General features: G+C 61.2%; 50 protein-coding genes (2 of these 50 only partly in view). 23 read left to right on the top strand and 27 right to left on the bottom strand.

Annotated features, from left to right (window positions below):
* The 3 genes in view from BUE92_RS22360 to BUE92_RS22350 are tightly spaced (at most 10 nt apart) and all read right to left on the bottom strand, a layout consistent with a single transcriptional unit that may run on beyond the window.
* Nucleotides 1-1,234, bottom strand: the 5' portion of a protein-coding gene (locus BUE92_RS22360; RefSeq protein WP_073526331.1) for a phosphatase PAP2/dual specificity phosphatase family protein. It extends 65 nt beyond the left edge of the window; 1,234 of the gene's 1,299 nt are visible here — the first part of the coding sequence; the start codon lies at nt 1,232-1,234; its stop codon lies off the left edge, out of view.
* 2 nt (nt 1,235-1,236) lie between these two features.
* On the bottom strand, nt 1,237-2,985 hold the full coding sequence (locus BUE92_RS22355) for a bifunctional alpha/beta hydrolase/class I SAM-dependent methyltransferase (protein ID WP_073526330.1): 1,749 nt from the start codon (nt 2,983-2,985) through the stop codon (nt 1,237-1,239).
* Between the two features lie 10 nt (nt 2,986-2,995).
* Nucleotides 2,996-3,616 (bottom strand): CDP-alcohol phosphatidyltransferase family protein, encoded by a 621-nt coding sequence (locus tag BUE92_RS22350; RefSeq protein WP_073526329.1) that lies wholly within the window; start codon nt 3,614-3,616, stop codon nt 2,996-2,998.
* Nucleotides 3,617-3,940: 324 nt separating this feature from the next.
* Between BUE92_RS22350 and hflK (BUE92_RS22340) the strand changes: the two genes are divergently transcribed.
* The 8 genes from hflK (BUE92_RS22340) to cfaB all read left to right on the top strand — a co-directional run bounded on the left by hflK (BUE92_RS22340) (nt 3,941) and on the right by cfaB (nt 13,114).
* Nucleotides 3,941-5,866 (top strand): protease modulator HflK, encoded by a 1,926-nt coding sequence (gene hflK, locus BUE92_RS22340; protein ID WP_073526478.1) that lies wholly within the window; start codon nt 3,941-3,943, stop codon nt 5,864-5,866.
* Between the two features lie 9 nt (nt 5,867-5,875).
* Nucleotides 5,876-6,865, top strand: coding sequence for a protease modulator HflC (gene hflC, locus BUE92_RS22335; RefSeq protein ID WP_178380743.1), 990 nt, complete (start codon nt 5,876-5,878; stop codon nt 6,863-6,865).
* Nucleotides 6,862-7,896 carry a protease modulator HflK gene (hflK, locus tag BUE92_RS22330; RefSeq protein ID WP_073526324.1) on the top strand — a complete coding sequence of 345 codons (1,035 nt, stop codon included), beginning with the start codon at nt 6,862-6,864 and terminating at the stop codon, nt 7,894-7,896. The genes hflC and hflK (BUE92_RS22330) overlap by 4 nt, the downstream gene beginning before the upstream one ends.
* On the top strand, nt 7,893-9,779 hold the full coding sequence (locus tag BUE92_RS22325) for a cation-translocating P-type ATPase (RefSeq protein WP_054896095.1): 1,887 nt from the start codon (nt 7,893-7,895) through the stop codon (nt 9,777-9,779). The genes hflK (BUE92_RS22330) and BUE92_RS22325 overlap by 4 nt, the downstream gene beginning before the upstream one ends.
* A 116-nt stretch (nt 9,780-9,895) precedes the next feature.
* Nucleotides 9,896-10,147, top strand: a complete 252-nt coding sequence (bufA2, locus tag BUE92_RS22320) for a BufA2 family periplasmic bufferin-type metallophore (protein ID WP_073526322.1) — start codon at nt 9,896-9,898, stop codon at nt 10,145-10,147.
* Between the two features lie 67 nt (nt 10,148-10,214).
* Entirely contained in the window at nt 10,215-11,060 is an 846-nt protein-coding gene (gene bufB, locus BUE92_RS22315) for an MNIO family bufferin maturase (RefSeq protein WP_073526320.1), read from the top strand.
* Entirely contained in the window at nt 11,051-11,839 is a 789-nt protein-coding gene (locus BUE92_RS22310) for an HvfC/BufC N-terminal domain-containing protein (protein WP_073526318.1), read from the top strand. The genes bufB and BUE92_RS22310 overlap by 10 nt, the downstream gene beginning before the upstream one ends.
* Nucleotides 11,840-11,926: 87 nt before the next feature.
* Nucleotides 11,927-13,114, top strand: a complete 1,188-nt coding sequence (cfaB, locus tag BUE92_RS22305; protein ID WP_073526316.1) for a C17 cyclopropane fatty acid synthase CfaB — start codon at nt 11,927-11,929, stop codon at nt 13,112-13,114.
* On the opposite strand, the gene BUE92_RS22300 is transcribed toward cfaB, so the two are convergent.
* On the bottom strand, nt 13,102-13,521 hold the full coding sequence (locus tag BUE92_RS22300) for a hypothetical protein (protein WP_073526314.1): 420 nt from the start codon (nt 13,519-13,521) through the stop codon (nt 13,102-13,104). The genes cfaB and BUE92_RS22300 overlap by 13 nt on opposite strands.
* 89 nt (nt 13,522-13,610) lie before the next feature.
* Nucleotides 13,611-15,050: a cardiolipin synthase gene (gene cls, locus BUE92_RS22295; protein ID WP_073526312.1), complete on the bottom strand. Its 1,440-nt coding sequence runs from the start codon at nt 15,048-15,050 to the stop codon at nt 13,611-13,613.
* Nucleotides 15,051-15,180: 130 nt separating this feature from the next.
* Here cls and BUE92_RS22290 point away from each other — a divergent pair, with 130 nt between their 5' ends.
* Nucleotides 15,181-15,702 carry a DUF3617 domain-containing protein gene (locus BUE92_RS22290; RefSeq protein ID WP_073526310.1) on the top strand — a complete coding sequence of 174 codons (522 nt, stop codon included), beginning with the start codon at nt 15,181-15,183 and terminating at the stop codon, nt 15,700-15,702.
* Here BUE92_RS22290 and BUE92_RS22285 read toward each other — a convergent pair.
* Genes BUE92_RS22285 through folE2 form a run of 6 tightly spaced genes read right to left on the bottom strand, consistent with a single transcriptional unit; the run spans nt 15,699 to nt 20,909 of the window.
* On the bottom strand, nt 15,699-17,036 hold the full coding sequence (locus BUE92_RS22285) for a dihydroorotase (RefSeq protein ID WP_073526308.1): 1,338 nt from the start codon (nt 17,034-17,036) through the stop codon (nt 15,699-15,701). The genes BUE92_RS22290 and BUE92_RS22285 overlap by 4 nt on opposite strands.
* A gap of 3 nt (nt 17,037-17,039) precedes the next feature.
* On the bottom strand, nt 17,040-17,600 hold the full coding sequence (locus BUE92_RS22280) for a gamma carbonic anhydrase family protein (protein ID WP_005792581.1): 561 nt from the start codon (nt 17,598-17,600) through the stop codon (nt 17,040-17,042).
* Nucleotides 17,597-18,475, bottom strand: a complete 879-nt coding sequence (locus tag BUE92_RS22275) for a metal ABC transporter substrate-binding protein (RefSeq protein WP_073526307.1) — start codon at nt 18,473-18,475, stop codon at nt 17,597-17,599. The genes BUE92_RS22280 and BUE92_RS22275 overlap by 4 nt, the downstream gene beginning before the upstream one ends.
* Before the next feature lie 11 nt (nt 18,476-18,486).
* Nucleotides 18,487-19,353 (bottom strand): metal ABC transporter permease, encoded by an 867-nt coding sequence (locus BUE92_RS22270; RefSeq protein WP_073526306.1) that lies wholly within the window; start codon nt 19,351-19,353, stop codon nt 18,487-18,489.
* The gene (locus BUE92_RS22265) at nt 19,354-20,022 is read right to left on the bottom strand and encodes a metal ABC transporter ATP-binding protein (RefSeq protein WP_073526304.1); all 669 of its coding nucleotides are present in this window, start codon (nt 20,020-20,022) and stop codon (nt 19,354-19,356) included.
* Complete coding sequence (gene folE2, locus BUE92_RS22260) at nt 20,019-20,909, bottom strand: GTP cyclohydrolase FolE2 (RefSeq protein WP_073526303.1); 891 nt, start codon at nt 20,907-20,909, stop codon at nt 20,019-20,021. Before folE2 ends, BUE92_RS22265 begins: the two co-directional genes overlap by 4 nt.
* Nucleotides 20,910-21,037: 128 nt before the next feature.
* Here folE2 and BUE92_RS22255 point away from each other — a divergent pair, with 128 nt between their 5' ends.
* Nucleotides 21,038-22,249 (top strand): N-acetylmuramoyl-L-alanine amidase, encoded by a 1,212-nt coding sequence (locus BUE92_RS22255; RefSeq protein ID WP_073526301.1) that lies wholly within the window; start codon nt 21,038-21,040, stop codon nt 22,247-22,249.
* Here the strand turns inward: BUE92_RS22255 and BUE92_RS22250 are convergent.
* On the bottom strand, nt 22,246-22,614 hold the full coding sequence (locus BUE92_RS22250) for a glutamine synthetase (RefSeq protein WP_073526299.1): 369 nt from the start codon (nt 22,612-22,614) through the stop codon (nt 22,246-22,248). The two genes, BUE92_RS22255 and BUE92_RS22250, sit on opposite strands and share 4 nt — an antisense overlap.
* Nucleotides 22,615-22,739: 125 nt before the next feature.
* Between BUE92_RS22250 and dksA the strand changes: the two genes are divergently transcribed.
* The 4 genes from dksA to BUE92_RS22230 are packed head-to-tail and all read left to right on the top strand — an operon-like array spanning nt 22,740 to nt 26,028.
* Nucleotides 22,740-23,144, top strand: a complete 405-nt coding sequence (dksA, locus tag BUE92_RS22245; RefSeq protein ID WP_073526298.1) for an RNA polymerase-binding protein DksA — start codon at nt 22,740-22,742, stop codon at nt 23,142-23,144.
* 27 nt (nt 23,145-23,171) lie between these two features.
* Complete coding sequence (zigA, locus tag BUE92_RS22240; protein WP_073526296.1) at nt 23,172-24,377, top strand: zinc metallochaperone GTPase ZigA; 1,206 nt, start codon at nt 23,172-23,174, stop codon at nt 24,375-24,377.
* Nucleotides 24,377-25,021, top strand: coding sequence for a DUF1826 domain-containing protein (locus BUE92_RS22235; protein WP_073526295.1), 645 nt, complete (start codon nt 24,377-24,379; stop codon nt 25,019-25,021). Before zigA ends, BUE92_RS22235 begins: the two co-directional genes overlap by 1 nt.
* A gap of 44 nt (nt 25,022-25,065) precedes the next feature.
* Nucleotides 25,066-26,028 carry a CobW family GTP-binding protein gene (locus BUE92_RS22230; protein ID WP_073526293.1) on the top strand — a complete coding sequence of 321 codons (963 nt, stop codon included), beginning with the start codon at nt 25,066-25,068 and terminating at the stop codon, nt 26,026-26,028.
* Here BUE92_RS22230 and BUE92_RS22225 read toward each other — a convergent pair.
* Complete coding sequence (locus BUE92_RS22225; RefSeq protein WP_003195752.1) at nt 26,022-26,417, bottom strand: DUF3301 domain-containing protein; 396 nt, start codon at nt 26,415-26,417, stop codon at nt 26,022-26,024. The genes BUE92_RS22230 and BUE92_RS22225 overlap by 7 nt on opposite strands.
* A gap of 117 nt (nt 26,418-26,534) precedes the next feature.
* Here BUE92_RS22225 and pdxY point away from each other — a divergent pair, with 117 nt between their 5' ends.
* Nucleotides 26,535-27,407 (top strand): pyridoxal kinase PdxY, encoded by an 873-nt coding sequence (gene pdxY, locus BUE92_RS22220; protein ID WP_073526291.1) that lies wholly within the window; start codon nt 26,535-26,537, stop codon nt 27,405-27,407.
* Between the two features lie 122 nt (nt 27,408-27,529).
* On the opposite strand, the gene BUE92_RS22215 is transcribed toward pdxY, so the two are convergent.
* Nucleotides 27,530-28,015 (bottom strand): acyl-CoA thioesterase, encoded by a 486-nt coding sequence (locus BUE92_RS22215; RefSeq protein ID WP_003195747.1) that lies wholly within the window; start codon nt 28,013-28,015, stop codon nt 27,530-27,532.
* Nucleotides 28,016-28,298: 283 nt separating this feature from the next.
* Between BUE92_RS22215 and BUE92_RS22210 the strand changes: the two genes are divergently transcribed.
* Nucleotides 28,299-30,059, top strand: coding sequence for a cation:proton antiporter (locus BUE92_RS22210; RefSeq protein ID WP_073526290.1), 1,761 nt, complete (start codon nt 28,299-28,301; stop codon nt 30,057-30,059).
* A 69-nt stretch (nt 30,060-30,128) separates the two neighbouring features.
* Here the strand turns inward: BUE92_RS22210 and BUE92_RS22205 are convergent, their stop codons facing one another.
* The 3 genes from BUE92_RS22205 to uvrD form a co-directional block, all read right to left on the bottom strand.
* Nucleotides 30,129-30,536: an SMI1/KNR4 family protein gene (locus BUE92_RS22205; protein ID WP_034129154.1), complete on the bottom strand. Its 408-nt coding sequence runs from the start codon at nt 30,534-30,536 to the stop codon at nt 30,129-30,131.
* 135 nt (nt 30,537-30,671) lie between these two features.
* On the bottom strand, nt 30,672-31,538 hold the full coding sequence (locus BUE92_RS22200; protein ID WP_073526289.1) for a Tim44 domain-containing protein: 867 nt from the start codon (nt 31,536-31,538) through the stop codon (nt 30,672-30,674).
* A 300-nt stretch (nt 31,539-31,838) separates the two neighbouring features.
* Nucleotides 31,839-34,022, bottom strand: coding sequence for a DNA helicase II (gene uvrD / locus BUE92_RS22195; protein ID WP_014720554.1), 2,184 nt, complete (start codon nt 34,020-34,022; stop codon nt 31,839-31,841).
* A gap of 278 nt (nt 34,023-34,300) precedes the next feature.
* Between uvrD and BUE92_RS22190 the strand changes: the two genes are divergently transcribed.
* From BUE92_RS22190 to BUE92_RS22180, 3 genes are all read left to right on the top strand, one after another.
* A complete protein-coding gene (locus BUE92_RS22190) occupies nt 34,301-37,174 on the top strand; it encodes an EAL domain-containing protein (RefSeq protein WP_073526288.1) in 2,874 nt (957 codons plus the stop codon).
* A 162-nt stretch (nt 37,175-37,336) separates the two neighbouring features.
* Complete coding sequence (hexR, locus tag BUE92_RS22185; protein WP_003177007.1) at nt 37,337-38,203, top strand: transcriptional regulator HexR; 867 nt, start codon at nt 37,337-37,339, stop codon at nt 38,201-38,203.
* Between the two features lie 262 nt (nt 38,204-38,465).
* Nucleotides 38,466-38,663: a PA3496 family putative envelope integrity protein gene (locus BUE92_RS22180; RefSeq protein WP_073526287.1), complete on the top strand. Its 198-nt coding sequence runs from the start codon at nt 38,466-38,468 to the stop codon at nt 38,661-38,663.
* Here BUE92_RS22180 and BUE92_RS22175 read toward each other — a convergent pair.
* Entirely contained in the window at nt 38,593-39,567 is a 975-nt protein-coding gene (locus tag BUE92_RS22175) for a LysR family transcriptional regulator (protein ID WP_073526286.1), read from the bottom strand. The two genes, BUE92_RS22180 and BUE92_RS22175, sit on opposite strands and share 71 nt — an antisense overlap.
* 194 nt (nt 39,568-39,761) lie before the next feature.
* On the opposite strand from BUE92_RS22175, the gene BUE92_RS22170 reads away from it, so the two are divergent.
* Together BUE92_RS22170 and oadA are read left to right on the top strand one after the other, a co-directional pair.
* On the top strand, nt 39,762-41,177 hold the full coding sequence (locus BUE92_RS22170; RefSeq protein WP_003195732.1) for an acetyl-CoA carboxylase biotin carboxylase subunit: 1,416 nt from the start codon (nt 39,762-39,764) through the stop codon (nt 41,175-41,177).
* Between the two features lie 11 nt (nt 41,178-41,188).
* Nucleotides 41,189-42,997: a sodium-extruding oxaloacetate decarboxylase subunit alpha gene (gene oadA, locus BUE92_RS22165; protein ID WP_073526285.1), complete on the top strand. Its 1,809-nt coding sequence runs from the start codon at nt 41,189-41,191 to the stop codon at nt 42,995-42,997.
* Between the two features lie 74 nt (nt 42,998-43,071).
* Here the strand turns inward: oadA and BUE92_RS22160 are convergent, their stop codons facing one another.
* From BUE92_RS22160 to BUE92_RS22140, 5 genes are all read right to left on the bottom strand, one after another.
* Nucleotides 43,072-44,232, bottom strand: a complete 1,161-nt coding sequence (locus BUE92_RS22160) for a hypothetical protein (RefSeq protein WP_143170015.1) — start codon at nt 44,230-44,232, stop codon at nt 43,072-43,074.
* 108 nt (nt 44,233-44,340) lie between these two features.
* A complete protein-coding gene (locus BUE92_RS22155) occupies nt 44,341-45,636 on the bottom strand; it encodes an autotransporter outer membrane beta-barrel domain-containing protein (RefSeq protein WP_305955553.1) in 1,296 nt (431 codons plus the stop codon).
* A gap of 143 nt (nt 45,637-45,779) precedes the next feature.
* Entirely contained in the window at nt 45,780-48,746 is a 2,967-nt protein-coding gene (locus BUE92_RS22150) for an autotransporter outer membrane beta-barrel domain-containing protein (RefSeq protein WP_073526282.1), read from the bottom strand.
* Between the two features lie 155 nt (nt 48,747-48,901).
* Nucleotides 48,902-49,672 (bottom strand): amino acid ABC transporter permease, encoded by a 771-nt coding sequence (locus BUE92_RS22145; RefSeq protein ID WP_014720547.1) that lies wholly within the window; start codon nt 49,670-49,672, stop codon nt 48,902-48,904.
* Nucleotides 49,669-50,490: an ABC transporter substrate-binding protein gene (locus tag BUE92_RS22140; RefSeq protein WP_073526281.1), complete on the bottom strand. Its 822-nt coding sequence runs from the start codon at nt 50,488-50,490 to the stop codon at nt 49,669-49,671. The genes BUE92_RS22145 and BUE92_RS22140 overlap by 4 nt, the downstream gene beginning before the upstream one ends.
* A 114-nt stretch (nt 50,491-50,604) precedes the next feature.
* On the opposite strand from BUE92_RS22140, the gene BUE92_RS22135 reads away from it, so the two are divergent.
* On the top strand, nt 50,605-51,507 hold the full coding sequence (locus BUE92_RS22135) for a homocysteine S-methyltransferase family protein (protein WP_073526280.1): 903 nt from the start codon (nt 50,605-50,607) through the stop codon (nt 51,505-51,507).
* A 126-nt stretch (nt 51,508-51,633) separates the two neighbouring features.
* On the opposite strand, the gene BUE92_RS22130 is transcribed toward BUE92_RS22135, so the two are convergent.
* Genes BUE92_RS22130 through BUE92_RS22120 form a run of 3 tightly spaced genes read right to left on the bottom strand, consistent with a single transcriptional unit; the run spans nt 51,634 to nt 53,397 of the window.
* Nucleotides 51,634-52,305 carry a GNAT family N-acetyltransferase gene (locus BUE92_RS22130; RefSeq protein WP_073526279.1) on the bottom strand — a complete coding sequence of 224 codons (672 nt, stop codon included), beginning with the start codon at nt 52,303-52,305 and terminating at the stop codon, nt 51,634-51,636.
* Between the two features lie 10 nt (nt 52,306-52,315).
* Entirely contained in the window at nt 52,316-52,762 is a 447-nt protein-coding gene (locus BUE92_RS22125; RefSeq protein WP_073526277.1) for a GNAT family N-acetyltransferase, read from the bottom strand.
* The gene (locus BUE92_RS22120; RefSeq protein WP_073526276.1) at nt 52,759-53,397 is read right to left on the bottom strand and encodes an FMN-binding negative transcriptional regulator; all 639 of its coding nucleotides are present in this window, start codon (nt 53,395-53,397) and stop codon (nt 52,759-52,761) included. The genes BUE92_RS22125 and BUE92_RS22120 overlap by 4 nt, the downstream gene beginning before the upstream one ends.
* A gap of 88 nt (nt 53,398-53,485) precedes the next feature.
* Between BUE92_RS22120 and pdxR the strand changes: the two genes are divergently transcribed.
* Nucleotides 53,486-55,024 carry a MocR-like pyridoxine biosynthesis transcription factor PdxR gene (pdxR, locus tag BUE92_RS22115; protein WP_073526274.1) on the top strand — a complete coding sequence of 513 codons (1,539 nt, stop codon included), beginning with the start codon at nt 53,486-53,488 and terminating at the stop codon, nt 55,022-55,024.
* 7 nt (nt 55,025-55,031) lie between these two features.
* Here the strand turns inward: pdxR and BUE92_RS22110 are convergent, their stop codons facing one another.
* Nucleotides 55,032-56,041: the end of a dermonecrotic toxin domain-containing protein gene (locus BUE92_RS22110; RefSeq protein ID WP_073526273.1), read on the bottom strand. It continues 3,604 nt past the right edge of the window; only the last 1,010 of its 4,614 coding nucleotides appear in the window; the start codon falls outside the window, past its right edge — the gene reads right to left on this strand; it ends in the stop codon at nt 55,032-55,034.

Raw genomic sequence — 56,041 nt, 5'->3', positions numbered from 1 at the left:
GCGCTGTACGAATGATAGCCAGCGCTTGCTCGACCGTGGTGGCGCGCCCGGTGTTCAGCAGCCAGGCGGCGACGGCGGTGGCGCTGCGTGAGTAACCGAGGGCGCAACACACCAACAGGGGGCCGCTCGCTCGCAGGCGTTCAATGGCGTGTGCGGCTTTCAGGCAGTCGTCGGGGGTTGGAGCGATCAGGTCCAGCACGGGCACGCAGGTATAAGCACGGCCCTGTGGATTAATCGGCAGTTCGGCGCATAAATCGACGATGGCCTTGAATGAATCCTGCTCGCGGGTGGTGGGAATACGCCCGAGCCAGACGTTATCCACAATCCGATCAGCCTGCGGGTGTTTGCACGTCCACAGCCGCGAATTGATCCAGGCGCCCGCAAGATAAGGCGCATACAACCAGCGCGCGGCAGGCATAAGGCGGCCATCTTCGCGCTTTTGAAAGCCTGACGCACCGAGCACAAGGTAATTTGCCGTGATCAACCCCAGAGAAACCGCCGGCCACAGCAGCCATAGCCAACCCCCTTCGAGTACACAGGCCGGCACCGCCAGAACCAAGGCACCTAACCCATAGCGCATCCCCAGCCGCCAGCGCTGGGGGGCTCGCGTCAACCGTGCGTTCAGTAATGGGCTCGGGTGTTCCACTGGCCATAACCACACGCACAACCACCCTGCGAGGGCGCCTGTGGGTAAGTCGATAAAGTGGTGTTGATAAGTAGTCAGTACCGAAACGCCGATCAGCGCGAACCAGCCGTGCACTACCCAGCGCCAGAATCCTTGAGTGTGCCGCTGGTACATCACCCACAGGATCACCAGCAGCGCGATATGCAGCGAAGGCGCCTGGTTGAAGGGCTTGTCAAAACCGGCCAGCACCGCGAACAGCCAGCCAAACACACCGTCCAGTTCTGGCCGCTCGAAGGTAAAGCGCAGTGGCCAGATCAGGAAGCAACTCACGGCTATCACCTGCGCACTCAGCAGGCGCAGCGCATGCTGTTTGAGCTCATGACGCGTGTTGGGTAGCAGCAGTGAGAATCCGTAAAGCAGGTCGATGGACCAATAGGGCACGATGGTCCAGGCCCAGAACGGCATATGGCTTTCCCAGCCGAACACCAGCGTGCCGACGTCGCTGCGCTGGCTGGTGACCCAGGTGGCGAAGCCGTAGGTGCTGAAAAACAGCGGTGCCAACAGCAGCAGCCAGAGCACCGCAGGTTTCAATAAACCGGGTTCGCGCATGTTCAGATCTTCTGCGCCAGGGACACGGTGAAGATGCCCCACTCATCCACACGCTGGGTGATCTTGCGAAATCCCGCAGCCTCAACCAACTGGTCCATCTCCGCCTGGCTGCGCCGACGCATCACCCAGGCCTGGCCCTGACGGTGGCTGGTGAGCGCGCGGGCAATCAGCTCCAACTGCGGGTGCCACGGTTGGCCGGTGTAGACCAGGTAACCACCTGGCTCCACGGCTTCGGCCAGGCCCGCCAGTGAACCGCCGACCATGGCGTTATCGGCAAACAATTCGTACAGGCCAGACACTACGGCCAGCGTCGGCTTGGGGCCCAGGGCCGCCAGGTCAGCGCGGTCGAACGCATCGCCTTTGACGAACTGTGCGATGTCCCCCAAGCCCTTCTCGCGAATCAGCGCGCCACCGTCGCGCACGTTGATATCGCTGTAGTCGCGCAGCAGGATCGATTCCGGCAACGGCGAGACGCCCTGCAAGGCTTCAAGAATGTAACGGCCGTGGCCGGCGGCGATGTCGACAATGCGCACTTCGCGCTGATCGTCACGCAGCTTGGCCATGGCCAGGCGCAGCAGTTCCTCGACATTAAGCTTGCGCTGGCGAATACCGCGCCAGCCAATGGAATTGAGGTAGTTGGTATCAATCATGCGCCCCAGCGCCCCTTTGCCGGTGGGCGTGTTGCGATACACGTAGTCCAGGGTACTGCCAGAGTCGAAGCCGGTGTCGAAGCCCAGCTTCACCCCGTCTGACAGGTTTTTGCCCAGGCCCATGCTGGCGCGGGTCATGCGCCAGTACAGATCGCGCAGGGAATTGTGCGGCAGCGGCGCGGCGAGGGATTCGGATTCGGCGCAGGTGGCACCCAGTTTGTCGGCGTCCAGCAGGCAGGCGCGGTCCAGCGGGTAGGTAAAGTTCTGCAGGATAAAGCGCTTGGCGCTGGTCACGGCCACGGCGCGATCACGTTCGCCGAGTGTGTCGTGGAAAAAGCCGGGGAGGATATGCAGCTCTTTTTTAAGGCTGCCGAGGCGATCGAAAAACTGCTGCTGGGGTTTACGGTGCACCACAAAATCGGAGCCGGAGATAAGCAGTTGGGTCGGCACCTGGATCGCCTGGGCGTCGGCGACAACCCGGTCGGCCGCTTCGTACAGGCCCAGCAACACGTTCACCGAAATGGCCTTGGTGATCAGCGGATCGTTGTCGTAGGACGCTACGCGTTCCGGATCATGGCTGAGGAATTTGGCCTTGACGTAGCTGTTGACGAAAAAGTTGCCGCGAAACTTGCGCATCAGTGCCAGGCCGGGGCGGGCGAAGGGCACATACAGCTTGACCTTGAAGGCTGGCGAGGCGAGCACCAGGGCGCGGATTTTCGGCGCGTAGTCATGAACCCAGGTGGCCGCGATCACCGCGCCGACGCTTTGGGCGATGACGGCGAGGTTTTCCTCTTCGATGCCGTCAGTGGCATTGATGTGGTCACAGAACGTCTGCACGTCGCGGGCGCTGGTGGCAAAGCTGGGGCTGTCGCCGCGTTCGCCGGGGGACTGGCCGTGGCCACGGGCGTCCCAGGCGAAGAAGTCGAATTCAGGCAGGCCCAGTTCATCCACCAGATGGGCAATACGCCCCGAGTGCTCATGGCCGCGATGGAACAACAGGATCGCCTTGCGCGGCCCGGCACCTGCCGTGGCCGGCCAGTGCCGGTAGAAAAGCTCGACGCCATCATGGGTACTGAAGGTGTGCTGTTGCTGTTCGCGCATCGCAAAATCCTTATGCAGAAGGGAGAGATTGTTGTTCTTTGAGGCCCTGACGCACCCGGTTGACCAAGGTATAGGCGAGCAGGGCGGCGACCAGCCACATCACCGCCTCAACCCAACCGGCGCCGAGCCAGCCCAGCGCCACGCCGGTGGCCAGCACACCCAGTACAAAAGCCCGATCACTCTTGCCCATCGGCCCGTCATAACGACGTGACGCGCCCACCATCGGCCCCAGCACCCCGGCGTACTCGCTGAAGACCGCGAGCAGTGTCACCAGCACCACCGGCACCGGGCCCACGCCGGGGATCAGGGCAAAGGGCAAGATCAGCGCGCTGTCGGCGATCACATCGCACAGTTCATTGAGGTAAGCGCCGAGGCGTGACTGCTGGCCGAATTCCCGGGCCAGCATGCCGTCGATGGCATTGAGGGCCATGCGCACAATCATCCACAGCGGGATCAGCGCAAACAGCCAGAGGTGTTGGGCAAAGCCCGCGATCAACAGCCCCACCAGCAGGGAAACAACCCCGGCCAGCACGGTGATCTGGTTGGCGGTGGTGCCGTTGTCATAGAGGCGCTGCACGAGAGGGCGCAGCAGGTTTTGAAAACGCGGTTTGAGTTGGTAGATGGAAATCATGGGGGGTGGCGCTTCCTTGTCCGTGAACCCGCGAAAAACTGTTTTGAAGTGTGCCGACTAATCGCAGCCGACACCAGTGATGGCTCGTGTTTATAGGGGGTTAGTCACAATCTCAGCACGACTACGGGTCAATGTAGGAGCGAGCTTGCTCGCGAAAAACTCACAGGCGCCGCATATATTCAGGATGCCCGCGTTATCGTTGACGTTTTTCGCGAGCAAGCTCGCTCCTACAGAAGGCAAGGCCGCTTCCACCGGGGTTTCGAACAAAAATTTCACGCTTCGTGTTATATCGTAACGAATTGTGTACAAGTGGGCGTTGAGCAGATGCAAGTGGATCTAGAGGCTGACGGGGCTTCGGTTGAAGGCCTCGCGCGTTTTCAGCAGGGGCTGTTCCACGCCCGTCGATTGCGCCAGGCCGGTATCGGCCTGACAACCCTGGCCCTCAGCGGTTGGATATTGGCGCTATTTGTAGCGTTGTTTGCACCCCTGTCGATCTGGCCGGTGGTATTGATCAACTGCGCGTCGGCCTTGCTGCTGCTGGTGGCCGGGTTGCAGTCGGCCTGGTGGGTGGCCGATTGGCGTGCCCAGGCGCTGGAAGCGCCGAGCGGCGAGTTGATCGAACCTCCCAGCGAGGCCGTCTCTTGGCACAAGGGCCTGATCAACCGGTTCGGCAACGGCCTGTTGGCGCAGATTGGCGTGCCGGTGCTGTGGTTGGGCGGCTGGTCGCTGTTGGCGCTGGTCAGCATCCTGCAGTTCTGGAACCTGGGCTTGCCCGCTGCTGCCATCGGGCAATCGGCAAGTGTTGGCGCAGCGCTGGCGTTGGCCCTGGCGTTTGGCCTGCTGGTATTCGAACGCCGCCTGGCCCAGGAAACCGCTGCCCAATGGCCGGAAGCCTCACAGTTGGCGCAGTTGAGCCGGGTAGCGATTATCTGCCTGGTGCTCAGCGCGATCTGCCTGCTGTTTGCCAATGCAGCGTCGGTCTGGCCGCTGCGCCTGGCCACCCTCATCGGGCTGCTGCCGGCGCTGGTAGCGCTGGAATTCCTGCTCAGGGGCGTGCTCTCGCTGTTCAGCCCGCGCCAGCCGCGCCTCGAACCGCGCCTGATGGCGCAGAGTTTTATCGCCGGCCTGCTGCGTTGGCCACCGCAACCCTTGCTGGCGTTACAGCATGAATTGCACAACCGTTTTGGCATCGACCTGCGCCAGATCTGGGCCTTTACCTACATGCGCCGGGCGTTTTTCCCGGTGTTGCTGGTGGTGCTGGCGGTAGGTTGGGCGTTGACCGGTGTGCATGAAGTGCCCCTGCAAGGCCGTGGGATTTATGAGCGCTTTGGTAAACCAGTCGAGGTGTTCGGCCCTGGCCTGCATGCGGGTTTGCCGTGGCCATTGGGTCGCGTACTGAGCGTGGAAAACGGCGTGGTGCATGAGTTGGCGACGAGCGTCAGTGAGGCCGCCACACCGGAGCTGGCTGATGCCGAAGGCCCGGCGCCGTTGATCGCCAACCGCCTGTGGGACGCCAGCCATGTGAATGACAAATCCCAGGTCATTGCCAGCAGCAGCGGCGACAAGCAGGGCTTCCAGATCGTCAATATGGACGTGCGCTTTGTCTACCGCATCGGCCTCACCGACCAGGCTGCGCTTGCCGCCACCTACAACAGCGCGGATATCCCGACCCTGATCCGCAGCACCGCCAGCCGCATCCTGGTGCACGATTTTGCGTCGCGCACCCTGGATGAATTACTCGGTGAGCAGCGCACCAGCCTCGCCGACGAGATTGGCCGCAGCGTGCAAGCCGACCTGCAAACACTCGACAGCGGCGTGGAAATCCTCGCCACGGTGGTCGAGGCGATCCATCCGCCGGCCGGTGCCGCCAATGCTTATCACGGTGTACAGGCCGCGCAGATCGGCGCCCAGGCGCTGATCGCCCGTGAACGCGGCGCGGCCAGCGAGCAGACCAACCAAGCGCTGTTGCAAGCCAGCACCGCTCGCGATCAGGCCCAGGCCAGCGCGCGCGAAGTAAACGCCGGCGCCCAAGCGGCGAGCCTGCGCTTTGCCGCCGAACAAAAAGCCTATGCCGCTGCAGGCCAAGCCTTCGTGCTGGAGCAGTACCTGGGCCAACTGAGCCAGGGCCTGGCCCAGGCCAAGCTGCTTATTCTGGATCATCGTTTGGGCGGCGACAGTGCGCCGACGATCGATCTGCGTTCTTTTACCTTGCCTGCCGACCCGTCGGCGCCGCGCAAAGCCGTTCAATAAGGAGTCTGTCTGTTGAGCGCTCATTCTCACGATCACGGTCATCACCATCATCACGGCCACCACCATCATGGTGATGAACAAGCGGCCGGGCCTTTTCCCTGGCGTCGGATGGCATGGGCGGTGTTGCTGGTGCTGTTTGCCGTGGCGGCGGCGAGCCTGGTGCAGGTGCGTTCCGGCGAGGCCACGGTGATTACCCGCTTCGGCAACCCCGCGCGCGTGCTGCTGGAGCCCGGCCTGGGCTGGCGCTGGCCGGCACCGTTCGAAGCGGCGATCCCGGTGGACCTGCGCCTGCGCACCACGTCCAGCGGCTTGCAGGATGTGGGCACCCGCGATGGCCTGCGGATTATCGTGCAGGCCTATGTGGCGTGGCAGGTGCAGGGCGATGCCGACAACGTGCAGCGCTTTATGCGTGCGGTGCAGAACCAGCCGGATGAGGCGGCGCGGCAGATTCGTACCTTCGTCGGCTCGGCGTTGGAAACCACGGCGGCCAGCTTTGACCTGTCCAGCTTGATCAATACCGACGCCAGCCAAGTGCGCATCGCCGATTTTGAAGCGCAGTTGCGCGAGCAGATTGATCAACAATTGCTCACCACCTATGGCGTGCGCGTGGCGCAGGTCGGCATCGAGCGCCTGACGTTGCCATCGGTGACTCTCACCGCCACGGTTGACCGCATGCGCGCCGAGCGTGAAACCATCGCCACCGAACGCACCGCCGTGGGCAAGCGCGAAGCGGCGCAGATCCGCTCCGCTGCCGAGCGTGATGCGCGCATTATGCAGGCCGATGCCACCGTGAAAGCCGCCGACATCGAAGCGCAGTCGCGGGTTGAAGCCGCGCAGATTTATGGCCGCGCCTACGCTGGCAATCCGCAGCTGTACAACCTGCTGCGTTCGCTGGATACCTTGGGCACGGTGGTCACGCCGGGGACCAAGATCATCCTGCGCACCGACGCCGCGCCTTTTCGCGCCCTGGTGGACGGGCCCAAGGACCTGCAGCCATGAGCGAGCCTGACAGCCCGGACAGCCCGTGGATCCAGGCCGGGCGCCTGACGTTCCTGGCACTGTACGCGGTCACCGTATTGGCGGCTTTGGCCTGGGCCTTTTCCAATGTGCGCCAGATCGACCCGCAGAATCGCGCCGTGGTCCTGCATTTTGGCGCCCTCGATCGCATTCAGAACGCCGGATTGTTGCTGGCTTGGCCGCAGCCTTTCGAACAAGTCGTCCTGCTGCCAGCGGCCGACCGGGTGATCGAACGGCGGGTGGAAAACCTGCTGCGTTCCGATGCGGCGCTGCAGGCCGATCGCGTGGCCAGTTTCGCCACGCCCTTGAGCGATGCCCTGGCCGGTTCCGGCTACCTGCTGACCGGCGATGCCGGGGTGGTGCAGTTGGACGTGCGGGTGTTCTACAAGGTGACCGAACCCTACGCCTTTGTGTTGCAGGGCGACCACGTGCTGCCGGCCCTGGATCGGCTGGTAACGCGCAGCGCCGTGGCCCTCACCGCTGCGCGGGATCTGGACACCATCCTGGTAGCCCGCCCGGAACTGATCGGCAGCGACAATGGCGCCGCCGAACGCCGTGAGCGGCTGCGCGGCGACCTGGTGCAAGGCATTAATAAACGCCTGGCGGAGTTGGCGGCCAGCGGCTTGGGGCTGGGTATCGAAGCCACCCGCGTCGATGTGCAGTCGAGCCTGCCAGGGCCTGCGGTGAATGCGTTCAACGCGGTACTGACCGCCAGCCAGCAGGCTGATAAAGCCGTGGCCAACGCCCGCACCGAAGCGGAAAAACTCACCCAGACCGCCAACCAGGAGGCTGACCGCCAGGTACAAGTCGCCCATGCCCAGGCCAGCGAGCGCTTGGCTAATGCCCAGGCGCAGACCGCTACCGTTGCCAGCCTGGCCCAGGTCAAAGATCCCGGTTTGCTGTTGCGCCTGTACCGTGAACGCATGCCGAAGATTCTCGGCCAGGCCGGTTCGGTGACCACTGTCGATCCCAAAGACGACTCCCGCTTGATCATCCAGGGAGCCGAACAATGAGCGCACCCATGCTGACCTCTGCCGAACAGCGCAGCGCTGCCCGGCAATTGACCTTGGCCATGCTCGCCCTGGGCTTGCTCGTGCTGGGCCTGGTGTGGCGCTGGCTCGCGCCCGACCAGAGCGGCGTCAGCCAGCTGCTGCTGGGCGTGGCTTCGCTGTTGGTGGCGGTGCCGGTGATGCGTTCAGCCTGGTACAGCCTGCGCTTTCCGAGCCTGCACGGCATCACCGACCAATTGATCGCCCTGGCCATGCTCGGCGCCTGGGCCACGGGCGATCTGCTCACCGCCGCGTTGTTGCCGATCATCATGATCTTTGGCCATGTGCTGGAAGAGCGCAGCGTGATTGGCTCCCAGGAAGCGATCCATGCCCTGGGCAAACTCACCCGCAGCCACGCCCGCCTGGTGCAGGCGGACGGCAGCATCACCGAAGTGGATAACGGCACCTTGAACACCGGCGATATCGTCGAAGTGCGTGCCGGTGACCGCGTGCCGGCCGATGGCGTGGTGTTGTCCGGCCAGGCGAGCCTGGACACGGCGCCGATCACCGGCGAGTCGGTGCCGTTGGAAGCCAGCGTGGGTGTGCAGGTGTTTGGTGGGGCGATCAACCTCGATGGCTTGCTGCGCCTTGAGGTCACGCGTACCGGTAACGAATCGACGTTGGGCAAAGTCATTGCGCTGATGCAGAACGCCGAGCGTTCCAAGCCGCCGATCACCCGGCTGCTGGAGCGCTACGCCGGCAGCTATATGGTGTTGGTGCTGTTGCTGGCGGCGGTCACCTGGTTTGTCACCAACGATGCGCAGGCGATGCTGGCGGTGTTGGTGGCGGCGTGTCCGTGCGCTTTGGTGCTGTCGGCGCCGGCCACCGCGATTGCGGGGATCGCCGTGGCGGCGCGCCATGGCATTCTGATTCGCAGCTCGGCGTTCCTGGAAGAACTGGCCGACCTGACATCGCTGGTGGTCGACAAGACCGGCACCCTGACCTTTGGCACCCTGCGTTTGCAGTCCATCGAGACCGCCGCGCCGGATCGCCAAGCGCTGCTGAACCTGGCGGCCAGCCTCGGTTCGGCAAGCAGTCACCCGGTCAGCCGAGCGTTGGCGGGGTTGGCGACCCAGGAGCAGATGCTGGTGCTTAGCGACATCCGCGAGCGTCAGGGCCTGGGCGTGGTCGCCCAGACCGAGCAGGGCGAAGCGGCGCTGGGACGGCCGGAGTTGTTTGAACAGTTGGGCATCGTCACCACCGCCGTGCCCACCCATGATGGCCCGATTGCCGGGCTGGCGTTGAACGGCGAGTTCCTCGCCTGGCTGCTGTTGGCCGACAGCGTCAAACCCGAAGCGCGCCAGGCCCTGCAAGAGCTGCGTGACTTGGGCCTGGGCCGCCAACTGCTGCTGACCGGCGACCGCCAAAGCGTGGCCGACAGCCTGGCGCTGGACGTGGGCATCAGTGATGTCGAAGCCCAAGCGCTGCCGGAAGACAAGCTCAACCGCGTGCTGGGCGAAATCAGCAGTGGCTTCAGGCCAATGGTGGTGGGCGATGGCATCAACGACTCCCTGGCGCTCAAGGCCGGCGTGGTCGGCGTGGCCATGGGCGCGGGCGGTGCGGACATCGCCCTGGCCTCGGCGGACGTGGTGTTGATCGGCAGCGACTTGCGCCGCCTGGGCACCTGTGTGCGCTTGAGTCGCCAGTGTCGGCAGACGTTGCAGGTCAATGTGATCATTGGTTTGGGCTGGACACTGGCCATTGTGGTGTTCGCCGCATTTGGCTGGCTGGGGGCGGCGGGCGCGATGATCGCGGCGGTGCTGCATAACCTCAGCACCTTGCTGGTATTGGGGAACGCCGGGCGTTTACTGCGCTTCCAGGAGCCGCTGTTGAAGCTCGACGAATAATTTCAGAAATATTTGCTCACGGCTGTAACGCCGATAGGGGGCCTCACTCTAGTGCTGTGTCGAGACTGAACAATCCGTTCAGATCGGCTCCACTACTGATCATGAGGAATACAACAATGAGCATTAAATCCGCTGCTGCTGGTGCCGCCCTCGCAATGGCCGCTGCTTCTCTGTTCGCGGGTGTGGCCACCCAGGTACAAGCGGCAGACGCCACCGTTCACTGCTACGGTGTGACCTCCTGCAAAGGTATGAACGACTGCAAAACCAAGGACCACGCGTGCAAGGGCCAGGGCGAGTGCAAAGGGATGGGCTTCAAGGCCATGACCAAATCTGCCTGCGACGCCGCTGGCGGTAACGTCGGCGAGTAACCGGCAAACGAGTGCAACCGCGGCGGCTGCCTGCCACCGCTGCGGACACTTTGCCCAGGAGTGAGTCATGTCCGCGTCCCTTCCAAGTCTGGGCTACGGCCTGGGTTTGCGCAGTGAGTACTACCACCAGATCCTTGAACAGTCGCCGCCCGTGGATTGGTTCGAAGTGATCTCCGAGAATTACTTGGTGCAGGGCGGCAAGGCCTTGTACTACCTGGATGCGATAGCCGAGCGTTACCCCTTGGTGATGCACGGTGTGTCGTTGTCCATCGGCGGGCCACATGTCCTCGATATGGATTATCTGAACCACATCAAACAGCTCGCGGAACGCATTGCGCCGGCGTGGATTTCCGATCACCTGTGCTGGAGCCGCGGTAGCGCACATCAGCTACATGATTTGCTGCCCCTGCCTTACACCGAAGAAAGCCTCTACCACGTGGCCGGCCGCGTGCGTCAGGTGCAGGACGTGTTGCAACGGCCGCTGGTGCTGGAAAACGTCTCCAGCTATGTGCGTTCCAAGGCGGATGAATTCACCGAATGGGAGTTCCTCAACGCCTTGGCCCACCTGAGCGGCTGCCAGTTGTTGCTGGACGTCAACAATGTCTACGTCAGCGCACGCAACCATGGCTTTGATGCCTGGACCTTCATTCGCAACCTGCCACCCGAAAGCATTCGCCAGCTGCATTTGGCGGGGCATATGGACTATGGCGACTACGTGGTCGATACCCATGACCATCCAGTGTGCGACCCGGTGTGGGCGCTGTATCAGCAAACTTTGGAGCATTTGGGCCCGGTGTCGACCTTGCTGGAACGCGATGACCATTTTCCGCCCTTCGAAGAGTTGCTCACCGAGTTGAACAAAGCCCGTGAGTTGGGTGCCAGCGCCTTGGCCCGGAGAGCGTTATGCGCCTGATCGACTGGCAGTTGGCGTTTGAACAGCATCTATTATCCGAAGCGCCCGCGGCCAACAGCGGCTTTGCCGCCACCTTGCTGGGAGGGCCGACGTTGGATGTGGACACCGGCCTGGCGATTTACCACAACGCCTACCTGTCGCGACTGCAAGAGGTGCTGCGCCATGACTTCGGTGCCATCTGGTATTGGCTGGGAGATGAGGAGTTTTGCTCACTGACCGAGGCCTATATCCGCCGTTATCCGTCGGCTCATTACAGTGTGCGCTGGTTGGGCGAGCGCTTTGCGATGTTTATCGTCGAGCATCTGATGGCTGCGCAAAGTGCGCCTTTGGCTGAGTTGGCACGCCTGGAGTGGGCGTTCACCTTGGCATTTGACGCCGCCGAAGGGGAGCCGCTGACCTTGAATGACATGGCGCACCTGGCGCCTGAAGACTGGCCCGCTTTGCAGGTTGCGCTGGCGCCTTCGGTGCAGCAGCTGCTTTGCCGTTTCAACACAGTGGCGATCTGGCGAGCCAGTAAGGATGAGTCGGATTTCCCCGGCAGCCAGGCGCTGGAACCGGCGCAAATATGCCTGGTGTGGCGCAACCAGAACCGCTGCCACTACCGCAGCCTGGAAGCCGCTGAAGCCTGTGCACTGTCGGGCATGGTAACCATGGGTTGGAATTTTTCAGAACTGTGTACTGAGCTCGCGGTCACTTATGCAGAGGGGGCGTCGCTGCAAGCGGCCACTTGGCTGAAACAGTGGGTCCAGGAAGGTTTGCTCGAGCGCCGAGCACCATAGAAGGGGGGCTATTCATTCGATAGCTTCCTACTTTGTTTGGCATGGTCTACCCTCACAGCAGACGTCTGAAACAAGGGGGGACTACTCATGCTCGCGCAACTTCCACCGGCCTTACAGAATCTTCAGCTACCGCTGCGTCTTCGACTCTGGGACGGCCATGAATTCAACTTGGGCCCTGAGCCCAGCGTCACCATCGTGGTCAAGGACCCCACGGTTGTATCCAGGCTGACCCATCCAACGCTCGACTCACTGGGCGAAGCCTTCGTCGAGGGCAAGCTGGAGCTGGAAGGCTCCATCACCGAAGTGATCAGGGTATGTGACGAGTTGAGTCACGCCTTGGTCGATGACGATGAGGAGAGTCGTCCGGTGCGCTCGATTCACGATAAGGCCACCGACGCGGCGGCCATTTCCTACCATTACGACCTGTCCAACGAGTTCTACCAGCTATGGCTGGACCAGGACATGGCCTACTCCTGCGGTTATTTCGAAACCGGCAGCGAGTCGATCGACCAGGCCCAACAAGACAAATTCCGCCACCTGTGCCGCAAGTTGCGGCTGCAGCCGGGTGAGTATCTGCTGGATGTGGGCTGCGGTTGGGGCGGACTGGCGCGCTATGCCGCACGTGAGTTCGGGGTCAAGGTGTTTGGTATCACCTTGAGCAAGGAACAACTGGCGCTGGCCAAGGAGCGGGTGAAAGCCGAAGGCCTGGAAGACCAGGTCGACCTGCAATTACTCGACTACCGCGACCTGCCTCAGGACGGCCGTTTCGACAAAGTGGTAAGCGTGGGCATGTTCGAACACGTCGGCCACGCCAACCTGGCGCAGTACTGCCGGACCCTGTTCGGCGCAGTGCGTGAAGGTGGCCTGGTGATGAACCATGGCATTACCGCCAAGCACACCGATGGCCGCCCCGTAGGCCGTGGCGCCGGTGAGTTTATCGAGCGCTACGTGTTCCCTAATGGTGAACTGCCGCACCTGGCGATGATGACCGCCGAGGTCAGTGAAGCAGGGCTGGAAGTGGTCGATGTCGAAAGTCTGCGTATGCATTACGCCCGCACATTGGACCATTGGAGCGAGCGCCTGGAGGACAACCTTGAAGCGGCGGCCAGGATGGTGCCGGAGCAGGCCTTGCGTATCTGGCGGTTGTACTTGGCGGGTTGCGCCTATGCGTTTGCCCGGGGCTGGATAAATCTGCATCAAATTCTTGCAATCAAGCCCCATGCAGATGGCAGCCATGAACTGCCGTGGACGCGTAGCGATATCTACTTCGGTTGAGGGATGTTTTCCCAATTCAACGTGGTCGGATCGGCCACGTTGTTGGGGAAGCGCTCGAACGTGCCATGTTGCTTAGCGGCGCTCTGATCGTCTTGTATGTAGAGCTGTTGGGTAAATACATTGCTGACTCTATTGAACGTCAGATCGTGTCGAGCCAGGTTTTTACCCCAATCATCGGAAGGCAGTGAAATAAAGCTCATCGCCCAGGTCGGTTCGTTCGAGTCGCCAACGGTGACATACACGCCCCAATGATGTTCACCGGGCGAGAGGATCAGATAAATACCGTTGCTATAAAGATAAACCGCCGCCGTTTCGAAAGGTTTGTCTGGATAAAGCACTTTGTAGTGAAGGTGGAGGATATCGGTGGGTTGGCCGATTTCCACTTTTAGAGTGGGGACTTTGCTCATGATTGGGCCTCTTGAATCGAAGGTGAGCTAAAAAGCTTAGTCCAATCACCTCTTTAATGAATGCGCCGGTTCTTGACTGATGACTCAGGTTACAAAATCGGTGAAATAAGACGTGCCACCCGCATCCCCAGTTGTTGCAGCCGGCGAGTCTCGCGGCTTTCTTCCTGGCTGACTTCATGGGCCAGGGCAAAGTCGTCCAGCAGCATCTGTTCAACCTGGCTGGCGAAGGCTTCATCCACCGTCAGCAGCATCACTTCAAAATTCAGCCGGAACGAACGGTTGTCCATGTTGGCGCTGCCAATGGCGCTGATTTCGCTGTCCACCAACACCACCTTCTGATGCAGAAAGCCCGGCGTGTAGCGAAACACGCGCACACCCGCTCGCACCGCTTCGTTGGCGTACAGGCTGGATGCGGCATACACGATGCGGTGGTCGGGCCGTGATGGCAGCAGCAGGCGCACATCGACTCCGCGCAATACCGCCAGGCGCAGGGCAGCAAACACCGCCTCGTCGGGGATGAAGTACGGGCTGGTGATCCACACCCGCTCGGTCGCGGCATGGATGGCCTCGACGAAAAACAGTGAGCAGGTTTCATAAGGGTCTGCCGGGCCGCTGGCGAGCAACTGGCAGAGCACACCGTCTTCCGGGTAGGCGTCCGGCAGGATCAGCGGCGGCAGTTCCCGTGCGGCCCAGAACCAGTCCTCGGCAAACGACTCTTGCAAGCACGCCACCACCGGGCCGGTGACCTGCACATGGGTATCGCGCCATGGCGCCAGCGGCGGTTTTTTACCCAGGTATTCATCGCCTACGTTGTGCCCGCCGACAAACCCGGTAATGCCGTCCACCACTACGATCTTGCGATGGTTACGGAAGTTGACCTGGAACCGATTGAGCCAACCGCTGCGGGTGGCGAATGCCTTGACCTGCACACCAGCGTCACGCAGCGCTTGCACATAACGATGGGGCAGGGCGTGACTGCCGATGCGGTCGTACAGCACGTAAATGGCCACGCCCTGAGCGGCTTTTTCCTTCAACAGGACCTGCAATTGGCGACCCAGTTCATCGTCGTGAATGATGAAAAACTGGAACAGCACGGCGGTCTTTGCGTTACGAATAGCCTCGAAGATCGCGCCGAAGGTGGCATCGCCATTGATCAACAGGCGCACTTCATTGTTGGCCAGGCAGGGCATGCGGCCCAGCTTGGGCATGGCGCGCAAGGAGGCATAGGCGCTGGAGTTGCGCGCCGCAAGCGCTTCCTCCACCCACGGGCGCCAGTTCAGTTCGGTGATGGCCGTGTGCATTTCCTGGTTGGCTTGGCGACGGGCCTGGATGTACGCGTCGAAAGTGCTGCGGCCGAAAATCAGGTAGGGAATCAGCGTCAGGTAGGGCATGAACATCAGTGACAATGCCCAGGCGATTGAGCCTTGTGCGGTGCGCACGGTCAGTACCGCGTGGATCGCGGCGAGCGTTCCGAGAAAGTGCAGCGTGGCAATGACGTAGGCGAGCAGGTGCGGGCCAAAGAAATCCATGAACGTCGTAACTCCGGGCAGTCCAGTGCGTAACAGACCATGAACGGCTGTGAATGTCGCTATTTTATTTGCCATGCAACACTGGCTGCTTTGCGACGTCTAACGCCCACAATTACCCAGGAGTTACCCGATGAATGCTCGTCTGCTTGGTTTGGCCATGGTTGTTGGTTTGTCGCTGCCTGTGGCGGCGCACGCGCAGATGCTGGCGCCGGGCTTGTGGGAATTGACCACCAGCAATATGAAAGTGGATAACCAGGACCTGCCGGACTTGTCGCTGATCCTCGGTCAACTCAAGCAACAGATGACCCCTGAACAGCGCGCCATGCTCGAAAAACAAGGCATCAACATGGCTGGTAAAGGCGTGCAGGTGTGCCTGACCCCGGCCCAGGTGGCCTCTGATTCGATCCCCCTGACCGACCCTCAATCGGGCTGCAAGCAGGAAGTCACCGACAAGAGCGGCAACCAGTGGAAATTCCGTTTCAGTTGCCCGAAAGCCCAGGGCACTGGGGTGGCAACGTTCCAGAGCCAGAAAGAATTCACCACCAGCGTCAACGGTACCTTCAATGCCACCGGGATCCAGCAGAAGGGTAGCCTGGACAGCCACGCCCAGTGGCTGGGCAACGATTGCGGTACGGTCAAACCCCGCGCCTAACGCCCGAACTGCAGGGGCAAGCCCTGGCAACTGTTGACCACCTGGCCGTTGTGCCAGGCCAGGTGGCCGCTGACCAATGTTGTACTCACGCTGTGGCGAAAGCTGCGTTCTGCAAAGGGTGTCCAGCCGCAGCGGGCGAGAATGGGTTGGCTGTTGACCGGCTTGCCGGAAGGCTCCGGTTTGATCAGCACCAGGTCGGCCCAATAACCTTCACGCAAGTAGCCGCGATCAGCAATGGCAAACAGGTCGGCCACGCGGTGGCTGGTCTTGGCTACCAGAGTGGTCAGGGGCAAATGCCCGTCGGCCACCAACTCCAGTAACGCCGGCAGGGCATGCTGCACCAGGGGCAAGCCTGAGGGTGCGTCACGATAGCCCTGCTGTTTTTGTGCCCAGGTATGCGGCGCGTGGTCGGTGCCAATCACATCCAGACGATCACTCAATAACGCCAGGCGCAGCGCGTCGCGGTCGGCGCGGGTCTTGATCGCCGGGTTGCATTTGATCTGGTGGCCGAGGCGGTGGTAATCGCAGTCATCGAACAACAAGTGGTGCAGGCAGACCTCGGCAGTGATGTGCTTTTCGGCCAGTGGCTTGTCTTCGAACAGCGCCAGTTCGCGCGCGCTGGTCAGGTGCAACACATGCAGGCGAGTGCCATGGCGTTTGGCCAATTCCACGGCAAACGATGACGAGCGATAACAGGCCTGCGCATCACGGATCAGTGGATGAGCGACGGCGGGGATATGCTCGCCGAAGCGCTCGCGCAGGCGTTGCTCGTTGGCCAGGATGCTGGGCGTGTGCTCGCAATGAGCGAGCAGAACGGTTGGCACCTCGGCAAACAGGCGCTCCAGAATGCGCGGGTCGTCCACCAGCATATTGCCGGTGGAAGCGCCCATGAACACTTTGACTCCAGCCACTTCACGAGGGTCGAGGGCGGCAACAGTGTCGAGGTTGTCGTTGCTCACGCCAAAATGAAAGCCGTAGTTGGCCACTGAGTGCAGCGCGGCACGGCGCTTTTTATCGGCCAGGGCTTCCAGGTTCAGGGTGGCCGGTTGGGTGTTGGGCATGTCCATGAAGCTGGTGATACCGCCGGCCACCGCCGCGCGAGATTCGCTGTAGAAGCTGCCTTTTTCAGGCGCGCCGGGTTCGCGAAAATGCACCTGGTCGTCGATCATCCCTGGCAGCAGCCACTGGCCGTTGGCATCGATTTCCACCGGTTCGTTATCGCCTTGAATGCTGGCGGCAATCTTCTCGATACGACCATTGGCGACCAGTACATCGGCGTCGAATACCTGGCCCTCGTTGACCAGGCGGGCGTTGCGGATCAGCAGGCGGCTCATGGTTCAGAACTCGTTTTGCAGGGCTTTGTAGCCGCGTACCAGGTCGACGTTGGTGCGTGCCACGTCTTCGGAAAACTCCGAGGCGCTGACACTCACCGGTGGGAACTGCGACAAGTCGGTGTTGGGGCCGATGCGCGTCGTGGAGGGTACGTAGAAGGCGGCGGGCAGGTCGCGGCCGTCGACCACCGAGTTGTGGCGCACCACGCACCCATCGCCCACGGCGCAATTGAACAGCACGCTGTTGAAGCCAATAAACACGCGGTCGCCCACCGTGCAGGGGCCATGGACGATGGAGCGATGAGCGATGGAGGTGAATTCGCCGATGGTCACCGCTGCGCCGGATTTGGAGTGGATGACCACGCCGTCCTGGATGTTGGAGTTGGCGCCGATGGTGATCGGGTCCATGGCGCCGCTGGCATCCACTTCGTCGGCGCGGATCACGGCGTAGGGGCCGACGAATACGTTCTCGCCGATGATGACTTTGCCGCAGATGATGGCGGTCTTGTCGACGTAGGCCGATTCGGCGATCACCGGTAGATCGCCCGAAGGATTTTTGCGGATCATGGCTGGCTCAGTGCGGCGCACAGGGTGTTGAGGTTGTATTCGAACAGCCCGATAAAGGTGCTGGCCGGGCCTTCTGCGGCGAGAGCGTCTGAGTACAGCGTGCCGCCGATCTGTGCGCCGCTTTCATCTGCGATCTGCTTGAGCAGGCGTGAGTCCTTGATGTTTTCCATGAACACGGCTTTGACCTTGTCCTTGCGAATCTGGGTGATCAGCGCAGCGACTTCAGCAGCCGAAGGGTCACGTTCGGTGGACAAGCCCTGGGGCGCGAGGAACTGGATGCCATAAGCCTGGCCCAGGTAACCGAAGGCGTCATGGGAGGTGACGATGCGGCGGTTACCCGGTGGCAGGGCGCCGAACTTGGCCTTGGCCTCGCCCAGCAGTCTATGGATTTGCTTGAGGTAGGCCTGGCTGTTGCTCAGGTAGGCGGCCTTGTTGGCAGGGTCGGCGGCTACCAGCGCCTTGGTGATATTGCTCACATAAATTTCGGCGTTGGCCAGGTTGTGCCAGGCGTGCGGGTCGGGAATGGTTTCGCCATCCTCGTCCATGGTGTGGGAAATCACGCCTTTGCTGGCGGTGACCACCGTTGCCTTGGTTTCGGTGCTGGTAACCAGGCGGTCCAGCCACGGTTCGAAACCGAGGCCGTTCTTGATGATCACCTTGGCCTTGAGCAGTGCCTTGGCGTCATCCGGCGTGGGTTCATAGGTATGGGCGTCGGCGTCCGGGCCGACCATGTTGCTGATCTGGATATGCTCGCCACCGATCTGGTGGGTGATGTCGTCGAGAATACTGAAGCTGGTGACCACTTGGAGTTTGTCGGCGGCGTGGGCCATCGAAAGCGGCAGCAGCAGACTGAACAGCACGAGTAGAGCGCGCATCGGGAAACACCTCATTGGGATGTGAGCAAAGGCGGGCGGCGCAACAAACCGTGCACCGGACCGAACACCACGGACAACAAATACCCAGCGCCCGCCACCAGCACGATCGCCGGGCCGCTGGGCAGTGAGTAGTAGAACGACAGCAGCAGGCCCAACCACACCGACAGGCATCCCAGCAGCGCCGATACCGCGATCAACACTGGCAAGCGTCGGCTCCAGAAGCGTGAGGCGATGGCCGGCAACATCATCAAGCCAACCACCATCAACGCGCCGATGGCCTGGAAACCAATCACCAGGTTCAGCACCACCAGGGTCAGGAACATGCCATGGGCGAGGGGGCCGAGGCGGCTGACGGTTTGCAGGAACAGCGGGTCGAGGGTGTCCAGCAGCAGCGGTTTGTAGATCAGGACCATGGCGATCAGGCTGAAACCCGAGACCCAGAGCATGCCGGTCAGGGTGGTTTGATCCACGGCCAGGGCGGAGCCGAACAGCAGGTGCAGCAGGTCCAGGCGCTTGCCGGCAAGGCCCAGGATCAGCACGCCGGCGGCCAGAGAGATGGGGTAGATGGCGGCGAGGCTGGCGTCTTCGCGCAGGCCGGTGCGGCGGGTGATCCACGCGGCCAGGCCGGCCATGCTCAGGCCTGCACCCAGGCCGCCGAGGGTCAGCGCGGGCAGGCTCAGCCCAGCGAACCAGAAACCCAGGGCGGCGCCGGGCAGGATGCCGTGGGCCACCGCATCACCGATCAGGCTCATGCGCCGCAGGATCAAAAACACACCTAGCGGCGCGGTGCTGCAAGCCAGTACCAAGCCGCCAATGAGTGCGCGGCGCATAAAGACGAACTCATGAAATGGCATCCATAAGTGGGCAGTGAAGTGCATTCAGGCCACCTGCATCTGCGGTTGCGGGCGGATCAGCTCTTTGCTGGGGCCGAATACGCAGCCGGTGTTTTTGATCTGCAGTACATGCTGGGTGTGGTGGCGCACGGCGGCCAGGTCATGGCAGACGATCACCAGGGTGCGGCCTTCGCCGTGCCAGGCATGGATGTGTTTCCAGCACAGCGCCTGACCGTCCTCATCGAGAGCTGCGTGAGGTTCGTCGAGCAGCAGGATGGGTGCGTCGGCCAGGCTCATGCGTGCAAGCAGGGCGCGCTGCAATTCGCCGCCGGACAATGCCATCAACGGTCGGTGTTCCAAGCCAGTCAGGCACCAGTCTTCGAGTACCGCTTGCAGGCGTTGGCTGCGTTGTTGTGAAGTGTGTTGGGTGCCCCAAAAACCTGCAGCCACCAGTTCTTGCAAGCGGATGGGGAACTGGCGGTCCAAGTGTTGCTGCTGGGGTAGGAAGGCCAGGCCGCCACGGCGTGGAACATCCACAATGACTTTTCCTACCAGCGGCTTTTGCAGGCCGGCGATGACTTTGAGCAGGCTGCTCTTGCCCGTGCCGTTGGCGCCGATGATGCCGGTGAGGCTGCCCTTTTCCAGGGTTAAATCCAGTGCCGGAGTGAGCGGTTGCCCGGGGGCACCCCAGCGCAACGCGTTGCAGGTGATCATGCAGAAACTCTCGTCCAGCGGCTTTCAGCCACGGCATCGTGCGCGTGCAGGCTTTCGGCGTGGATCACTTTGAGGTGGAAGGCTTTGACGGCATCCGAGCGTTTCAAGGCGAGGTTGAGGCGGCGAGCGGCGTCTTCGCAGAACATCAGGTTCTGCCCGTTGGCCAGGGCGAAGGCTTGTTCGTCTGCGCGTTTCACCGCGGTTTGTACGGCGGTTCCGAGCGCGGCTTCGGCAGCGTTGATCAAGTCGACTATCGGCAGGTCAGTACCTTGCAGATGAACGTGCAACTGCGCGCTGCTGCGTTGGCTATGGGGTGTGGCGACGATGCCGTTGGCACTGCCGAGCCAGGCCAGCACCGCTTCGTGGTGCAACGGCGTGTTGGCGAAATCATCCACAAATTGCTGCTGAATCAACTGCCTGGCGAGGGCGGCGGAGCAAGGGCAGGTTGAGGAATAAGTAACGTCAATTTTTAGTTCCACGTGGAACATCTGGTTTTCCAGACGCGCTTCGATGCTCACCGGGTAGCTCTTCCAGCCGGCTAATGGGCTGACCAGGGCAGGGCGTTTAAGCAGCAACTGGGTGTGGATGCGCAGGTAAGCGTTCTTAGATAAACCTTCATGTGTGTCGAGAAAACGCTGCAGTACATTACGCAGCAGTGCAGATGTCAGCGGCTGTTGATCGAGCATTTCCAGAGCCAGGTACAGGCGTGACATATGAATGCCACGGGCCGTGCCGTCGTCGAGGCTTACGCCCGCGTCAGCGGTGGCGGCCAGGTGTTGAGCGTCAATCAGGATCGGCAAGGCGATGCCGCACATCCCCACCCAGTCGAGTGGCAAGGCTTGGCGTGAAGCCTGCGCGGCAATGTCCGGCAGAGTCAGCGCATTCATAAGCAGGTCCATCGTTGGAAATAATTCGACATGTTATAGTATAACAATACAAGCCACGATGAATTTTCTGCTCCAGCCTTTGTTCAGTCATATCGAGTAGGGACGCTCCTTTATCTGCGGTATATGCCATGCACCGACGTCAGCTCCTCAACCTGCTGCTGGTCAGACCCTTGTTCGCCTTGCCTTTGGGGGCTTACGCCACGCAGATTCGCAATGCACGCCTGTGGCGCTCAAACGACAAGCTGCGCCTGGTGTTCGACCTCAGCGGCCCGGTGCAATACAAGACCTTTTCCCTGACCTCACCGGACCGCTTGATTATCGACTTGAGTGGCGCCGGGCTCAGCGGCGACTTTTCCCAATTGGCGTTGAAGAACAGTGGGATTACCTCGATCCGTTCCGGGCATTTCGGCAAGCGTGATACGCGCATCGTGCTGGACCTGGTCGAGCCCATGCAGCTCAACAGCTTCGTGCTGCCGCCCCAGGATGGCCAAGGCCATCGCCTGGTGTTGGACCTGACCAACGCGACCCGTGCGCCCCGTCAAATCGCCGCTGAGCCGGCACCCTTGGTAACGCCGGTAGACAAGGCGCATCCCAAGCGCGACATCATCGTGGTGGTCGACCCCGGCCATGGCGGCAAAGACCCAGGTGCCATTGGCTCCAAGGGCCAGCGCGAAAAAGATGTGGTGCTGTCGATTGCCCAGTTGTTGGCTAAACGCTTGAAGCGCGAAAAGGGTTTTGACGTAAAACTGGTGCGCAACGACGACTTCTTCGTGCCGCTGCGCAAGCGCGTGGACATCGCCCGTCAGCACAAGGCCGATATGTTTATTTCGGTACATGCCGACGCCGCGCCACGGCTGACCGCGTCGGGCGCCTCGGTGTATGCGTTGTCGGAAGGGGGCGCCACTTCGGCTACGGCACGTTTCATGGCCCAGCGCGAAAATGGCGCCGACTTGCTGGGCGCCACTACCTTGCTCAATTTGAAGGACAAGGACCCAATGCTGGCTGGGGTTATTCTCGACATGTCGATGAATGCGACCATCGCGTCCAGCCTGCAACTGGGCAGCTCGGTATTGGGCAGCCTGCAAAACATCACCAGCCTGCATCAGAAACGTGTGGAGCAGGCCGGGTTCGCCGTGCTCAAGTCACCGGACGTACCTTCGATCCTGGTGGAGACGGGGTTCATTTCCAACGCTCGCGACGCCCAGCGGCTTGTCACGGCGCGTCATCAGCAGGCGGTGGCGGATGGCCTTTTCGAAGGTCTGAAACGTTACTTCCAGAAGAACCCGCCCATGAACAGCTACATGGCCTGGGTGCAGGCGCAGAAAAACAGCCAGGTCTAACAGCCGCTCATTCGGCTACAGGTGAACTTGGCGCTGGCGCCACCCGAGCTGGAAAACCGGTTGATGGTGGTCCAGCCCACGCGCCGCGTGTAGCCGACCCACGCCTCGCCATCCGATGCCAGCCCGGTAAAAAACGTCAGTTGCCCATACCGGCTGTTGGTCTGCGCCCAATAGCGTTTGCCGATCACTTCGAAACCACGCAGGTACGTGGTGCTGCCTACGGTCGCCACGCTATAGGCATTGCCCAATGGGTCCACACAAGCCAGCAGGTTGGCGCTGCGTGTGCAGTTGGCCAACAGGCTGGGTGCCTGGGCGCAGGCAGGCCCGGCGACTGCCAATAGCAGCGCGCACAGAAGGTATTTCATCAAGGTTCTCAACATAGGCAGGTGACCCAGCATTGCGCCCTTCGTCGCGGCGAGCAAGAGGGATTGGCTTATTTGTATTGTTATACTATAACATAAATGCACAGCCCGACCCGCGAACCGCTTCCATGACCGAACACGATCTTTTGGCCCAACCAGCGGCCGACTACATGAATGAGGCCCAGCAGCGCTTCTTCCGCGAACTGTTGCTGGCTCAGCGCGATGACCTGCAAGCCCGTATCGACGCGCAGTTCCAGGCGCTGCGCGAGCAGGAAACCAACAGCGACCTGGCGGATATCGGCAGTGCCGAAGAGCAACGCCAATGGCAACTGCGCCTGCTGGAGCGTGAAAAGAAGCTGTTGGACAAGATCGACGACGCCCTGGAAATGCTGGCCCGTGGCGAATACGGCTGGTGCCGTGAAACCGGCGAACCCATCGGCCTGCAACGCCTGCTGCTGCGTCCCACCGCCACCTTATGTATCGAAGCCAAAGAACGTGAAGAGCTGCGCGAACGCCATAGACGGGCTGTTTGACCGGCCAACCTTGATGAGGAATACCTGATGCCCAATCGTCTCCCCGTGACCGTGTTGTCCGGCTTTCTCGGTGCCGGTAAAAGCACGCTGCTCAACTATGTCCTGCGCAACCGCGAAAACCTGCGGGTGGCGGTGATCGTCAACGACATGAGCGAAATCAACATCGACGGCAGCGAGGTGCAGCGTGATGTCACGCTCAACCGTTCGGAAGAAAAACTGGTGGAGATGAGCAATGGCTGCATTTGCTGCACCTTGCGTGAAGACTTGCTTGAAGAGGTGGGAAAACTCGCCAAAGAAGGTCGTTTCGATTACCTGCTGATCGAGTCCACCGGTATTTCCGAACCTTTGCCCGTGGCCGAAACCTTCACTTTTCGCGATGAAAACGAGCAAAGCCTGGCCGACATTGCACGCCTGGACACCATGGTCACTGTAGTCGACGGTATGAATTTCCTGCTCGACTACCAGGCTGCCGAAAGCCTGGCTTCACGGGGCGAGACCCTCGGTGAAGAGGATGAGCGCTCCATTACCGACCTGTTGATTGAACAGATCGAATTCGCCGACGTCATCCTGATCAGCAAGATCGACTTGATCAGCAGCCGCGAGCGCGAAGAACTGATGGCCATCCTCGAGCGCCTCAACGCCCAGGCGGAAATCATCCCGATGGTCATGGGCGAAGTGCCGCTGAACAAGATCCTCAACACTGGCCGTTTCGACTTCGAACGCGCCGCCCAGGCACCGGGCTGGTTGCAGGAGTTACGCAGTGAACATGTGCCGGAAACCGAAGAGTACGGCATAGCGTCCACCGCTTACCGTGCGCGCCGGCCCTTCCACCCACAGCGGTTTTTCGACTTTATCGACCGCCCCTGGGTCAACGGCAAGCTGCTGCGCTCCAAGGGTTTCTTCTGGTTGGCCAGCAAACATCAGGATGCGGGCAGTTGGTCCCAAGCGGGTGGCTTGATGCGCCATGGGTTTGCCGGGCGTTGGTGGCGCTTTGTGCCGAAAAGCCAGTGGCCTCAGGACGAAGAAAGCGTGGCGGCGATCATGGCTAACTGGCAATTGAGCACCGGTGACTGCCGTCAGGAACTGGTGTTTATCGGGCAAAACATCGACTTTGCCCAGATGCGTACCGAGTTGGACGCCTGCTTGCTCAACGATGAAGAAATGGCCCTGGGCGTCGAAGGTTGGCGCCAGCTGCCCGACCCGTTTGGCCCTTGGTACGAGCAGGTCGCCTGATGCTGGCCCCGGTCATTCCCCTGCGCCCCGTCATCCGCCAGACACATGGGGAAACGCCGCTGGCGCTGTCCGATATCCTCAATGATGGCGTCAACCTGGCGATCTGGCAGCGCCAACTGCCCCTGCATATCGCTGAGTTTGGCGCTTTACTGGTGGCGCTCAATGAACCGTTGGCCGAGTCCTTGGTGATCGAGTTGAGCAGCGAAGACGCCGTGCCGAACTTGCAGGGTTTGGCGTCCAGCTGTCGCGATCTTGAAGGCTACGACGGGTTTGTCGCCGATGTGTCGTGGCTGGTCAGTGCATTCGCCTGCCTGCTGGGCGCCAAGCGCATCGGCGTGCGTTTACGGCTATTGGACAAGGCCATGTGCCCGCGTTTTCACGTCGATCACGTGCCGGTTCGGCTGATTACCACCTACGCCGGTATCGGCAGCCAATGGTTGCGTGAAGGCGTCATGGACCGGCGCACATTGAGCCAGGCGGATGCCGAGCCCACTGAGCGCATCGAGCAGATCCATTGCGGTGAAGTGGCGCTGCTTAAAGGCACCAAATGGCACGGCAACGAAGGACATGGCCTGATCCACCGCTCGCCAGCGCTCAAGGCCGATGAACGGCGGTTGATCCTGACGCTGGATTGGCTGGCATAACCGCGTAGGATCAAACGCTCTACACGGCCTGAACGATGTCTCTCATGTTGCAGAACATTCCTACCCATGTGATTGCAGGGCCATTGGGCGCCGGCAAGACCAGCCTGATCAAGCACCTGCTTGCCCAGCGCCCGGCCAACGAGCGCTGGGCGGTGCTGATCAACGAGTTCGGCCAGATCGGCCTGGACGCAGCCCTACTCACACAAGACGATGACGGCATCGCCTTGGGTGAGGTGGCGGGCGGCTGTCTGTGCTGTGTGAACGGTGCACCGTTCCAGGTAGGGCTAGGCCGCTTGTTGCGTAAGGCCAAGCCGGATCGGTTGTTTATTGAACCCTCGGGCCTGGGCCATCCGGCGCAGTTGCTCAAGCAACTGCGGCAGGCGCCATGGCAAGACGTGCTGGCCGTGCAGCCTTGCGTGCTGGTACTCGATGCCCAGGCGCTGGCGGCGGGCAAGCCCTTGCCGCAGGCACAGCAAGAGGCGTTGGCCAGTGCCGGCCTGCTGGTGCTGAACAAGGACGAGACGCTGACGGCCGCGCAACGACAGGTGATTGAAGCGCAATTACCCGATTGCCCGCTCCATTGGACACGCCAGGCGCGATTGCCACTCGACCGGTTGCCTGGTTTGAAAGCGCAGGCCCAGGTAGCTGTGGATAATTTCGGCGTGCCTGAAGCGGTGGGGCAAATGCCTGCGATCTGGAGCGACCCGGGGCTGCCGATCTGCCTGAGTCAGAGCCAGGAGGGCGGCTGGAGCATCGGCTGGCGCTGGCACCCAAGCCAGCGATTCGATGTCAGCCGTCTGCATCAGTGGCTATCGAGTTTGGGCTGGTGCCGTGCCAAATTGGTTATCCACAGCGTTGACGGTTGGGTGTCCGCCAACGCTGTGGATAACAGCCCACTGGGCTGGCAACCCAGCGCTTGGCGGCGCGATTCACGTGTTGAATTGATCTTCAGCGCACCACAGGACGTGGCCGCATTGCAGAGCGCCCTGGCAGCCTGCCGTTACTGATGTTTCTTGCTGGCGTGGTCCTGGCGCCACTGGCTCAATTCGATGATCTCGGCGCTGGGCAGCGGCTCCTTGGTTTCGAACGGGTAGGGCGCCAGTTCGATCTGCGCGCTGTGGGCGCCGAACTGGGTGATGACCCCGGCATGACGGGTTTCGCCGGTCACCGTGAACTCGAAATTATAGATGCGCGCCAAGCGTCGGCGGCCATTGGCATCCTTCACAAAACCGATACGCTTGAGTGCCACGGCACCGTCGAGCAGTTCGATATCGAGCTTGGCGCAATGCTGCTTGACCCGCGCCAGCGCCCGTTCACGCAGGCCGTGGTTGTGCCAAACCCAGGCGGCGCCGGTCGCCAGCAGCATCAAGACGAAGATGTTTCCCAGGGTCAGCATTCCATGAACTCCAACAAAGTGAGCGCAGCTTAACTGTGTCGCCGGTCTGTCGTACAGGCTGCGTTTAGTCGCATACTGCTCGGCCAGAAATTCAACGGTTTTACGGAAATCTCCCGCATGAAACGTACACCTCACCTGCTTGCGATCCAGTCTCACGTGGTATTTGGCCACGCCGGAAACAGCGCCGCCGTGTTCCCCATGCAGCGGGTCGGGGTGAACGTCTGGCCGCTCAACACGGTGCAGTTCTCCAACCACACACAGTATGGACAGTGGGCGGGCGAAGTGTTGGCGCCGCAGCAAATTCCTGCGCTGGTAGAGGGTATTGCCGCGATTGGCGAGCTGGGCAACTGTGATGCGGTGCTGTCCGGTTACCTGGGCAGTGCAGACCAGGGCCGCGCCATCCTCAGCGGTGTCGCTCGTATCAAGGCGATCAACCCCAAGGCGCTGTACCTGTGTGACCCGGTGATGGGCCACCCGGAAAAGGGTTGTATCGTGCCGCAGGAGGTCAGCGATTTCCTCTTGGATGAGGCTGCCGCCATGGCGGACTTCCTGTGCCCCAACCAACTGGAGTTGGACAGTTTTGCCGGGCGCAAGCCGCAATCGCTGTTCGATTGCCTGGCGATGGCCAAGGCATTACTGGCGCGTGGGCCCAAGGCGGTGCTGGTCAAGCACCTGGATTACCCAGGCAAACTGCCAGAAGGTTTTGAAATGCTGTTGGTGACGGCCGACGGCAGTTGGCACTTGCGTCGGCCACTGCTGGCGTTTCCGCGTCAGCCGGTGGGCGTGGGCGACCTGACGTCGGGGCTGTTCCTGGCGCGGGTGCTGTTGGGCGATAGCCTGGTGGCTGCCTTTGAATTCACCGCCGCGGCGGTACATGAAGTGCTGCTGGAAACCCAGGTCTGTGCCAGTTATGAACTGGAACTGGTGCGGGCCCAGGACCGTATTGCCCACCCTCGTGTGCGCTTCGAAGCCACACCGATCAGTCTGTAAGCACAAGGAACCCGTGTGGGAGCGGGCTTGCTCGCGAATACGGTGGATCAGCCACACATGTATTGACTGGCGCACCACATTCGCGAGCAAGCCCGCTCCCACATTTTGATTGGGTTCACAAATTACGGCGCGTCGGCTTTGATTTCGCGGTAGCGCTTTTCCAGCTCCTGGCGAATCTGCCGACGCTGCTGGGCCTGCACAAAGCGGCGCTTGTCCTCGCTGTTCTGCGGCTGCAACGGCGGTACGGCGGCAGGTTTGCGCTGGTCGTCCACGGCCACCATGGTGAAGAAGCAGCTGTTGGTATGGCGCACCGAGCGTTCACGGATGTTCTCGGTCACCACCTTGATGCCCACTTCCATCGACGTATTGCCGGTGTAATTGACCGACGCCAGGAAGGTCACCAGCTCACCGACATGGATCGGTTCGCGAAAGATCACCTGGTCCACCGACAACGTGACCACATAACGCCCGGCATAACGGCTGGCGCAGGCGTAGGCCACTTCGTCGAGGTACTTGAGCAGTGTGCCGCCGTGCACATTGCCAGAGAAGTTGGCCATGTCAGGGGTCATCAGTACCGTCATCGACAGCTGGGCGTTTCCGGGTTCCATAGCACACTCACGGGTTGTAGGCATTGGTTGGGGGGGAGGCACCTCTGCGGGTACTCAAGGTCATTGCAGCGCCATCCCTAACGGGACGCCGTCAGGCAGCTTGCCGTCACGCGCGCAGCGATCTGTTTCCATATATTGCACCGGCTTTTCAGCAGAAGTCGTGGTGTTACCCTTCAAAAGCCCTTCTCAGGGCTTTTCTTACGATCAAGGCAGACTTTTCCGACCCATCAAAGGCGCGGCCGGAAGTGGGAAAAGCGCCGGCACCCTCAAGGAGCCCCTCGCCATGCACGCCATCAGCTTTATCCAGGACCTGGCCGTGATCATGCTGGTGGCAGGGGTGGTCACCATCCTGTTTCACCGCTTCAAGCAGCCGGTGGTGTTGGGCTACATCGTCGCCGGCTTCATTATCGGCCCGCACACCCCGCCGTTTGGCCTGATCCACGATGAAGACACGATCAAGACCCTGGCGGAGCTGGGGGTCATCTTCCTGATGTTCTGCCTGGGCCTGGAATTCAGCCTGCGCAAGCTATTCAAGGTAGGGGCCACGGCGTTTATCGCGGCGTTCCTGGAAATCGTGCTGATGATCTGGATCGGCTACGAGATCGGTCGCTGGTTCGACTGGAGCACCATGGACTCGCTGTTCCTCGGCGCGATCCTGGCAATCTCCTCGACCACCATTATCGTCAAGGCCCTCAACGACCTGAAGATGAAAGACCAGCGGTTCGCCCAGCTGATTTTTGGTGTGCTGATTGTCGAGGACATCCTGGGTATCGGCATCATTGCCTTGCTGTCGAGCATCGCCGTGAGTGGCACGGTCAGCTCCGGCGAAGTGTTCTCCACGGTCGGCAAGCTCTCGCTGTTCATGATCGTCGCCCTGGTGATTGGTATCTTGCTGGTGCCACGCCTGCTGGCTTATGTGGCCAAGTTTGAAAGCAACGAGATGCTGCTGATCACTGTATTGGGGCTGTGCTTCGGTTTCTGCCTGCTGGTGGTGAAGTTGGAATACAGCATGGTGCTCGGGGCCTTCTTGATCGGTGCGATCATGGCTGAATCCCGCCAGTTGATTAAGATTGAACGCCTGATCGAACCCGTTCGCGATATGTTCAGCGCCATTTTCTTCGTGGCGATTGGCTTGATGATCGACCCGCAGATCCTGCTGCAATACGCCTGGCCCATTGCGGTGATCACCGTGGCCGTGGTGTTGGGCAAGATGCTGTCTTGCGGGCTGGGCGCGTTTATTGCCGGCAACGATGGTCGCACCTCGCTGCGGGTCGGTATGGGGCTGTCACAGATTGGCGAATTCTCTTTCATCATCGCAGCGCTGGGGATGACCCTGCAGGTCACCAGCGACTTTCTGTATCCAGTGGCGGTGGCCGTTTCGGCGATCACCACGTTGCTGACGCCCTACCTGATTCGTGGCGCGGACCCACTGTCATTGAAAATCGCGGCGGTGATGCCCAAGCGTATGAGCCGAGTGTTCGGTATGTATGGCGAATGGCTGCGCAGCATTCAGCCCCAGGGCGAGGGGGCGATGTTGGCCGCGATGATCCGCAAGATCATTCTGCAGGTCGGCGTAAACCTGGCGTTGGTGATCGCGATCTTCTTTGCCGGCAGCTTTTTCGCGGAGCGCATCGGTGGGTATCTGGAAGGCTGGGTCAGCGATCAAAGTTGGCAGAAGGCGTTGATCTGGGGCGGGGCGCTGCTAGTGTCGTTGCCGTTTCTGATTGCGGCGTATCGCAAGCTCAAGGCGCTGTCGATGCTGCTGGCGGAGATGAGCGTGAAGCCAGAGATGGCCGGGCGTCATACCCAGCGTGTGCGACGGGTGATTGCGGAGCTTATTCCCATCTTGTCGCTGCTGGTGATCTTCCTGCTATTGGCAGCCTTGTCGGCCAGTATTCTGCCGACCAACAAGTTGCTGGTGTTGATTGCCGTGGTCACGGCGGCGGTGGCTGCAGTGCTCTGGCGCTGGTTTATCCGTGTGCATACGCGGATGCAGGTTGCGTTGCTGGAGACGCTGGATAACCACAAGGACCCGGAACACTGACTGGCGTTGGCGGGGGCTGCTTTGCAGCCCAGCGGGAGCAAGCTCCCTCGCCACAAAAGCCTTCAAGTATCAGCTTTCCAGCCAGACGTCCCGTGCCCAGTGCCACACCGATTCCCAGGTTTCTTCAGTAACCAGTTCTTCCTCACCGGACCACAGCACGACGGTGCCGTCTTCTTCGACGCAATAGTAGTCGTCGCCGTCCTGGCAAATAGGGATCAGGCTGCGATCAACACCGGCATCCCAGGCGTTGGCGGCAACGTCTGGCAGGTAAGTGTGGGACTGTGGGTCGGTGACGGTCACCGGCTCCAGGCTGCCGTAGACCACGTCACTGACGGTCAGCAAGAATTCACGGAAGACAAAGGGGATGTCGATGAACAGTTGTTCCTCGATTTCCACCAGCAGGTCTTCGTCAGGTAGCTCCAAAGGAACCGGGACCGGTTCGTTGGCTTCACGCAGTTGTTCGATGATTTCTTCCACGGCCGGGATCCTCTTGCTAGATGGCGCGGTTTATAGGGGCGTTTTATACAGTAGCTCGCTATAAGTGCAACCGTGAAATAGAAAACCCCGGACATGTCCGGGGTTTTTGTTACCGCTCGCTCAAACGCGCAGGTATTAGCCGTTCTGGCGGATACCGGCGACCAGCCATGGCTGGTCCTCGCCCTGGGCGCGTTCCATGTTCCAGCTTTCGCTGAACACTTCGCCCTGGTCGAAACGCGAGGACTTCGACACACCGCTGAAGGTCAGGGTGGCGATGGTCTTGTCGGCGCGATCATCCACGCCATCGAGCTGTACGCGCAGGTCGTCGATGTAGGTCGACTGGAAGGCGTCACCGATCTCGGCACGTTCGCGCTTGAGGAACTCCAGCAGTTGCGGGGTCACGAACTCGGAGATCTTGTCCATTTCGTTGGCGTCCCAGTGCTGTTGCAGGGACTGGAAGTGGCTGCGGGCCGCTTCGACGAAACGCTCTTCGTTGAACCAGGCCGGTGCGTTGATCACCGGACGGGCGGCAGGGGCTGCCGAACCACCGAAGATCGAACCCATGGCAGGCTTCTGTTCGAACGCTTCACGCTGCATCGGCGCGCCGGCTGGAGCCAGGTGCTCCTGCTGCTTGCGGCGACGGGCGGCGATAAAGCGGAAGACCAGGAAGGCGATGACGCCCATGATCAGGATGTCGAAGATCTGCATGCCCTGGAAGCCATCGCCCATGAACATGGACGCGAGCAGGCCACCGGCGGCGATGCCGGCCAGAGGGCCCAGCCAGCGCGAAGCACCGCCGGCCTTGGCAGCAGCGCCAGCGGCACCGGCTGCGCCTGCAGTAGCCGCAGCACCGCCTGCACCGGCGGCTGGAGCCATTTGGCTGGTCTGGTGAGTCGGTGCCGCGCCCGAGCTTTTGCCGCCACCGAAGCGTTTGGCGTTGGCGTCGAGGCTCATCGTCAGGCCGATGCACAACGCCATGGCGATGCTAAGAAAACGTTTCATATAGGGAATTCCCATTTGTGGATTGCACGCGCGCCATGTTGCACAGGTGTCGTGGCAGTGGCTAGCGGCATAATGTTTCGGGCTTTTGCGTAAGACCAAATCCGAAGGGTCTGTAGGACTAATTACAGATATTGGCCCGCCCTTACCAAAAACAAGGGTGGGCCAAAAACCTTCATGTTGAACGGTTCTCTGTAGGAGCGAGCTTGCTCGCGAAAATCGTCAACGATTACGCGGGCATTCTGGATGCCCGCATTGTCTGGGCGTTCTTCGCGAGCAAGCTCGCTCCTACAGGAATGGAGTTCAGACCGCTTCGAGCTTGGCGTAACCCATCATCAGCCACTTGCTGCCCTCGGCGAAGTTGACCTGCACCCGGGCCTGGGCGCCGGCGCCTTCGAAGTTGAGGATCACGCCTTCGCCGAAGATCGCATGCTTGACCTGCTGGCCCAGGCTGAACGGGGTTTCGGGTATTTCGGAACCGGCAAACATGCTGCTGGAGTTCTGTTGCTGGCCACCACCGAACGGGCGGCTGACGCTGTTGGACAAGCGTACTTCCTGGATCAGCCCCTTCGGCACCTCACGTACGAAGCGCGACACCTTGTTGTAGGTTTCGCTACCGTACAGGCGTCGGGTCTCGGCGTAGGTCATCACCAGGTTCTGCATCGCCCGGGTAATGCCCACGTAGGCCAGGCGGCGTTCTTCTTCAAGGCGGCCGGGTTCTTCCAGGCTCATCTTGTGAGGGAACAGGCCTTCTTCCATGCCCACCAGGAACACGTAAGGGAATTCCAGGCCCTTGGCGCTGTGCAAGGTCATCAGCTGGATGCTGTCTTCATGCTCGTCGGCCTGGGTATCGCCGGCTTCCAGCGAGGCGTGGCCCAGGAAGGCGGCGAGTGGCGTCAGCTCTTCGTCGTCCTCGGTGTTTTCGAACGCGCGGGCGGCGCTGACCAGTTCCTCAAGGTTTTCTACCCGAGCCTGGCCTTTCTCGCCTTTTTCCGCTTCGTGATAGGCGATCAGCCCGGACTGCTCGATCACGGTCTGGGTCATCAGGTGCAGCGGCATTTCTGCGCACTTGGCGGCCAGGTTCTCGATCAGCTCGACAAACACCCCCAACGCCCCCGCAGCACGGCCAGTCAGGCCTTTGTTGGCGATCAGCAAGCGCATGGCTTCCCACATCGACACATCGGCATGGCGCGCATGGTCGCGGATGGCTTCGACGGTTTTCTCGCCAATGCCACGCGCCGGGATATTGATCACCCGCTCCAGCGCCGCATCGTTACCACGGCCCTCAAGCAAACGCAGGTAGGCCATGGCGTTCTTGATTTCGGCACGTTCGAAGAAGCGCTGGCCGCCGTAGATGCGGTATGGGATGCGCTCACGCAGCAAGGCTTCTTCCAGCACCCGCGATTGGGCGTTGGAGCGGTATAGAATCGCGATATCGCTGCGGGCCAAGCCGGTTTTCAGTGCGCTTTCGATGGTTTCGACCACGTAGCGCGCTTCATCGTGCTCATTGAACGCTGCGTACAGGTTGATCGCTTCGCCTTCGCCACCGTCGGTCCACAGCTCTTTGCCCAGGCGCCCGGTGTTGTTGGCGATCAAGGCGTTGGCAGCCTTGAGGATCCCGGCGGTGGAGCGGTAATTCTGCTCCAGGCGGATGGTCACCGCGTCCGGGAAGTCTTCGGAATACTGGTAGATGTTCTCGATTTTCGCGCCACGCCAGCCGTAGATCGACTGGTCGTCATCGCCCACCACCATCAGGCTGTCGCCGCCCTTGGCCAGCAGCCGCAACCAGGCGTACTGCACGGCGTTGGTGTCCTGGAACTCGTCCACCAGGATGTGGCGGAAGCGTTTCTGGTAATGGGCCAGCAAACCGGGGTTGTCGCGCCACAGGTCGAGGGCACGCAGCAGCAGTTCGGAGAAATCAATGACGCCAGCACGCACGCAGGCCGCTTCATAGGCTTCATAAATGCTGCGCATGGTGGCCAGGAACAGGTCGCCGCTTGCCTGGATATGTTGCGGGCGCAGGCCTTCGTCTTTCTGGCCGTTGATAAACCACTGCGCCTGGCGCGCCGGCCAGCGTTGTTCGTCCAGGCCCAGTTCGCGGATCACGCGTTTGACCAGGCGTTGTTGGTCGTCGCTGTCGAGAATCTGGAAGGTCTGGCTCAGGCCGGCTTCCTGCCAATGCGCCCGCAACAGGCGGTGCGCCAGGCCGTGGAAGGTGCCCACCCACATGCCGGCCGGGCTGATGCCCATCAACTGCTCGATGCGATGACGCATCTCGGCAGCGGCCTTGTTGGTGAAGGTCACCGACAGGATGGAATGCGGGGACGCGTTTTCGACCTGGATCAACCAGGCGATACGGTGCACCAGCACTCGGGTTTTACCGGAGCCAGCACCGGCCAGGACCAACTGACGGCCAACGGGGGCCGCTACGGCCTGGCGTTGGGCATCGTTGAGGGAGTTCAGCAAAAGAGAAAGGTCATCGCGCATCGACGCATTCTAGGGGCCTTGGGGGGCCTGGGCAAATCCCAATGCCGGATGGTCGATGCAAAACGCCTGCAAGCTACCGAAGGGGCGAAGATTCTGGCGGGGGTGATGACCGGTTGGTCATCGGCCGCAGCCCATGCCGTGTCTTGCTCAAGCGGTCTGGGCCAAAGGTTTGCGGGCAATCGCAGCAGGTTTTTTATGACTTGTAGCAGTTTGGCCCAGGCGCTTGCTTGTGTATGCTCCGTCGACGTTTCGGGCTCACCATTATAAGAACACCGCCTATGACCCTCAGCACCGACCTGTTTGGCCCCTCGCCGGCCCCAGCACAGGTCATCCGTAAACACTATGCAACCGAAATCGCGGTTGAGCGCACGCGCCTGCTGTATCAGGGTTCGTTGCTGCCGACGCTACTGATGCTGGTCAACGGCCTGGTCTGCGCCTGGTTGCTGTGGAATCCCAACCAATACCTGCTGGACAGCGTCTGGCTGCTCTGGTTGCTCGCCCTGGTGGCAATGCGCGTGATTCAAGTGGCAGCCTTTGATTCGGCCATGCCCAGCCGGCAGGCCCAGCCCGTGTGGCGCCGTATGTTCATGCTCGGCTCGGCGGTCAGTGGCCTGACCCTCTCGGTTGCGGCCATTGCCCTGGTGCCCACGGACAGCTTCATGCATCAGGCCTGGGTGTTTGGCCTGATCGGCGCCGCCACCTTGTCGGCCAGCGTGGCCTATGCCGTGAGCTTTTGGGCCTACCTGTCGTTTGCCTTGCCGTGCCTGGTGCCGGCCATCGTCTACCTGTTCTGGAATGGCACGCCGCAGCAACAAGGCTGGGGCGTGCTCGGGCTGATCCTGCTGGCGTCCCTGAGCCTGGTCGCGTGGCAGGTCAACCGCCTGATCCAGCGCGGGTTGTTGCGCCGTTTCCAGAACCAGGCCCTGATCGAGCATTTACAGCAGGCGCAGCAACGCAGTGAGCAGTTGAACCTGGAGCTGGTGCGCGAAGTCGAGCAGCGCCGCGAGGTGGAGCAGAACCTGCGTGAAGCCCAGGTCGGCTTGCAAGACCGTGTGGCGCAACGTAGCCAGCAATTGGATGCTGCCAGCCTCGCCTTGAGTAAAAGCGAAGCGCGCCTGGCCATGGCCCTGCAAGCCAGTGAACTGGGCCTGTGGGACTGGAACCTGCAAACCGACGAGGTCCACCACACGCAACTCAAGGAGTTGTTTGGCCTGGAGCCCGAATACGTCACGGCGATGCTCAGTCACCTCAAGCCGCGTCTGCACCCCGACGATCTGCCATTGCTCAAGCACGCGCTGGTAGAGCATCTCAAAGGCCGCAGCGAGGACTATCAGGTGGAGTATCGGATACGTCATGGAGATGGGCATTGGGTGTGGATCGAAGACCGGGGGCGCGCCGTGGAGCGCACGCCCAGTGGCCGAGTCATCCGTATGCTGGGCACACGCCGCGACATCAGCGCCGGCAAGGCGGTGGAGGAGCAGCAACGCCTGGCTTCGACGGTGTTCGAGGCGGCCAGCGAAGGCATTGTGATCCTTGACCCGAACTACGCGCTGCTCGCTGTGAACCAGGCGTTCAGCCGCGTCACCGGCTTTGACATCGACGACATGCTTGGCCGCAACGTTGTGGAACTGCCCAGCAGTCGCGATGCGCGGCGCCACTTCCCGCTGATCCGCCAGGCATTGCTCAGCCACGGCACCTGGCAGGGCGAATTGGTGGAGACGCGCAAGAACGGCGAACTCTACCCGCAATGGCTACAGCTGAATGTGGTGCGTGATGTACGGGGGAACGTCAGCCATATTGTAGGGTTCTTCGCCGATCTGTCGGCGCGGCGCGAGTCGGAAGAGCGCATGCGCTACCTCACCCACTACGACGAATTGACCGGCCTGGCCAACCGTTCGCTGTTTCGCGAACGGCTGCATGAAGCTCATCAGCGTGTGCGCCAAGGCGGTCGCAGCCTCGCGCTGCTGCATATCAACCTCGACCGCTTCAAATTGCTCAATGACAGCCTGGGCCATGAAGTGGCCGACCAACTGCTGCAGAAAATGGCGCGGCGCTTGATCAACGCGCTGCCGGAGGCCGACACCATCGCGCGCCTGTCCGGTGATGAATTCGCCGTACTGTTTGACGCCTATGGCAACTTATCGAGCCTGGCGCGGGTGGCGACCCGGCTGCTGGCGAAGCTGCGCGTGCCGGTGAACGTGGAGGGGCACGAACTGGTGGTAAGCGCCTCTATGGGCGTTAGTCTGTTGCCGGATAACGCGCGGGAAATTTCTGCACTGGTCAGCCAGGCGAATATGGCGATGCAGCATGCCAAGCATTTGGGCGGGAATAATTTCCAGTTCTTCACCGACAGCCTGCAAGCCAGCACCCTGGAGCGTTTGCAGCTGGAAAACCACCTGCGCAAAGCCATTGACGAGCGTCAGCTCACGGTGTTCTACCAACCCAAGCTGTGCCTGGCCACTGGCAAGCTGAAGGCTGCCGAGGCGTTGGTCCGCTGGGAGCATCCGCAGTGGGGCATGGTGCCGCCGAGTGACTTTATCGGTTTGGCGGAAGAAACCGGCTTGATCGTGCCGTTGGGCGAGTTTGTGCTGCGCCAGGCCTGCTGGCAGGCCTGCGAATGGCAGCGTCAGGGGCTGGCGCCGATTCGCGTGTCGGTCAACCTGTCGGTGCATCAACTGCGCCAAGGCAAGCTGGTCAGCCTGGTGCGCCAAGTGCTGGAAGAAACCGCACTGGACCCGCAGTACCTGGAGCTGGAACTGACCGAAAGCCAGTTGCTCGACAACGTTGAACACATCATCGCCACCTTCCAGCAATTGCGCGACCTGGGGGTGAAGCTGGCCATCGACGACTTTGGCACCGGTTATTCGTCCCTCAGCTACCTCAAGCGTATCCCGGTGGACTACGTAAAGATCGACCAGGCCTTTATTCGGGGGCTTGGCCAGGGGCGCGAGGATGCGGCAATCACCCGTGCGATCATCGCCATGGCCCACGGGTTGGCGCTCAAGGTAGTGGCTGAAGGGGTGGAGGATCAGCAGCAGTTGGATTTCCTGCGCGGTGAGCAGTGTGACGAGGTACAGGGTTACCTGATCAGCCCGCCCATTAGGGCCGAAGGGCTGGCGGATTTGTTACGCAAAAACGCAGATTTTTCTTAACGCAGTGTAGGCAGCCTTTATGGCTACATAGCGCCTGCCCGCTGAATCAGGGGGGAGCAGGGCGATTTAGTGATGCATCGAACGGGCAAAACGACAATTCTTGTAGTATAACTACAAGCTTGCTACATCCCTGGCGCCTGCCAATAACAAGAGTCCTGCCCTTTGAACCTGTTGCAACATATCGCCCAGTCGCGCCACCTGTTACGCAAATCGGAACTCAAAGTTGCCGATCATGTGCTGCTTGACCCTGCGGCCGTGATGCACAGTTCCATGGCCGACCTGGCCCACAGCGTGGGCATCAGCGAGCCGACCATCGTGCGCTTCTGCCGCGCCATTGGTTGCTCCGGCTTTCAGGACCTCAAGCTCAAGCTGGCGCAAAGCCTGGCTGCCGGTGCGAGCTTCGGCCAGTTTGCAATCCATGAAGACGACTCCGTCGCCGACTACAGCCTGAAAATCTTCGACACCACCTTGCACACCTTGATGGAAGTGCGTGAGAAGCTCGATCCGGTGGAGCTGCAAAAGGCCGTGACCGCAATGTCCCAGGCCCAGCGCGTCGAGTTTTACGGTTTCGGTGCGTCCGGCGCGGTGGCGGCCGATGCTCAGCACAAGTTCTTCCGCCTGCTGCTGACCGCCGCGGCCTACAGCGACCCGCACATGCAGGCAATGTCGGCGGTGACCTTGAAGCCCACTGACGTGGCCATCTGCATTTCCCAATCCGGTCGTTCCAAAGACCTGCTGATCACCGCCAACCTGGTGCGTGAGAGCGGCGCGTCGCTGATCACCTTGTGCCCGAGCCAGACGCCATTGGCGGAGCTGTCCACGGTGAACCTGGCCATCGACGTGCATGAAGACACCGAAATCTACACGCCGCTGACCTCGCGTATTGCCCACCTGGTGGTGATCGATGTGCTGGCGATGGGCGTGGCCATGGCCCGTGGCCCGAGCCTGGTCAACCACCTCAAGAGCGTGAAGCGCAGCTTGCGCAGCCTTCGCCTCTCGCCAAAATCCGTCAAAGCCCTCGACGACTAAGCCCAGGCCATACTCGGTCAAAGTGTGGGAGCTGGCTTGCTGTGGCGAGGGAGCTTGCTCCCGCTGACTGCGCAGCAGTCTCCGGCTTTTTGGGGGCGCTTCGCACCCCAGCGCAAGCAAGCTTGCTCGCCACAGCAAACCAGCTCCCACAGGGAGTTTGCGTCAATTTCGCAAGATTCATCATCCTGTAATCCCCGCGCCCACAAACCGTCATCCCCCACGCCCATCCTGTACTCCCCGTACTCGCATTGGGAGACTCCAAATGACCCGGCCCTACGAAGACAGCAACAGCACCGTCAAGACCCGTCGTCAGCAGGAAGACCAGCGCCGCATGGCGTTCCGTCGCGCCATCGAAGACCGTTGCGAGGAGCGCCAGTTGCTCCAGAGCATCAGTGACTACCCGGAGCTGCATTGGCAGGCACCCGTGGCTGCCCAGCGAAACGCTCAGCCAGCGCGCTGATCTGCACCCGTTCGCTGCGAATAAAGCCCAGGAACGCATGGGCCACCGGTGACAGGCGTTTAGCCTTGGCCTGCACCAGGCACCAACTGCGGTACAGCGGCAGTTCTTCCACCGGCAGCTCCTTGAGCCCGCCGGTGGCCAGCTCCAGGTTCAGGGCGTGGCGCGTCAGCAGGGCCACGCCCAACCCTGCCGCCACGCACTCACGCTGTGCCTCCGCCGAGGCCACTTCTACCGTCTGGGTGAAGTGCACGCGTTTTTCCTTGAAGTACTCTTCGCAGGCCAGCCGCGTGCCAGAGCCCGGTTCGCGGATGAGCAGGGTATAAGGCTCCAGGTCCTGCAGGCGCAGCGGCCCCTGCAGGCTCAACGGATGATCGGGCAGCGCCACGGCGACAATCGGGTTGTTGAGAAACGGCAGGAACTCCAGGCCCATGTCCTGGGGCACCATGGACATGATCACCAGGTCATCACGGTTGTCCGAGAGCCTGCGGATCACCTGGGCACGGTTGACCACCGTGAGCTGCAATTGCACTTCCGGATGCTGGCGCTTGAAGGCGGCGAACAGGTGCGGCACGAAATACTTGGCGCTGGACTCCACCGCCAGTTTCAGTTGACCTTGCAGTGATCCCTGCATGTCCGACAGCTGCATATCGAGGTTTTCCAGGCGCCCGAAGATGTCGCGGCTGGCCCGTTGCAAGGCTTCGGCGGCCTCGGTCATGTAGAGTTTTTTGCCGACATAGTCGAACAGCGGCTGGCCGATCAGCTCTTCCAGCTGGCGAATTTGCAGGCTGACCGCCGGTTGGGTGAGAGACATTTCCTCGGCGGCACGGCTGTAGGAACGCAAATCGCACACTTCATTGAAGATCTGCAATTGACGCAATGTCATACGCATCAACGACTTACGCATTTTATAAAGCCTCAGCCCCTTGGTGTTCCGGCCAACTATAAGTCTTTACTTATACACAACCCAATAATTATTGATTTTTGTTAATTCTCCTGTGCGCATAGTGTGTGTCTCGCGACTGTCATGAAACATTTGGTCACGCGCCGGCCCGGCTGCAACGGGTCGAAGCACGCAAATCGGCTCAAGGGAATTTCCAAGTGATAAAAAAGATCCTGATCGCCAACCGTGGTGAAATTGCCGTACGAATCGTGCGTGCCTGCGCCGAGATGGGTATTCGCTCGGTCGCGGTTTATTCGGACGCCGACCGCCACGCGTTGCACGTCAAGCGTGCCGACGAAGCCCACAGCATCGGTGCCGAGCCACTGGCCGGCTACCTGAACCCGCGCAAGCTGGTGAACCTGGCGGTGGAAACCGGCTGCGATGCGCTGCACCCCGGCTACGGCTTCCTGTCGGAAAACGCCGAATTGGCAGATATCTGTGCCGAGCGCGGCATCAAGTTCATCGGCCCCTCGGCAGAAGTGATTCGCCGCATGGGCGACAAGACCGAAGCGCGCCGCAGCATGATCAAGGCCGGTGTGCCGGTCACGCCGGGCACCGAAGGCAACGTTGCCGACATCCATGAAGCCCTCACCGAAGGCGACCGTATCGGTTACCCGGTGATGCTCAAGGCCACCTCCGGTGGTGGCGGCCGTGGCATTCGTCGTTGCAACAGTCGCGAAGAACTCGAACAAGCCTTTCCCCGCGTGATTTCCGAAGCCACCAAGGCCTTCGGTTCGGCGGAAGTGTTCCTGGAAAAATGCATTGTTAACCCCAAGCACATCGAGGCGCAGATTCTCGGTGACAGCTTTGGCAATGTGGTGCACCTGTTCGAGCGTGATTGCTCGATCCAGCGTCGCAACCAGAAGCTGATCGAAATCGCCCCCAGCCCGCAACTGACCCCGGAACAGCGCGCCTACATCGGTGACCTGTCGGTGCGCGCGGCCAAGGCTGTGGGCTACGAAAACGCCGGTACCGTGGAATTCCTGCTCGCTGAAGGCGAGGTGTATTTCATGGAGATGAACACGCGGGTGCAGGTGGAACACACCATCACCGAAGAAATCACCGGCATCGATATCGTTCGCGAGCAAATCCGCATCGCCTCCGGCCTGCCGTTGTCGGTCAAGCAGGAAGACATCCAGCACCGTGGTTTCGCCTTGCAGTTTCGTATCAACGCTGAAGATCCGAAGAACAACTTCCTCCCAAGCTTCGGCAAGATCACCCGTTACTACGCCCCTGGCGGCCCCGGCGTGCGTACCGACACGGCGATCTACACCGGCTACACCATCCCGCCTTTCTACGACTCCATGTGCCTGAAACTGGTGGTGTGGGCGTTGACCTGGGAAGAAGCCATGGACCGTGGCCTGCGTGCCCTGGATGACATGCGCCTGCAAGGCGTGAAGACCACAGCCGCCTACTACCAGGAAATCCTGCGCAACCCGGAATTCCGTAGCGGCCAGTTCAATACAAGCTTTGTGGAAAGCCACCCTGAGCTGACCAACTACTCGATCAAGCGCAAACCCGAAGAGCTGGCCCTGGCCATCGCCGCCGCCATCGCCGCCCACGCAGGCCTGTGAGGAATATAACAATGAGCAAGAAGATTTTTGTCACCGACACCATCCTGCGCGACGCCCACCAATCGTTGCTGGCGACCCGCATGCGCACCGACGACATGCTGCCGATCTGCGACAAGCTCGACAAAGTCGGTTACTGGTCCCTGGAAGTCTGGGGCGGCGCGACCTTCGACGCCTGTGTGCGCTTCCTCAAGGAAGACCCGTGGGAGCGCCTGCGCCAACTGCGCGCCGCACTGCCCAACACGCGCCTGCAAATGCTGCTGCGCGGCCAGAACCTGCTGGGCTACCGCCATTACAGCGACGACGTGGTCAAAGCCTTCGTGGCCAAGGCGGCGGTCAACGGTATCGACGTGTTCCGCATTTTCGATGCAATGAACGACGTGCGTAACCTGCGCGTGGCCATTGAAGCGGTCAAAGCCGCTGGCAAACATGCACAAGGCACCATCGCCTACACCACCAGCCCAGTGCATACCGTGGACGCGTTCGTGGCCCAGGCCAAGCAATTGGAAGCCATGGGCTGCGACTCCATCGCGATCAAGGACATGGCCGGCCTGCTCACGCCCTACGCCACTGGCGAACTGGTCAAGGCGCTGAAAGCCGAGCAGAACCTGCCGATTTTCATCCACTCCCACGACACCGCCGGCCTGGCCGCGATGTGCCAACTCAAGGCCATCGAAAACGGTGCCGACCATATCGACACGGCCATCTCCAGCTTTGCCTGGGGCACCAGCCATCCGGGCACCGAGTCGATGGTAGCGGCCCTTAAAGGCAGCGAGTTCGACACCGGCCTCGACCTGGAACTGCTGCAAGAGATCGGCCTGTACTTCTACGCCGTGCGCAAGAAGTACCACCAGTTCGAAAGCGAGTTCACCGCCGTCGACACCCGTGTGCAAGTCAACCAGGTGCCGGGCGGGATGATCTCCAACCTGGCCAACCAGCTCAAAGAGCAGGGCGCCCTCAACCGCATGAGCGAAGTGCTGGCCGAGATTCCACGAGTCCGTGAAGACCTCGGCTTCCCGCCGCTGGTAACCCCGACGTCGCAGATCGTCGGCACCCAGGCGTTCTTCAACGTGCTGGCCGGCGAACGCTACAAGACCATCACCAACGAAGTGAAGCTTTACCTGCAAGGCGGTTACGGCAAGGCACCGGGCATTGTGAACGAGAAGCTGCGCCGCCAGGCCATCGGCAGCGAAGAGGTAATCGACGTGCGCCCGGCAGATTTGCTCAAGCCGGAAATGACCAAGCTGCGCAGCGAAATCGGCGCATTGGCCAAGTCCGAAGAAGACGTGCTGACCTACGCCATGTTCCCGGACATCGGGCGCAAGTTTCTTGAAGAGCGCGACGCCGGCACCCTGGCTCCTGAAGTGTTGTTGCCGATCCCGGAAGCGGGCGGCGTGGCCCGTGCTGGCGGCGAAGGCGTACCGACCGAATTTGTCATCGATGTGCACGGCGAAAGCTACCGCGTGGATATCACCGGTGTTGGCGTGAAGGCCGAAGGCAAGCGTCACTTCTATCTGTCCATCGACGGCATGCCGGAAGAAGTGGTGTTCGAGCCGCTAAACGAGTTTGTCAGCAGCGGCGGCAGCAAGCGCAAGCACGCGACCGAACCAGGCCATGTCAGCACGGCGATGCCGGGCAATATCGTCGATGTGCTGGTCAAGCTCGGTGATGTGGTCAAGGCCGGCCAGGCCGTGTTGATTACCGAAGCCATGAAGATGGAAACCGAAGTGCAGGCAGCGATTGCCGGCAAGGTCACCGCTGTTCATGTGGCCAAGGGCGACCGGGTGAACCCTGGCGAAATTCTGATTGAGATCGAAGGCTGATTACTCAGCCTTCCAACTACCGCTTAAACCTCGGGGGGGCATGTGCCCCCTTTTTTTTGCTGATTTTTTGACCATCAGGCGGTGATTGCCGGGCTCTCCTTGCGTTTGAATTCGACAAAAATGCCCTTCGGGGTGTAGATCAATTCAGGTTCCAGGGTGGTCAGGTTACTGCTGATGGCGCCGAACCTTCCATCAATGGTGGTTGCTTTGGCGATGGGTAGCTGGCGCTTGAGCAACTCGTCGCTCTCTGGCTGTACGTCAAGGTGCAGGGTGGGGTTCCCCAACGTTAATGTGTTGCCGACGTTCAGTACGGAGTGCTGCTGATCCACACCAATTCTGTAATTCACGCTCGATCCTGGTTTCAGATGCAGATCTTTGGTGATCCTTGTCCGTGCAGTGATCGTGGGGTCGAGCAGCAGGGTGCCGGCTACGTTAAGATTGTCGACGTTACCGCCGGAGTAGCTTGCGCCTGGCTCGATATCCATTGTGCCCTTGATCCCACTACGGTTGATCAACGTCGCGTCGCTGTACACCTTGCCTTGTCGGTTGGCGTGCAGTGCACCGGTCAGCTCCCAGGAGCCTTTGCCGACCCACAGATGCTGCATTCTTGTCGCCCCTTCAAAAGTCCCTCCTTCAGCATCGTCGAGAATCACCTGATTGGTGCCACTGCCCCCATCCACTTCGCCGTTGAAGCGGCTGCCTTTCTTGATAATCAACAGATCGTCACCGCCTCCCATGTCGAGGGCTACACCGTTGCCACCGGTGATAACGCCCTGATTGGTCACTTCATCGGCTTTATTTCCGTCCAGCTTCACACCCGTGCCTGTTGCACCGGTGATGCCGCCTCGATTTTCCAGCCAGACGGGGGTGAGCCCGGAGCTGACCAGGCCATGAACAGGCGCCTTGATCTGTACGTCCGGGCTGTTGACGATTTCAACGGCTGTCATGAGGTGGGGGTTAGTCCGGTTGGCGTCGCTTTGGGTCAGTTTGGCCAGGTGGTCGATATTCATACCGTGACTGCTCGCTGAGCCTGGGGTAGTCATGAGCTTGATGGTATGGGTATTGAGCAAGCCATTGGACGGTTGGCTTCGGGCAGCCTTGAGCTCGCCAGGCATCGCTGGCGGGTGTACAGGTGGCTCTGCTGGTGTGGCGGGGGTGACGGCAGGGGCGAGGGACTGGGCGCCATGGGCAAACAGCATGCCCATGGAAGGGAGAAACGAGAGTGTCGAGATCATGGTTTCCGGCCTCTTCGGTGTAGGAGGCCGGAGTGTAGCGAGCAAAATCACCGGCTTAATGTCGGGCGTTGTAACCGGTTTGAGCGTGAAGTTTCCTCAGTTGCTGTCTTAAAACCCCATCTTCCACTCGCCTACCAGCCCATGGTTACGGCTGTTACTGCCGACCTCAGCGGTGTACGCGACGCTCAGTGCCTGGTGAGCAGAAAGGCCTATGTCCAACCCCGTGCGCAGGGCCAGGCTGTCGCGGTTCAGCGAGACGCCATCGACGGTGAAGTCACTGTTTTCTCCGGTCAGGTCAATCAGTCGGGAAGATTGCTTCACGCTGCTTTGCACGTCGCCATAGAGGTGCTTCCAGTGGGTGCTCAAATGCGGGGACAGGCTCATTTTGTTATCAAAACGATAAAGGCTGCCCAAGCGAAGCCCCAGGGTGCTGCTGAGGTTTTGCTGGGTTTGCGCACCGACATTCAGCGCCGCAAAGCCGCCTTTTTCCTTGAAACCTTCACGATGGTAGCGCTGGTACCCCAGGCCTGCGAACGGCTCGACGCTTAACGCATCCTTGCCCAGCTGGTAGCCCATTTCGCCAAACACGGTTTGGCTTTGGGCCGTGTATTTGCCTTTGAGTTGCTCGCGATAACCCAGGAAGTCGATATCGACACCGCGTTTGTTTTGCCCGTCATGGTTGCTGTAGATGGCACCCAGGCGCAGAGCCAGCGGGCCGTCCTGGCGCACGGCGTATGCGCCCAGATGCCAGCTGTCGAGCGCTGCTTTGAAACGCTTGTGCTCAAACTCGCTTTCGGATTTGCCTCCCACCACACCGGCACGCCAAGCGTGATCGACTGCCCAGTCGGCGCCCAGTACAACGCCCTTGGTGCTTTGCTGTAACCCGACGCTGCCATATTGGCCGTCAACTGTGCCGTTGTGGCTGAGGCCTTTCACCCAGAGGCGGCCATCGGCATCGCCTGCGACGTTCGCTGGCAGGTCGCGCAGGACCGAGAGCAGCGTGTCGCTGACTTGTTGCGTGCTCATTTGGGTGGCTGCGGCAAGGTTGGCATTCTGGCTGCCCGCCAGTTGCTCGAGGGCCTGAGCGACCCTGCCCGGCGCGAGGTTATTGAGGTATTCGCCGATATTGGCCAGTTCGTACCTGTCCCAGGGGGTGAGTTTGTCCGATTCAAGTAGCGATTTGACCGCCGCGTCCACGGCCAGGGCCAGGCGCTGCCCGTTGCGAGTGTTTGTGTGTTCGGCCAGGTAAAAGTCGACGGGAGCGTCTGTCGAAGGGCGATGCAAGACGCTGTCACGATTGATTGACCCGGTCAGTTCTGTGATCCCGGACCGATCGAACACGTGTTCCACGCTTCCCTGCGCTTGGGCAAATTGAATGCTGCTGGCGGCCAGCCCGAAGGACATGACGAGCACGAGTCGCTGTAAGGTGAATGGCATGCAGTCCCAACCTCTTGATGAATGAGGCCGGGAATTTAGGCGAGGTGAGGGGGGATAACTGTCAGGCCATCGACCCCTGATTTGCGGGAGTTGTCTCTAGTACGGTGCGATTAAAAACTCATCTGCCATTGGCCGGTCAGCGCATGGTTGCGGCTGTTGCTGCCCACTTCGGCTGTATAGCCCAGGCCCAGGCGATGACGGGCGGATAAACCTACGTCCAGGCCCGCTTCGAGCAACAGGCTGTCCCGATCCAGGGCGCTGCCTTGCACATTGAAGGCTGTGCCACCGGCCAGGAAAGCCTGGCGTGTGGCGCTGTCGACATCGCCATAGGTGTGCTTCCAGCCAACGCTGGCGCGGGGTGTGAGGCTGACGCCGTTGTCCAGCTGGCTCAGGTGCGCCAGGCGCAGGCCGAAGGTGCTGCTGAAGTTGTCCTGGGTCTGGCCCTTGACGTGTAACGCAGCGGCGCCGCCTTTTTCGTTATAGCCGTCGCGCTGGTAGCGCTGGTAGCCGAGGTTGGCGAACGGCTCTGCGCTCAAGCGACCTGTGCCAAGGGCGTAGCCCAGTTCAGCAAAAGCCTGCTGGCTGTTGGCGTCATAGTCGCCTTTGGGGCGGTCGTTAAAACCGCTGAAGGCCACCGTGCGTTTACTGTCGCCCTGGTGCCCGCTGTAGGCCGCACCCAGGCGCAAGGCCAGTGGGCCACTCTGGCGCAGGGCATAGACGCCGGCGTGCCAGCTGTCGACGCTGCCGTCCACACCGGTGGTGTCCAGGTCGGTCTTGGAATAACCCCCCAGCACACCCAGGCGCCAGTCGCCGTCCAGCGCCCAATCGGCACCGAGCACTGTGCCCTTGGTGCGTTGGGTCAAACCGTTACTGCCGTGCTCGCCGTCGAGCTTGCCGTAGCTGCCGATACCTTGCAGCCACAGGCGGCCGCGGGCGTTCGGGTCATTGAGGTTGCGCACCTCGGCGGGTACCCCGGTGGCCGCCAGTGCGGGTGTGTCTTTGCCGTCCAGCCCCACCAGCAGTCCCGCACCGCCGCCCACCTGGTGCATGGCGGCCAGCATGCTGTTGCCCACTTGAGCACTGGCATTGAGGGTGGCGCTGGTGAGGCTGGCAGTGCTGCTGCCCGCCAGTTGCTCGATGGCTGCACCGGCTGTGGCGGTGGTGGTATTGAGCAGGGCGTTGTACAGCGGGTTGTTCGTGCCCAGGCCCGCCAGGCTGCTGGCGGCGCTGGCACCGTTGGCGGTGCTGGCGAACTGGTTGAAGGCGATGTCGTTACGTGTGTACGTGAGGCCGACCTGAGTGGCGCTGTAGTCCAGGGTTGGGGTCAGGAAGGCGTAGTCGCTGGTGACCTTGCCAAACGTGCCGTTGATGCTGCCGGCTTGCAGCACGCTGTAATGGCTTTGCCACGGGTAGGTGCCTTCGCCGGGGTTGACCGCCAGGGTCGCGCCATTAAGGTAAGCGGTGCCGCCGACCTTGATCGGTGCGCTACTGCCGTCGGCGTTGACGCCGTAGGCGAGGGTCGAGCCGCTGCCCATGCGCAAGTCACGGCTGATGCTGGCGGTACCCAAAGCGGTGTTGGTCTGCAGGGTGCCGTTCACCAGCAGGCTGCCCACCGAGCCTGCGCCGGCATACACACCGCCTGCATCGACCGTCACATTACCGGCAATGCCGCCTTGGTTGACCAGCTTGGCACCGCTGGAAATCTTGCCGCCGTCGCTGAAATCACCCTGGCCGGTCAACGTCCAGATGCCTTGCTTGACCTCCAGCCATTCAAGGTTGCGGCTGTCGCCAAAACTGCCCCCTGCGACGTCGTCCAGGGTCAGTCGGTCGTAACCGCTGCCGCCGTCCACCGTGCCGATAAAGCGGCTGCCATTGCGCAAGATCAGGTGGTCGTCACCGCCGCCCAAGTCCAGGGCCAGGCCATTGCTGGCGCTGATCGTGCCGCTATTGATGACCGTGTCGGCGTAGTTGCCGACGAACTTCACGCCAAAGCCATCCAGGCCCTGAACCGTGCCGTGGTTCTCCAGGGTGGTAGCCGCGAGCCCCGGCCCGTCGCTGCCGTCGTCCACCAGGATGGCATTGTTGGCACCACTGATCAGCGCGCCCTTGGCGTTGTAGATAGCGCCACCGCCCAGGGCGATCCCTTCGCTGCCGTTGGCGAAGCCGTTCTTGTCGACCCCCCCGGCGCCGACACCTTGGATGACTCCGTAGTTTTCGATATGGGCGATCTTGTCGATGTCCACGCCGTCACCGTCGCCATCCGGTTGCAGCCCGGAGAACGCGCCGGTGATGGTGCCGTGGTTGATTACAGTGCCGTCGCCATCGGAACCAAAGCCCGAGCCGTTGCGGCCGATCACTGTGCCGTAGTTGGTCAGCGTGGCACCTTCGTCCGTGGTGATGCCATGGCGGCCACCGGAAATCAGGCCATAATTGGTGACCGTCACGCCGCTGGCGGAGTCGATGTCCACGCCATCGAACTTGTCATCGCGGGAGAAGGTGTTGCCGGTGGAAATCTCACCGTAGTTAGTGAGGGTAGCGTTGGCGCCGGTCTTCATGCCGTCGCTGGCCTCCCCGCGAATCAAACCACCGGCACGGTTGATGATGGTGGTGGTGACGTTGCTGCTGCGCATCGCATCCAGGTCCAGCCCTTGGCCGGTGGCCGAACGAATAGTGCCGCTGTTGTCGATCAGCACGCTGCCGCTGGCAAAGTTACTGTTGATGCGCAACGCATCATTGGCGCCTTGGATCACCCCACCGGCAAGGTTGTAAATGCTGTACCTGCGCTCCCCGCTGACACTCCCCGAACTGTCGATACCCCGACCGCCACTGGAGGCCAACTTGCCCGCGTTAGTCACCACCACCCTCGCACCGCGGGTGCCGTCCTTGAGCGTCACCGCCACCCCGGAGGTTGTAATGCTGCCAGGCGCCGACGTGGTCAACGTATCACTGCCACCCAGGGTTTGCCCCTGGGTGGTAGGTGTGTCGATCTGCAGGGTCTTGGCTGCGGCTGCTTCAATGAAACCGCCGCTGGCCAACAGGATGAGGGCGAGCGCGAGGCGTTGAGGACACGGGGGCATGCTGGGCGACCTTGTTATGGCAAGCGAGTCGACCTGTATAGCGGAGGGGAGTTGCAGGAATGTGTCGGAAAGATGACGAGGATGAATATGCAATCTATTGCAGATCCTTGAGCCTATTCAGCCTGAGCGCTGCAATATATTGCACATTCTGCACTTCAACCGCGCCGCACGTAGCCCTTGCCGAAATGCCGCTCCATCCGCGCCTGGATCAATTCCAGCCCCAGGGACATCACCCAGTAAATGATCGCTGCCGTCGTGAGCATCTCGATATAGCGGTAGCTGGAACGGCCATAGGACTGGGCCAGAAACATCACTTCCCACACGCCCATCACCGATATCAGGGACGAATCCTTGAGCATCGAGATGAACTGGTTGGTGGCCGGCGGGATGATGGTGCGCATGGCCTGAGGCAGGGTCACGTGCCAGAAGATCGCCCTGTCGCGCATGCCCAGTGCCAGCGCGGCCTCGCGTTGGCCATGGGGTACGCCGAGGATGCCTGCCCGGAAAATCTCGCTCAGGTAGGCGCCGTAATTCAATGACAACGCGATGATCCCGGCGACGATGGCGCCTGGCACCAGCCCCAATTGCGGCAGACCCAGGTAGATCAACAGGATCTGGATCAGCAGCGGCGTGCCGCGAAAGAACGAGGCGTAGAAACTGGCGATGCCGAACGCCACCGCACTTTTCGACAGGCGTCCCAACGCTGTGATAAAGCCCAGCACCGACGACGCGACGATGGCGCACAGGCACAAGAACAGCGTCAGCGCTGCACCTTGCAGGAAGCCGTTAGGCGCAAGGTGCAGGCCGACCAGGTTGGGCAGCTTGTCGAGGATGATCGAGAACTTCAGGTCAAAGCTCAGGAAGAAACTCGCAAACAGGGCGAACAGCGCCGCCCAGGTCAGGTAAAGCCGTAGGCGAAAACTCATCGGCTGATATCGGCGCCGATCCATTTTTGCGACAGCGCGCTCAAGGTGCCGTCCTGCTTGAGCTGGGCGAAGACCTCACGCACTTTGCTGTCCCACTGCGGGTCGCCTTTCTCGATGGCCACCGAGTTGGGCTCCGAGTACAGCGGCGCACCGGCGAGCTTGAAACGCTTGTCCTGGGTCAGGCGCGGCTGCGCGGTGACCAGGTTGGTGAGGATCGCATCCAGGCGCACGCCAGCGCCCAGGCCCAGATCCTGGAACGCCACATTGTCGGTGTCGTACGGGGCGATCTGCACATCCTCGAACGGGTACTGCAACTGCGTGTCTTCGGCGCCTTCGATCACCAGGTTCTTGTTCAGGTAGCTTTCATAGCTGGAAGCGCTGGTGAGGCCGACTTTCTTGCCGCTCAGGTCCCGGGCGTCGTGGATGCGATCGTCCTTGGCATTGACCACGATCACGGCGGGCGAGGCGTAGTACTCCACCGGGAAGTCGAACACCTCGGCGCGTGCCTTGCTCGGGGTCATGGAGCAGATGCAGATGTCGTAGCGCCTGCTCCAGCGGCCGGCGGCGATCACGTCCCAGGACGGGGTTTCCAGGCGCAACTTCACGCCCAGTTTTTGCGCCACGGCCTTGGCCACGTCCACGTCGAAACCGTCGAGCTGGTTCTGGTCATTGAGAAACGAAAACGGCGGATAGCTTTCCATCAGCACGCCGACCAGTTCTTTCTTCTGCTCGACACGATCCAGGGTGGCACCGCCAAAGGCTTGGGTGGAAGCAGCCAACATCGTCAGGCCCAGGGCCAACAGCGGTCTGAATTTCAAAATCGAGCACCTGAATAAAAAAGAGGTTGTTATTAACCGAACGGTACGCATTAAATAGTTATAAGAACGACTCTCATAGTGAGTTATTTTCATAAGCATATGAGTAAAAAGCATATGGGCGCAGTAAGCACAGTAATTCTTGATGGCGGCATGGGCCGTGAACTGCAACGCCGTGGCGCGCCGTTCCGCCAGCCGGAATGGTCGGCACTGGCCTTGAGCGAAGCGCCGCAAGCGGTGGAGGCGGTACACACGGCCTACATCGACAGCGGCGCCAATGTGATCACCAGCAACAGTTACGCGGTGGTGCCGTTCCACATTGGCGAAGCGCGGTTTGCCCAAGAAGGGCAGGCGCTGGCCGCCTTGGCCGGTGAGTTGGCGCGACGGGCGGTGCAGGCATCCGGTAAAGCCGTGCAGGTAGCCGGCTCGCTGCCGCCGTTGTTCGGCTCTTATCGCCCTGATCTGTTCCAGGCCGAGCGCGTCAGTGAACTGCTGACACCGCTGGTCAATGGCCTGGCCCCGCATGTCGATCTGTGGCTGGCGGAAACCCAAAGCTCAATCGCTGAAGCACGGGCGATCCGTGCCGGCCTGCCGCAGGATGGCAAGCCTTTCTGGCTGTCGTTTACCTTGAAAGACGAAGACACCGACGAGGTGCCGCGCCTGCGCTCCGGCGAACCGGTGGTGGACGCAGCCGAGGCGGCGGCGCAACTGGGCGTACAGGTATTGCTGTTCAACTGCAGCCAGCCGGAAGTGATCGGCGCGGCCATTGATGCGGCGCGGGCAACCTTCGAACGATTGGGTGCAGCGATTCAGATCGGCGCCTACGCCAACGCCTTCCCACCGCAACCCAAGGAAGCCACGGCCAACGATGGTCTGGACCCATTGCGCGACGACCTCGACCCGCCCGGCTACTTGCAATGGGCGGCGGATTGGCAAGCGCGCGGCGCCAGCCATCTGGGTGGATGCTGCGGCATCGGACCGGAGCATATTGCGGTGCTGGCCCAGAAGTTGGCTGGCTGAGCCTAAGTTCCGAGAGTGTCCAACATCCAATGTGGGAGCTGGCTTGCCTGCGATGGCATCAACTGGTTTTGCCTGATACACCGAGGTGTCTGTATCGCAGGCAAGCCAGCCCCACAAATGTGACCATTAATCCCGACACTCTGTGAGGGTCTTCAACTGGCCCGAACCACTCTGGTTCGCCTGCGACAACCACACCTCAAACCCGGCACCGACCTTCGGCCATTCCGAATCCAGGATCGAATACCACGCCGTATCGCGGTTCTGTCCCTTGACCACCATGTGCTGGCGGAACACCCCTTCAAAACTGAACCCCAACCGCTCCGCTGCGTACTTGGAGCGCGCATTGCCGTTGTTGCACTTCCATTCCAGCCGGCGGTAACCCTGTTCGAACGCATACTTGGCCAGCAGGTACACCGCTTCGGTGCTTTTCGGCGAGCGTTGCATCGGTGCGCCGAAGGTGACGTGGCCGATTTCGATACGGCCTTGCGCCGGGACGATGGACATCAGGCTGAGGATGCCCTGGACCTGGCCCGTCGCGCGGTCGATCACGCTGAAAAAATACGGGTCGTTGTGGGCGGCGTGGTTGTTCAGCCAGGCGTCGAAGGCACTGCGCTCGGAAAAGGGGCCGTAGGGCAAATAGTCCCACAGCTTCGGATCGGCCCCAGGGCCTTCGAGGGCCTGCCACAGTTGATCGGCGTGGCGCGCCGGGTCGAGTTTTTCCAGGCGGATAAAGCGCCCTTCGAGCAGTTGCGCGCAAGGCGCCGGAGCGCCTTTCCAATCAGCGAGGGAATTGATCATGCTGTGCTCCTTAAAGACCTTTGCGAAATTGAATGAAGCCTGGACGCTCGGCGATGCGCTCATAGAGCTGGATCGCGGTAGCGTTGGTCTCGTGGGTCAACCAGTGCACCTTGCAGCAACCATCGGCCTTGGCGGTGGTGTAGACGAATTCGATCAGTTTGCGGCCGACACCGGTGCCGCGTTGGGCCGGGTCCACCAGCAGGTCCTGCAGGTAGCAGGAATTCTCGATGCTCCAGTTGGAGCGATGGTAGATGAAGTTCACCATGCCCACCGCCTTGCCGTCCTGCCAGGCCAGCGCCGAATGGGTCGGCTCGCTGGCATCGATCAGGCGTTGCCAGGTGCTCTGGCTGACGGCGTCCGGCAGTTCGGTGTTGTAGAACTTCAAATAGGCCTGCCACAGCGGTAGCCAGGCGGCGTGGTCGGCCGCTGTAACCTGGCGAATGTCGATCTGGCTCATTCTGCAACTCCTTGGGGAATAAAGCGGGCGAGGGTCTGGTCGCGTACATCGGCACTGGCGGCCAGGCCGTCACGCACACCGGCCATGTCGGCGGCGCTGCGGTTCTGGCTGAGTTTGCGTTTGCCCACCAGGCGTTCGACCGGCAAGGCGAAGCCGACGATGGCCTTGAGCATGCCGTCGATGTAGTCCGCCGGTGCGTCGCTGACACGCCAGGGTTGGGCGCGGCCGCTTTCATGGCGGTCGGTGAGGGCGGTGACCACCTTGAGCAAGCGCTCGGCGTCGCTGAACACCGCAGGCGTGCCATAGGCGTGCACGGCGATGTAGTTCCAGGTAGGCACCACTTTGCCGTGCTCGGCCTTGGCGGGGTAAAACGCCGGGCTGATATAGGCGTCGGCACCTGCAAAGATCACAAGGGCCTCACTGCCATTTTGCAGCTCGCGCCATTGCGGGTTGGCCTTGGCCAAGTGCCCATAGAGCGTGCCGTTCGGGCCTTCCTCGGGGTTGAGCAGTAACGGTAAGTGGCTGGCTTGCAAACCGTGCTCACCAAAGGTCACCAACTGCGCCAGGCGCGTGTGCTGGATCAGTTGCTGGATTTCGGGCAAGTCATCAAGGGCGAAGGCGCGTGGTGTGTACATGGAAAGTTTTCCTTGGCGAATGCCTGCATCCTAGGCAGGCTAATGGTTCGTTGTAAGAGCCATCTAGCGCTAATTTCATAGGTCCAATATGCCGCCCATCACACCGCCGCTGTCATTTAACCCTGCCGGTATCGAACTGGACCGCCGCCAGGGCCTGACTCGCCAACTGTATGACGCTTTGCGCGTGCGGGTGCTGGATGGGCGGCTGGTGAGTGGCACGCGATTGCCCGCCACCCGCGATCTGGCGGCGGCGCTGTCGATTTCCCGCAATAGCGTGGTGCGTGCCTACGACCAGCTGTATGCGGAGGGGTTTATCGAAAGTCGGGTCGGGGATGGCACCTACGTGGCTCAACTGCCCAGCCCAAAAAAACTATCCACAAAAGTGTCCACAGGGTTACCAACAGGCTTATCCCCAACCTTATCCACAAATTGGCTGGACTTGCCGGTCAATTCCCCAAATGAAGTTATCCACAGGGCAGCCTTGGGGCGGGTAGAAAATAACCACCTGCCCCATCCTCCGTCAGGGCCACCGCGGGCCTTTCGCGTCGGCGTACCGGCGTTCGATCTGTTCCCTTTCGAGGTGTGGGCCAAGCTGAGCGGGGCTTTCTGGCGCAAGCCGGACTTCGAGCAGCTATGTTATGGCGACCCGGCAGGCGACGCTCGCCTGCGCGGCTTGATCGCCGCTTACTTGCGCAGCTCGCGAGGGATGCAGTGCACGGCTGAACAAATAGTGATCACCAGTGGCGCACAGCAAGCGATCAGCCTTTGTGCACAGCTGTTGGTCGAGCCTGGAGACGGGGTGGCGGTGGAAAATCCTGGCTACCGCGCGGCAGGCCATGCGTTTGCCTTGGCCGGTGGGCGACTGCACGGCGTGCCGGTGGACGTCGAGGGGATGGATTGCCAAGTGCTCAGCACGTTGGATGATTGTCGTGTGGCGTATGTCACGCCCTCTCACCAGTACCCGTTGGGGGTGGTGATGAGCCTGGCACGCCGTCTGGAGTTGCTGGCCTGGGCCGAGCGTACCGGGGGGTGGGTCATTGAAGACGACTACGACGGCGAATACCGCTACACCGGCGCGCCACTGTCGCCGTTGGCGGCGCTGGATCGCAGTGGGCGGGTGCTGTACGTCGGCACCTTCGGCAAGGTGGCGTTCCCGGCCTTGCGCCTGGGCTACCTGGTATTGCCACCGGGTCTGGTAGACGCATTCACCCGGCGTCGCGCCGTTGACATGCGTCATTCCGAAGTCAGCACCCAGGCAGTCATGGCCGAATTCATGGTGGCGGGGCATTTCCAGCGTCACATTCGTCGGATGCGCCGCGCTGCGCTCAACCGGCGCAATGCCTTGTTAGCCGGATGGCCCGCCGGGGTGCCCGGCATCGGCGCTTTGCCCAATGTCGCAGCGGGTCTGCACCTTACTGTGCGATTGGACAGCCTGGCCCGCGAGCAGGCCTTGCTCGCCCAGGCCCGTGCAGTGGATGTCGAGATCAATGGCTTGAGCAGTTATTGGCTGGCTGGCACACGTCCACCACCGGACCAGCATGCTGGCCTGGTGATGGGGTTTGCTGCGGTGCCCGAAGCGGCTATCGCCCAGGCGCTGACACGTTTGCGCCAGGCGTGGCAGGCATAGACGGCGATCAGCTGTTGAAGAACAGCGACTTGGCCAGTTGCTCGCCGATGCTGCGCCGGTGGATTTCTATCACGTCCCAGTCACTGGGGCCGGTGCGCTGGTGCGAGCCCCCGAGCCGTTGTTGTTCGCGGGTCTTGAGGTGATCCTTGGTGAAGTTCTCCAGCGCGGCATTCTTGGTTTCATAATGAAAGTGCGCGTACCACAGCACCGTGCCGCTCTCGTTATCGCGAATCTCGTATTCGTCGAGATAGTCCTTCCTTGGCCCCTTGAGCACGCGGCGGCTGACGACCTTGACGATGGTGATCAGGCCTTGGCTGTGTAGCCAGTTCACTCGTTCGGCGGTTGGCGGCTGATGCTTGATCATGTCGATATAGGTTTTTTTGCCCAGCCGATATAAGCGTTGTACCGCATCGTTGAGATTGCGGTTGGTCGAGGCGGCGGAAGCATGATCGCTTTCCGTGAGATTGCGCTGGGTCAGTGCTTCTTCGATGTTGTTTGACGCGTCTGCCAGCGCCTTCGCATAGTCATCGAACATGTCTTGAATATCTTGCGGTGCATGCCACGGCTTCTTCGAGAAACTCTGGTATTTGCGAGTTTCAGCCTGCTCGCCATCCAACAACGTTTGCCCGGCATTGATGCTGGTGTCCAGGTCCACAGAAACAGGGGCGGGCGGGTTCAGCGGGGTTTGGCGTCGTGTGACCCACACGCCTGGCGACTTCTCATGGAATGTGGCGATCACCTTGCCGGTCCTGCTTACCTTGACGTCGACCAACGAACTGTCGGTTTCACGGGGCTCACCCATCACCAGGCCGTGATGGCGTGTCTTGATCACTTTGCGCCTTGGTCGGGGCTCTGCCTTTGAGCTGCCGGGCTTGGGGTCCAGGGCTTTTTTTTCCCGCAGCAACTGCGCCAGGTCGTGGACGGCCCGCTCGCTGAACTCACCAATGTGCTGGCGAAACTTTTCCAGGCGGCTTTTGTGCAAGTGCTGCGGGTAATCGGCGTGCAGGTCCAGCACAC

The organism is Pseudomonas fluorescens (assembly GCF_001902145.1).
GTDB lineage: Bacteria > Pseudomonadota > Gammaproteobacteria > Pseudomonadales > Pseudomonadaceae > Aquipseudomonas > Aquipseudomonas fluorescens_BV.
This window is presented reverse-complemented; position numbering and strand designations above follow the sequence as displayed.

Excerpts from the sequence above, each read along its gene's own strand:
- BUE92_RS22265 (WP_073526304.1), bottom strand. The coding sequence starts at position 20,022 with ATGATCACCTGCAACGCGTTGCGCTGGGGTGCCCCCGGGCAACCGCTC.
- uvrD (WP_014720554.1), bottom strand. The coding sequence starts at position 34,022 with ATGCGCGATGACCTTTCTCTTTTGCTGAACTCCCTCAACGATGCCCAA.
- BUE92_RS22280 (WP_005792581.1), bottom strand. The coding sequence starts at position 17,600 with ATGATCCGCAAAAATCCTTCGGGCGATCTACCGGTGATCGCCGAATCG.
- cls (WP_073526312.1), bottom strand. The coding sequence starts at position 15,050 with ATGGATTTCTTTGGCCCGCACCTGCTCGCCTACGTCATTGCCACGCTG.
- BUE92_RS22250 (WP_073526299.1), bottom strand. The coding sequence starts at position 22,614 with ATGAAATACCTTCTGTGCGCGCTGCTATTGGCAGTCGCCGGGCCTGCC.
- bufA2 (WP_073526322.1), top strand. The coding sequence starts at position 9,896 with ATGAGCATTAAATCCGCTGCTGCTGGTGCCGCCCTCGCAATGGCCGCT.
- BUE92_RS22215 (WP_003195747.1), bottom strand. The coding sequence starts at position 28,015 with ATGGAACCCGGAAACGCCCAGCTGTCGATGACGGTACTGATGACCCCT.
- BUE92_RS22200 (WP_073526289.1), bottom strand. The coding sequence starts at position 31,538 with ATGAAACGTTTTCTTAGCATCGCCATGGCGTTGTGCATCGGCCTGACG.
- BUE92_RS22290 (WP_073526310.1), top strand. The coding sequence starts at position 15,181 with ATGAATGCTCGTCTGCTTGGTTTGGCCATGGTTGTTGGTTTGTCGCTG.
- BUE92_RS22180 (WP_073526287.1), top strand. The coding sequence starts at position 38,466 with ATGACCCGGCCCTACGAAGACAGCAACAGCACCGTCAAGACCCGTCGT.
- BUE92_RS22210 (WP_073526290.1), top strand. The coding sequence starts at position 28,299 with ATGCACGCCATCAGCTTTATCCAGGACCTGGCCGTGATCATGCTGGTG.
- BUE92_RS22150 (WP_073526282.1), bottom strand. The coding sequence starts at position 48,746 with ATGCCCCCGTGTCCTCAACGCCTCGCGCTCGCCCTCATCCTGTTGGCC.
- BUE92_RS22175 (WP_073526286.1), bottom strand. The coding sequence starts at position 39,567 with ATGCGTAAGTCGTTGATGCGTATGACATTGCGTCAATTGCAGATCTTC.
- BUE92_RS22120 (WP_073526276.1), bottom strand. The coding sequence starts at position 53,397 with ATGTACACACCACGCGCCTTCGCCCTTGATGACTTGCCCGAAATCCAG.
- BUE92_RS22355 (WP_073526330.1), bottom strand. The coding sequence starts at position 2,985 with ATGCGCGAACAGCAACAGCACACCTTCAGTACCCATGATGGCGTCGAG.
- BUE92_RS22130 (WP_073526279.1), bottom strand. The coding sequence starts at position 52,305 with ATGATCAATTCCCTCGCTGATTGGAAAGGCGCTCCGGCGCCTTGCGCG.
- BUE92_RS22350 (WP_073526329.1), bottom strand. The coding sequence starts at position 3,616 with ATGATTTCCATCTACCAACTCAAACCGCGTTTTCAAAACCTGCTGCGC.
- pdxY (WP_073526291.1), top strand. The coding sequence starts at position 26,535 with ATGAAACGTACACCTCACCTGCTTGCGATCCAGTCTCACGTGGTATTT.
- dksA (WP_073526298.1), top strand. The coding sequence starts at position 22,740 with ATGACCGAACACGATCTTTTGGCCCAACCAGCGGCCGACTACATGAAT.
- bufB (WP_073526320.1), top strand. The coding sequence starts at position 10,215 with ATGTCCGCGTCCCTTCCAAGTCTGGGCTACGGCCTGGGTTTGCGCAGT.
- hflK (WP_073526478.1), top strand. The coding sequence starts at position 3,941 with ATGCAAGTGGATCTAGAGGCTGACGGGGCTTCGGTTGAAGGCCTCGCG.
- BUE92_RS22125 (WP_073526277.1), bottom strand. The coding sequence starts at position 52,762 with ATGAGCCAGATCGACATTCGCCAGGTTACAGCGGCCGACCACGCCGCC.
- zigA (WP_073526296.1), top strand. The coding sequence starts at position 23,172 with ATGCCCAATCGTCTCCCCGTGACCGTGTTGTCCGGCTTTCTCGGTGCC.
- oadA (WP_073526285.1), top strand. The coding sequence starts at position 41,189 with ATGAGCAAGAAGATTTTTGTCACCGACACCATCCTGCGCGACGCCCAC.
- cfaB (WP_073526316.1), top strand. The coding sequence starts at position 11,927 with ATGCTCGCGCAACTTCCACCGGCCTTACAGAATCTTCAGCTACCGCTG.
- pdxR (WP_073526274.1), top strand. The coding sequence starts at position 53,486 with ATGCCGCCCATCACACCGCCGCTGTCATTTAACCCTGCCGGTATCGAA.
- BUE92_RS22300 (WP_073526314.1), bottom strand. The coding sequence starts at position 13,521 with ATGAGCAAAGTCCCCACTCTAAAAGTGGAAATCGGCCAACCCACCGAT.
- BUE92_RS22255 (WP_073526301.1), top strand. The coding sequence starts at position 21,038 with ATGCACCGACGTCAGCTCCTCAACCTGCTGCTGGTCAGACCCTTGTTC.
- hflK (WP_073526324.1), top strand. The coding sequence starts at position 6,862 with ATGAGCGAGCCTGACAGCCCGGACAGCCCGTGGATCCAGGCCGGGCGC.
- BUE92_RS22190 (WP_073526288.1), top strand. The coding sequence starts at position 34,301 with ATGACCCTCAGCACCGACCTGTTTGGCCCCTCGCCGGCCCCAGCACAG.
- BUE92_RS22310 (WP_073526318.1), top strand. The coding sequence starts at position 11,051 with ATGCGCCTGATCGACTGGCAGTTGGCGTTTGAACAGCATCTATTATCC.
- BUE92_RS22285 (WP_073526308.1), bottom strand. The coding sequence starts at position 17,036 with ATGAGCCGCCTGCTGATCCGCAACGCCCGCCTGGTCAACGAGGGCCAG.
- BUE92_RS22225 (WP_003195752.1), bottom strand. The coding sequence starts at position 26,417 with ATGCTGACCCTGGGAAACATCTTCGTCTTGATGCTGCTGGCGACCGGC.
- BUE92_RS22275 (WP_073526307.1), bottom strand. The coding sequence starts at position 18,475 with ATGCGCGCTCTACTCGTGCTGTTCAGTCTGCTGCTGCCGCTTTCGATG.
- BUE92_RS22270 (WP_073526306.1), bottom strand. The coding sequence starts at position 19,353 with ATGCACTTCACTGCCCACTTATGGATGCCATTTCATGAGTTCGTCTTT.
- BUE92_RS22230 (WP_073526293.1), top strand. The coding sequence starts at position 25,066 with ATGTTGCAGAACATTCCTACCCATGTGATTGCAGGGCCATTGGGCGCC.
- BUE92_RS22160 (WP_143170015.1), bottom strand. The coding sequence starts at position 44,232 with ATGATCTCGACACTCTCGTTTCTCCCTTCCATGGGCATGCTGTTTGCC.
- BUE92_RS22135 (WP_073526280.1), top strand. The coding sequence starts at position 50,605 with ATGGGCGCAGTAAGCACAGTAATTCTTGATGGCGGCATGGGCCGTGAA.
- BUE92_RS22235 (WP_073526295.1), top strand. The coding sequence starts at position 24,377 with ATGCTGGCCCCGGTCATTCCCCTGCGCCCCGTCATCCGCCAGACACAT.
- BUE92_RS22325 (WP_054896095.1), top strand. The coding sequence starts at position 7,893 with ATGAGCGCACCCATGCTGACCTCTGCCGAACAGCGCAGCGCTGCCCGG.
- BUE92_RS22145 (WP_014720547.1), bottom strand. The coding sequence starts at position 49,672 with ATGAGTTTTCGCCTACGGCTTTACCTGACCTGGGCGGCGCTGTTCGCC.
- BUE92_RS22155 (WP_305955553.1), bottom strand. The coding sequence starts at position 45,636 with ATGTCCTTCGGGCTGGCCGCCAGCAGCATTCAATTTGCCCAAGCGCAG.
- folE2 (WP_073526303.1), bottom strand. The coding sequence starts at position 20,909 with ATGAATGCGCTGACTCTGCCGGACATTGCCGCGCAGGCTTCACGCCAA.